The 57,671-nt window shown below is 45.2% G+C and carries 39 protein-coding genes (1 of these 39 only partly in view); 31 read left to right on the forward strand and 8 right to left on the reverse strand.

All coding sequences use genetic code 11. The features are described from left to right. The 3 genes in view from AC58QG_RS16645 to AC58QG_RS16655 are tightly spaced (at most 31 nt apart) and all read left to right on the forward strand, a layout consistent with a single transcriptional unit that may run on beyond the window. On the forward strand, nt 1-696 hold the 3' portion of the coding sequence (locus tag AC58QG_RS16645) for a ribulokinase (RefSeq protein ID WP_497363469.1). Its footprint begins 999 nt before the window's first position; 696 of the gene's 1,695 nt are visible here — the last part of the coding sequence; its start codon lies off the left edge, out of view; the stop codon is at nt 694-696. A 31-nt stretch (nt 697-727) separates the two neighbouring features. Beyond that, complete coding sequence (locus AC58QG_RS16650; protein ID WP_497363232.1) at nt 728-1,363, forward strand: D-sedoheptulose-7-phosphate isomerase; 636 nt, start codon at nt 728-730, stop codon at nt 1,361-1,363. Then, nucleotides 1,360-2,328 carry an ROK family protein gene (locus AC58QG_RS16655; RefSeq protein WP_497363233.1) on the forward strand — a complete coding sequence of 323 codons (969 nt, stop codon included), beginning with the start codon at nt 1,360-1,362 and terminating at the stop codon, nt 2,326-2,328. The genes AC58QG_RS16650 and AC58QG_RS16655 overlap by 4 nt, the downstream gene beginning before the upstream one ends. A gap of 32 nt (nt 2,329-2,360) precedes the next feature. Here AC58QG_RS16655 and AC58QG_RS16660 read toward each other — a convergent pair whose 3' ends face one another. Continuing rightward, nucleotides 2,361-3,221 carry an AraC family transcriptional regulator gene (locus AC58QG_RS16660; protein WP_497363234.1) on the reverse strand — a complete coding sequence of 287 codons (861 nt, stop codon included), beginning with the start codon at nt 3,219-3,221 and terminating at the stop codon, nt 2,361-2,363. Nucleotides 3,222-3,314: 93 nt separating this feature from the next. On the opposite strand from AC58QG_RS16660, the gene AC58QG_RS16665 reads away from it, so the two are divergent. The 11 genes from AC58QG_RS16665 (at nt 3,315) to AC58QG_RS16715 (ending at nt 25,425) form a co-directional block, all read left to right on the forward strand. Beyond that, nucleotides 3,315-4,139, forward strand: coding sequence for a phytanoyl-CoA dioxygenase family protein (locus tag AC58QG_RS16665; protein ID WP_497363235.1), 825 nt, complete (start codon nt 3,315-3,317; stop codon nt 4,137-4,139). Between the two features lie 13 nt (nt 4,140-4,152). Continuing rightward, nucleotides 4,153-4,947 carry a sugar phosphate isomerase/epimerase family protein gene (locus AC58QG_RS16670; RefSeq protein ID WP_497363236.1) on the forward strand — a complete coding sequence of 265 codons (795 nt, stop codon included), beginning with the start codon at nt 4,153-4,155 and terminating at the stop codon, nt 4,945-4,947. Between the two features lie 289 nt (nt 4,948-5,236). Continuing rightward, a complete protein-coding gene (locus AC58QG_RS16675) occupies nt 5,237-6,256 on the forward strand; it encodes an S-layer homology domain-containing protein (RefSeq protein ID WP_497363237.1) in 1,020 nt (339 codons plus the stop codon). 134 nt (nt 6,257-6,390) lie between these two features. Continuing rightward, nucleotides 6,391-8,184 (forward strand): sensor histidine kinase, encoded by a 1,794-nt coding sequence (locus AC58QG_RS16680; RefSeq protein ID WP_497363238.1) that lies wholly within the window; start codon nt 6,391-6,393, stop codon nt 8,182-8,184. 126 nt (nt 8,185-8,310) lie between these two features. Then, nucleotides 8,311-9,627: an ABC transporter substrate-binding protein gene (locus AC58QG_RS16685; RefSeq protein ID WP_497363239.1), complete on the forward strand. Its 1,317-nt coding sequence runs from the start codon at nt 8,311-8,313 to the stop codon at nt 9,625-9,627. A 68-nt stretch (nt 9,628-9,695) separates the two neighbouring features. Continuing rightward, the gene (locus AC58QG_RS16690) at nt 9,696-10,577 is read left to right on the forward strand and encodes a carbohydrate ABC transporter permease (RefSeq protein WP_497363240.1); all 882 of its coding nucleotides are present in this window, start codon (nt 9,696-9,698) and stop codon (nt 10,575-10,577) included. 1 nt (nt 10,578) lies between these two features. Further along, nucleotides 10,579-11,475 (forward strand): carbohydrate ABC transporter permease, encoded by an 897-nt coding sequence (locus AC58QG_RS16695; RefSeq protein ID WP_497363241.1) that lies wholly within the window; start codon nt 10,579-10,581, stop codon nt 11,473-11,475. 39 nt (nt 11,476-11,514) lie between these two features. Then, entirely contained in the window at nt 11,515-13,185 is a 1,671-nt protein-coding gene (locus AC58QG_RS16700; protein ID WP_497363242.1) for a helix-turn-helix domain-containing protein, read from the forward strand. A 138-nt stretch (nt 13,186-13,323) separates the two neighbouring features. Then, nucleotides 13,324-17,865, forward strand: coding sequence for a glycosyl hydrolase family 95 catalytic domain-containing protein (locus AC58QG_RS16705; protein WP_497363243.1), 4,542 nt, complete (start codon nt 13,324-13,326; stop codon nt 17,863-17,865). Nucleotides 17,866-17,953: 88 nt separating this feature from the next. Further along, nucleotides 17,954-24,190 carry an endo-alpha-N-acetylgalactosaminidase family protein gene (locus AC58QG_RS16710; protein WP_497363244.1) on the forward strand — a complete coding sequence of 2,079 codons (6,237 nt, stop codon included), beginning with the start codon at nt 17,954-17,956 and terminating at the stop codon, nt 24,188-24,190. 212 nt (nt 24,191-24,402) lie between these two features. Beyond that, nucleotides 24,403-25,425: a Gfo/Idh/MocA family protein gene (locus AC58QG_RS16715; RefSeq protein ID WP_497363245.1), complete on the forward strand. Its 1,023-nt coding sequence runs from the start codon at nt 24,403-24,405 to the stop codon at nt 25,423-25,425. A 47-nt stretch (nt 25,426-25,472) separates the two neighbouring features. Here AC58QG_RS16715 and AC58QG_RS16720 read toward each other — a convergent pair whose 3' ends face one another. Then, entirely contained in the window at nt 25,473-26,348 is an 876-nt protein-coding gene (locus AC58QG_RS16720; protein WP_497363246.1) for an AraC family transcriptional regulator, read from the reverse strand. A 121-nt stretch (nt 26,349-26,469) separates the two neighbouring features. On the opposite strand from AC58QG_RS16720, the gene AC58QG_RS16725 reads away from it, so the two are divergent. The 4 genes from AC58QG_RS16725 (at nt 26,470) to AC58QG_RS16740 (ending at nt 31,960) form a co-directional block, all read left to right on the forward strand. Next, entirely contained in the window at nt 26,470-27,306 is an 837-nt protein-coding gene (locus AC58QG_RS16725) for a phytanoyl-CoA dioxygenase family protein (RefSeq protein WP_497363247.1), read from the forward strand. Between the two features lie 214 nt (nt 27,307-27,520). Further along, on the forward strand, nt 27,521-29,743 hold the full coding sequence (locus tag AC58QG_RS16730) for an alpha-galactosidase (protein ID WP_497363248.1): 2,223 nt from the start codon (nt 27,521-27,523) through the stop codon (nt 29,741-29,743). A 57-nt stretch (nt 29,744-29,800) separates the two neighbouring features. After that, on the forward strand, nt 29,801-30,145 hold the full coding sequence (locus tag AC58QG_RS16735; protein ID WP_497363249.1) for an ankyrin repeat domain-containing protein: 345 nt from the start codon (nt 29,801-29,803) through the stop codon (nt 30,143-30,145). 192 nt (nt 30,146-30,337) lie between these two features. Further along, complete coding sequence (locus AC58QG_RS16740) at nt 30,338-31,960, forward strand: right-handed parallel beta-helix repeat-containing protein (protein ID WP_497363250.1); 1,623 nt, start codon at nt 30,338-30,340, stop codon at nt 31,958-31,960. A 47-nt stretch (nt 31,961-32,007) separates the two neighbouring features. Here AC58QG_RS16740 and AC58QG_RS16745 read toward each other — a convergent pair whose 3' ends face one another. Together AC58QG_RS16745 and AC58QG_RS16750 are read right to left on the reverse strand one after the other, a co-directional pair. After that, nucleotides 32,008-33,615: a response regulator gene (locus AC58QG_RS16745; RefSeq protein WP_497363251.1), complete on the reverse strand. Its 1,608-nt coding sequence runs from the start codon at nt 33,613-33,615 to the stop codon at nt 32,008-32,010. Then, entirely contained in the window at nt 33,590-35,347 is a 1,758-nt protein-coding gene (locus AC58QG_RS16750; protein ID WP_497363252.1) for a sensor histidine kinase, read from the reverse strand. Before AC58QG_RS16750 ends, AC58QG_RS16745 begins: the two co-directional genes overlap by 26 nt. Before the next feature lie 232 nt (nt 35,348-35,579). Between AC58QG_RS16750 and AC58QG_RS16755 the strand changes: the two genes are divergently transcribed. The 7 genes from AC58QG_RS16755 (at nt 35,580) to AC58QG_RS16785 (ending at nt 46,347) form a co-directional block, all read left to right on the forward strand. Next, a complete protein-coding gene (locus AC58QG_RS16755; RefSeq protein WP_497363253.1) occupies nt 35,580-38,972 on the forward strand; it encodes a cadherin-like beta sandwich domain-containing protein in 3,393 nt (1,130 codons plus the stop codon). Nucleotides 38,973-39,076: 104 nt separating this feature from the next. Beyond that, a complete protein-coding gene (locus AC58QG_RS16760) occupies nt 39,077-40,600 on the forward strand; it encodes an extracellular solute-binding protein (protein WP_497363254.1) in 1,524 nt (507 codons plus the stop codon). Between the two features lie 204 nt (nt 40,601-40,804). Next, nucleotides 40,805-41,755: an ABC transporter permease gene (locus AC58QG_RS16765; protein WP_497363255.1), complete on the forward strand. Its 951-nt coding sequence runs from the start codon at nt 40,805-40,807 to the stop codon at nt 41,753-41,755. Between the two features lie 11 nt (nt 41,756-41,766). Next, nucleotides 41,767-42,639: a carbohydrate ABC transporter permease gene (locus AC58QG_RS16770; RefSeq protein WP_497363256.1), complete on the forward strand. Its 873-nt coding sequence runs from the start codon at nt 41,767-41,769 to the stop codon at nt 42,637-42,639. 57 nt (nt 42,640-42,696) lie between these two features. Continuing rightward, a complete protein-coding gene (locus AC58QG_RS16775; RefSeq protein WP_497363257.1) occupies nt 42,697-44,259 on the forward strand; it encodes an extracellular solute-binding protein in 1,563 nt (520 codons plus the stop codon). A gap of 71 nt (nt 44,260-44,330) precedes the next feature. Continuing rightward, complete coding sequence (locus AC58QG_RS16780) at nt 44,331-45,719, forward strand: sialate O-acetylesterase (RefSeq protein WP_497363258.1); 1,389 nt, start codon at nt 44,331-44,333, stop codon at nt 45,717-45,719. Between the two features lie 157 nt (nt 45,720-45,876). Beyond that, entirely contained in the window at nt 45,877-46,347 is a 471-nt protein-coding gene (locus AC58QG_RS16785; protein ID WP_497363259.1) for a DinB family protein, read from the forward strand. Between the two features lie 70 nt (nt 46,348-46,417). On the opposite strand, the gene AC58QG_RS16790 is transcribed toward AC58QG_RS16785, so the two are convergent. Then, nucleotides 46,418-47,254 (reverse strand): helix-turn-helix domain-containing protein, encoded by an 837-nt coding sequence (locus tag AC58QG_RS16790; RefSeq protein WP_497363260.1) that lies wholly within the window; start codon nt 47,252-47,254, stop codon nt 46,418-46,420. A 165-nt stretch (nt 47,255-47,419) separates the two neighbouring features. Between AC58QG_RS16790 and AC58QG_RS16795 the strand changes: the two genes are divergently transcribed. After that, nucleotides 47,420-48,553, forward strand: a complete 1,134-nt coding sequence (locus AC58QG_RS16795) for a glycoside hydrolase family 88 protein (RefSeq protein ID WP_497363261.1) — start codon at nt 47,420-47,422, stop codon at nt 48,551-48,553. 119 nt (nt 48,554-48,672) lie between these two features. On the opposite strand, the gene AC58QG_RS16800 is transcribed toward AC58QG_RS16795, so the two are convergent. After that, nucleotides 48,673-50,244, reverse strand: a complete 1,572-nt coding sequence (locus AC58QG_RS16800; RefSeq protein WP_497363262.1) for a HEAT repeat domain-containing protein — start codon at nt 50,242-50,244, stop codon at nt 48,673-48,675. Nucleotides 50,245-50,394: 150 nt separating this feature from the next. On the opposite strand from AC58QG_RS16800, the gene AC58QG_RS16805 reads away from it, so the two are divergent. Together AC58QG_RS16805 and AC58QG_RS16810 are read left to right on the forward strand one after the other, a co-directional pair. After that, a complete protein-coding gene (locus tag AC58QG_RS16805) occupies nt 50,395-51,258 on the forward strand; it encodes a helix-turn-helix domain-containing protein (RefSeq protein ID WP_497363263.1) in 864 nt (287 codons plus the stop codon). Nucleotides 51,259-51,417: 159 nt separating this feature from the next. Next, a complete protein-coding gene (locus tag AC58QG_RS16810) occupies nt 51,418-53,292 on the forward strand; it encodes a DMT family transporter (protein WP_497363264.1) in 1,875 nt (624 codons plus the stop codon). 334 nt (nt 53,293-53,626) lie between these two features. Here AC58QG_RS16810 and AC58QG_RS16815 read toward each other — a convergent pair whose 3' ends face one another. Both AC58QG_RS16815 and AC58QG_RS16820 read right to left on the reverse strand, forming a co-directional pair. Further along, nucleotides 53,627-54,673, reverse strand: a complete 1,047-nt coding sequence (locus AC58QG_RS16815; RefSeq protein ID WP_497363265.1) for a Gfo/Idh/MocA family protein — start codon at nt 54,671-54,673, stop codon at nt 53,627-53,629. 53 nt (nt 54,674-54,726) lie between these two features. Next, nucleotides 54,727-55,149, reverse strand: coding sequence for a GNAT family N-acetyltransferase (locus AC58QG_RS16820; protein WP_497363266.1), 423 nt, complete (start codon nt 55,147-55,149; stop codon nt 54,727-54,729). A 163-nt stretch (nt 55,150-55,312) separates the two neighbouring features. Between AC58QG_RS16820 and AC58QG_RS16825 the strand changes: the two genes are divergently transcribed. The 3 genes from AC58QG_RS16825 to AC58QG_RS16835 all read left to right on the forward strand — a co-directional run bounded on the left by AC58QG_RS16825 (nt 55,313) and on the right by AC58QG_RS16835 (nt 57,615). After that, on the forward strand, nt 55,313-55,501 hold the full coding sequence (locus AC58QG_RS16825; RefSeq protein ID WP_497363267.1) for a hypothetical protein: 189 nt from the start codon (nt 55,313-55,315) through the stop codon (nt 55,499-55,501). A 154-nt stretch (nt 55,502-55,655) separates the two neighbouring features. Continuing rightward, nucleotides 55,656-56,183, forward strand: coding sequence for a DinB family protein (locus AC58QG_RS16830; protein ID WP_497363470.1), 528 nt, complete (start codon nt 55,656-55,658; stop codon nt 56,181-56,183). 184 nt (nt 56,184-56,367) lie between these two features. After that, nucleotides 56,368-57,615: a DUF4153 domain-containing protein gene (locus AC58QG_RS16835; protein ID WP_497363268.1), complete on the forward strand. Its 1,248-nt coding sequence runs from the start codon at nt 56,368-56,370 to the stop codon at nt 57,613-57,615. The last annotated feature ends 56 nt before the right edge of the window (nt 57,616-57,671 follow it).

The following is a 57,671-nucleotide window of genomic DNA, read 5'->3' on the forward strand; positions in this document are numbered from 1 at the left end:
CAACCAGCCGTCGGCGATTTATTCGGTTGGTTTGTTGAGCAGGGTGTGCCGGGCTATGTGAAGGACGAAGCTGCGAACGAAGGCATCAGCGTACATGCTTATTTAGAGAAACTGGCAAGAGAGTTGCAACCTGGACAGACAGGTTTACTAGCATTGGATTGGTGGAACGGCAATCGTTCGGTGCTCGTCGACGCGGATTTGAGTGGATTGATCGTTGGTATGTCCTTGCAGACGAAGCCTGAAGACATATATCGTTGCCTTCTGGAAGCTGCTGCCTTTGGTACCCGAAAGATTATTGAAACGTTTGAGCAAGCTGGTGTTAAAGTGAGCGAACTGATAGCTTGCGGTGGTCTGCCTCAACGTAATCAACTGCTCATGCAAATATTTGCTGACGTGACCCGCCGTGAGATCAAGGTAGCCGATTCAACGCAAACTTCAGCGCTCGGTGCAGCTGTTTTTGGTGCAGTTGCGGCAGGTACGGAACGAGGCGGTTACGCGAGTATTGTGGAAGCGGCGTCTCGCATGACCCGTGTTCGTCAAGAAAGCTATAAGCCAATCCATGAACATAGCGAAGTTTATGATGACATATACCTTGCATATAACGATCTACATGAGTTATTCGGCCGGGGGGGCTGTGATGTCATGAAAGCATTGAAGCGGATTCAGCTAAGGCAGGACGTATCATCAAGGAAATAGGTTACCTTTGTAAAATAGGAGGCACTGTTGAATGAATGCTATTTTGAGTCTAATGACAACTCGCTATCCAGAATTAATGGATTGTGTGCCGGATATCGAATTGGGATATGAGCTTTTATATAATGCCTTTCATCAGAATGGCAAGCTGCTATTATGTGGAAATGGTGGAAGTGCGGCAGATTGCGAGCATGTTGTTGGCGAATTGATGAAGGGATTTATGTCCAAACGGCCATTGTCTGCATCGGTTAGCTCTCAATTTGAGCGTGAATTCCCGGGAGAGGGAGTTGCTCTTGCCGAGAGGCTTCAAGGCGCGCTGCCGGCGATTTCACTCATTAGTCATTCAGCGTTGATTAGCGCTTATGCGAATGATGTTGCTCCAGACATGATTTTTGCTCAGCAAGTGTATGGCTATGGACGTCCAGGCGATGTATTAATTGCTTTTAGTACATCAGGCAATTCTCTGAATGTACTCCGAGCTTTGCAGGTTGCCAGGGTGCAAGGGTTGAAAACGATTGGTTTGACTGGTTGTAGTGGAGGTAAAATGAAGTCGCTTTGCGATGTAACCATCTGTGTGCCTTGGGAAAAAACACCAGATATCCAAGAGAGGCATCTGCCGATCTATCATGCCTTATGCAGTATGCTAGAGGAGGCGTTCTTTCCCTCATGACTATACTGGCAGCGGTCGATATTGGTGGAACCAAATGTGCGGTAAGTTTGGGGGCTGTGGAACAAGATCGCGTCGTTATTTTGGAAAAAATGAGCTTCCCGACGCCATCTAAGCCGAAAGTGGCCATGGATGATATCACAGCAGCCCTGGAGACTGTACTATCTAGGCATTCTGAGAAGACACCTGCGGCGCTCGGCATCAGCTGCGGAGGTCCATTAAACAGCCAGGCTGGACTCATTCTTTCGCCTCCGAATCTGCCTGGCTGGGATAAAATTGACGTGATCACTCCATTACGCGCGCGTTTCGGTATCCCGGTCGGCTTACAGAATGATGCGAATGCTTGTGCGTTAGCCGAGTGGCGTTTTGGCGCCGGGAAAGGCTGTCGAAACATGATTTTTCTTACCTTCGGTACAGGTATGGGGGCAGGCCTTATTCTCAATGGGCAGCTATATAGCGGAACGAATGACATGGCCGGTGAGGTAGGGCATGTTCGTTTAGCAGCTGAAGGGCCATTGGGATATGGCAAGGAGGGCTCATTTGAAGGTTTCTGCAGCGGCGGAGGTATCGCGAAGCTCGCGCAAACGATGACGATAAAAGCTATTCAAGCAGGTAAGGCTCCTTCCTTCTGTAAGAGTATGAACGACTTGGCCGGCTTAACTGCTGAGTCGGTAGGCAAGGCTGCGCAAGAAGGGGATCCTTTGGCGCTGCAAATATATAATCTGGTAGGTCGACGGTTAGGACAGGGACTTGCTATGTTGGTAGATATACTCAATCCGGAAAGAATTGTAATCGGTAGTATCTATGGGAGGCAGCAAGCGTTGCTTGAGCCCATTGTCATGAACACTTTGCGACAAGAAGCCTTACCTTGGTCCCTCAATGTATGTGAGATTGTACCTGCTGGATTGGGTGAGCAAGTTGGCGATTACGCTGGGTTATCTGTTGCTATGGAAATGATTTCTAAGTAGCAAGATCGTAGTGTTAAATGTACTCAGAAGTTCTATGAACCCATTACTTTCAGCTTCCGGTAGGTGCTGGGGGATTGACCGAATGCTTTCTTAAATAGCTTGGAAAAGTGAAACTCATCATAAAAATGCAGCTTGGCTGCAATTTCTTTCAACGATAAGCTAGTGGTTTCGAGAGTAACTCTCGCAGCCGCTAGCTTTAGTTTTATTAGATAATCGGTTGGAGACAAGCCTGTCACTGCACGGAACCGGGTGAAAAAGGTCGTACGCGACCAGCCGCTTAGCTGGAGCAGGTCCTCAATGCGAATTTGTTTGTCCAAATTTCGATGGATATAGATGAGGATTTGGTTGAGCTCGGTGTGATGAGAAAGGGCAACCAAGGAATGTTCTCTAGTTAACAGGAGTAAAATTTCTTGTAATAAAATGTTTGACGCATATTCGTAGCCATGGGGCTGAGCAATTAAGCCGTCAATCATCCGTTCGCACAATTGCATGACTTCTGCCATTTTGCCGGTAGAGATAACTTCCATTACTGGAAGCTGTAGATAACGGGTCATGTTTAGTTGGCTAAAATCTAGAAAATAAAACTTCCAATCGTTATTAAGACATTTGTACATGGTAGGAATGCCGTCTTCCACGAAGAAAAAGGTGTTTTTCTCCAGCTCATACGTATGATTAGCAAGTGTAATGCTACCTTTCCCATCATAAGTAAGGAATAAACATGGGATTTTGAAGCCCTCTCGATTCAATACTTCATAGCTATTATCGACATTAACCTTCCAGATGGAGTGAAATACAGGGAGAGGAACGTCTCTCTTCTCTAACTCATAGGGAATGTTGATAGAGGTCATGGTGTTCTCCTTCGCTTCGTTCTTCGGTATTGTACGATTATACATGAAATGATAACGCTAATCCATGGTTGAACTCATCTATGCACCCTATACTTAGAGTATAAGTAAGTAAGAAACTACTTAGGAGTGTGGATGAAGATGATGTTGAAAGTCGGCAACCGTGAATTAGAGATGCATGGAGAGCATTTAGAGGAGCTTAGAAGCTCTAATGATATTTTTCATGATATTGCAGCATTGCGTGAGCGAATGGAGGAGGATGGGTACTTACTCATTCGCGGATTTCATAATCGGGACAAGGTTTTGGAGGCTCGTACGAGTATTTTGGAAAAAATGGCTCAGATGGGCAAGCTAAATCGCGACACTCAGCTTGAGGATGGTATGATGGCTGATGGCAGCAAAACCATTTTCTTTGGGGGAACGAATGAAGATTTGCCTGCACTCTTGAATGTCTTGAATGGCGATCATATTATGCGCTTCTTTGATGAATTTCTTGGTGACAAATCGTTAACCTACCATTACAAATGGCTGAGAGCCGTTGGGAAAGGTGATTTCACAGGGGCGCACTATGATATCGTTTACATGGGGAGAGGAACTCATAACGTGTATACGGTATGGTCCCCGCTGGGAGATGTTTCTTATGAAATGGGAGGTCTAGCCATCTGCCTTGGCTCACACCGTTTCGAGAAATTGAAGGCGTCCTATGGCTCCAAGGATGCTGATCGTGATGGGGTTAATCACTATACGGATGATCCGCTGTTCATTACGGAGAAGTTTGGCGGTAAGTGGGCAACAACGGAATTTCAGGCAGGGGATGTGCTCATCTTTGGCATGTTCTTGATGCATTGTTCCCTTGAAAATACGACGAACCAGTACCGGATTAGTGTAGATGCGAGGTATCAGTCTGCGAATGAGAAGGTAGATGAAAGATGGAGCGGGAAAAAGCCGAAGGGCCATTCTAAATAAGGGGAATGCAGCAATGGAGATTCGATTAATCAAATCGTTGTGGGGAATGGAATCTTTTACCTACAAAGATGCTTTAGGCGCAATCGCTGCTGCCGGATATGACGGTGTGGAAGGTCCCGTTCCATCGGCGGAGCATAGCGAGGAATTCACGGCGCTCTTGCAAGCGTACAAGCTCTCGTATATTGCACTCATTTCGACATCTGGTGAACATGAGGAAGCTTTTACAGCTGGCGTGAAAGCTGCGGCCGCGCTGCAGCCGGAGTTAATTATTTCACATAGTGCGCGAGATTGCATGGATGTGGAAAGGCAATTGAAATTTTTTGAGCATGCGGTTGCGGTTGAAAATAAGTACGGGATTCCTGTCGGACATGAGACGCACCGGCATCGCGCGATGTTTACGCCGTGGACGACCGCGAAATTATTGACAGCCCTCCCTGATTTGAAACTCACAGCCGACTTTAGTCATTGGTGCTGTGTGTGTGAATCACTGCTTGAAGATCAGAATGAGCACCTGCAGCTGGCTATGGAGAGAACGATCCACATTCATGCCCGTGTCGGCTATGCCCAAGGCCCTCAAGTCCCACATCCCGGGGCACCTGAGTATGCCCGAGAATTGCAAGCACACGAGTCCTGGTGGAAGCAAATTGTAGCAACACGCGCAAGAAAAGGATTCGCCTATACGACGATCACACCGGAGTTCGGTCCACCAGGCTATATGCCGACCATCCCTTTTACGAATGAGCCTGTGAGTGATTTATGGGAGACGTGTCTATGGATGGCTAATCGGATGCGTGAAACATGCAGGTGACGAAATCGAAAAAGAATGGCTCCTCTCATGAGGCAGACCATTCTTTTTCTGCTATACATCCTCATTTCAATTTCTTCTATATGAAACAGGTCTAATCCCATTATGGTTGGAGTTTTCATGTAGTTTTTGAATACTGCGGAACATAAATAATCATGTGGACAACCAAAAAGATCATGAAATTATTGCACAGAAGTAGCTATAATTTTCTTGAAGATGGCATTGCTTTTGCGATGCACTAAGTTGAAAACGTTTGCAGAAATTGTCGTTTTATAGGAGAGGATGAGTGAGGATGAAACGAAAAATAATCCTAGCTACCGTAGTCTGCAATCTTTGTTTGGCTTCGGTTTGGCCTGCTTCAGCATTCGCGGAGAATGCTTCCCAATTTGAAATGAAGACATCAGATCTAGAATCGACCGGCGAATTTGTCATTACTTTGAAAGGGGATCATATTCAGGATTTGTATGCGTATGAGGCCAAATTCAGTTTTGATGCAAGCAAGCTAGAAGTCGTTAAAGCAGAGACGAAAATTGAAGGATTCTCCGTCTCGCCAATTACCAAAGGGAATGAGCTTACCATCGCGCATACCAAAGTTGGCAAGGTAGATGGCGAGAAGGGGAACTTAGATATCGGCACAATCACCTTCCGAGCTAAGAAAGCGGGGGTAACGAACATTAAATGGACCACTTTAAAAATTGTAGATCACAATTTAAAAAGTCAAAGCTTTACTCGAAATGACGCTGCGGATTTCACCAAAATCTTCAGTGATCTTGCAGGGCATTGGGCCAAGACAGATGTTATGCAGTTGGTTAATAAAGGTATCGTAGAGGGAATGGATGACGATCGATTTGCTCCGGATATAAGCGTGACTAGGGCGCAATTTGCGACCCTGCTAGCTAAAGCATTAGATCTGAAAGATGCTGATGGGGGAACGTTGCCATTCAACGATGTAGCAGCTGGCAGCTGGTATGAAGGGACAGTGAAGAAGGCCTTCTCAGCGGGACTCATTAATGGGGTATCTGCGACGGCTTTTGCTCCTGAGACCAACATTACACGTGAGGAAATGACAGCGATGCTGATCAGAGCTAAGGCATATACAAGCGGAACGAAAGTGGAGGATATGAAGATGGACGAATCGATCCATTTTGGAGATGATGACGCAGTGAGTGACTGGGCAGCAGCCTTTGTCAAGCTTGCAGTCGGAGCAAAACTCATGGATGGGAGAACGACTACAGACTTTGCGCCACTAGCACCTGCAAGCCGAGCCGAAGCGGTTGTTGTTCTGAAGCGACTTTTGGCTGGGGGAGAGTAAGGGGGATGCTCTGCCGGACTGTTGGGTAGAAAGGGAGATATTGTCGGTCAACCAATTAAAGGACATCGCCCTAAATAGACCGAATGTATGTTTACGAAGTCTTATTTCGTATTTGAAATTACGGGGTGAAGGTCTTGAAGTTATTTGCTAAACCATGGTCATTTTCAGTGACTCTCCATATTTTATTAATTGTTATGGTTGTTTTTCCGATTGTGACCATCAGCACCATGATTCTTCAAGTATACAAACGCGATTTACTGCAGCAAACAACGGAGCGAACCTTGCAAACCCTTCATGCTGTCACCTATTCCGCTCAGCAGGAGATCAGTAAAATCGAATACGCTGCAGCTGCAGTCGGTGTGGATCGAGATGTTTTATCAACAGCAACATCTTTGCATCAAGCTGATGAAAGCAACCGATTCAAGTATATCAACGAGCTGACACTTGCCCTGAGCAGATACACCTACTCGATGTCCAGCCAGCTGCTGGCGATCCATTTCTTCTATAAAGATGGAGGCGTGTATTCGTTTAAGCAGAACTTGACCAAGGATGAGCAGGAGCTGCGTTCAGAATCGTGGTATCAGAGCTTACTTAAGCAAAAAGATAATGTGCAGTTTCTTAGTTTGCAGGAAACGCTCTTATATGGTGTGAGGGAGCCATTAGCCGTGGCAGCTGCGATTGCACCCAGCGACTACCATACGCTAAGTAATGTCGAAATGATTTATTTTTCACTAAATGAGGAAGCGTTTGATAAAATCTTAAGACAGCAGCCCAACGACGATTCCACCTATGTCATTGTCAGCAAGGAAGGTCAAGTTGTCACAGCCAGCTACAATTGGGATCAATCGAGCTTAACGCCGGCAAAACTAGAGCAAATTAGAGGTGCGCGTGAAGGGCATTTTATCGATCAAGTGAGTGGTCGTCAGATGCTAGTCACCTATGCGAGCGTTGGAGATACAGGCTGGAAGGCTGTTCAAGAGATACCATACAGTAAGGTTACGGCCAATTATGTGCGTATTTTTAAGTTCGTCCTATTCGCAACAATCGCCGTTATCGTAGTATTTCTGCTGATTTCCTTTTATTTAGTTCACAGTTTAACAAGGCCTATTCATGTACTAGTCCGTAAAATGTCCCTTGTAATGGAGGGGGAGCTAAACGCTAAGATCGGGACCTCTAGAATTGCGGAAATGGCAGCGCTAGGCAAAACGTTCAATCATATGCTTGATCAAATTAAGCTGCTTCTACGGCAGCGAGAGGAACAAGAGCAAGCGAAGCGGAAAGCAGAGTTTGCTGCCTTGCAGTCGCAAATCAATCCGCACTTTCTCATTAATACATTAAATGCCATCAAGTTAATGGCGCTGATCAGTAAAGTGGACAACATCCGTAACATGACCAATGCCCTGATGCGACTCGTCTCCTCCGCATTTAATCGTGGCGGTGTACTTATCCGTTTTTCCGATGAAATCGCTAATTTAAAGCATTATCTCTACATCATGGAGATTCGTTACGGCAATAAATTTGAAGTGGAATGGGACATCGATCCGCAGGCAGAATCAAAGTATTTACTTAAGCTGCTGCTTCAACCGATTTTGGAAAATAGCATCGTTCACGGTATGGCTGGCAAAGAAACACGTGGGAAAATCGTTATTCAAGCACGCATACATGAAGGCAGTCTGCATATTGTGATCTCCGATAATGGCGAGGGGATGACAGAAGAGCAGCTCGAGGAGTTCCGTACAAGGCGCAGTCCGCATACGTTTACGGGCATGGGCGTTGCCAATGTCCATCACCGGATCCAGCTGCACCATGGCGAGGATTACGGCATTATTTTAACTGTGAATGAGCCAAAGGGAACGAAAGTGTCGATGAAAATCCCGATCATTCATCGTGATCAGGAAGAAGAGCGGCCGCTTCGGTTGGAAGCTTAAATCAGATCAAAAAAGATCAACTTCATAGCCGAAAAGATCATTTGGATGCGTTTTCATCCCGTGTATGATAAAGACAGGTTAAACAACCAACCGAATCAAGAAACATTCATTGGAGGGGTTTCAAGAATGGGAAAAACAAAATTGATAAGCACAGCATTAGTAGGCGGACTTGTTATGCTGAGTGCACTGACAGGCTGCGCCAAGGATACGGCTTCACCTGCAGCAGCTTCAGTCAAACCAGCTGAAAGCAAAGCGGCGGTAGCGACGCCTAAACCAGCAGAACCAGTGAAGTTGAAGCTTGCGATGTGGGATGCCAAAGGTGATCTCAAATTCTGGACAGACAAAGTTAAGGAATACACGAAGCTGAAGCCGAACGTAACCGTTGATATTGAGATGGTACCGGACAACGGCGGTCAATACTTGAAGGTACGATTAGCTGCGAATGATTTGCCTGATCTGTTCTACCTCAAGCCTGCACATATGCAAATTTACAAGCAATCCCTTCTGCCACTCGATGATTTAGCAGGCGCTAAGAATAATAAGTTTCCAGCGAAAATTGATGGAAAAACATTAGGCGCACCGCTCGTTTCTTTCTCGGAATTTGTCTACTTCCACCCAAGTATCTTCAAAGAGTTGAACTTGGAAGTACCGAAAACAATGCCTGAGTTTCTCTCAACAATGGATAAAATTAAAACGAATGGTAAATATACGCCAATTGCCATCGGCGGCAAGGAAGACTGGACATTCTATCCGTTCATGGAGTTCGGCCCTCACATTCTGTCTGGGGATGAGAACTACTTAGCGAATTTGGCTAAGACGCCGGAGCCTTTCGGAGAAGGCAGTACATTTGATAAAGCTGGGAAAATCATCAAAGAAATGTCGACGAAGAAGTTGGCAGGACCTGATGCCCTATCCATATCTTTCGATCAGTCCACACAGTTATTTGAGTCCAAAAAAGCGGCAATGATTGCAGCGGGTCAATGGTACTACGGAGACTACGCGACTAAAGTAAAAACGGATGAAGATCTTGGCGTATTCCCTCTTCCTTTCCGCACGACAGAAAGCGAGCCACTGACATCCATGACCGTATCCGATATGAATATCGGGATTAACAAAAACAGTAAAAATGTAGAAGAGGCGAAAGCATTCTTCGACTGGATGTTCAGTAAAGATGTGTACCAATCCTTCATTAATATGGCGCAACAGTTCTCCACGATCAATGGTGTGAGTACGGATCTTCCTTTCTTTAACAAATGGACAGAAAAGTATCCGTTTAAACCATTTATCTACTCAGCAACAGATGAAGGCTTTGCCAAAGTAAGCGGTGCAGCACAATTTGATTTCAAAAAAGCTGCCCAGGAAATTTACTCTGGTAAACCGATTGAGACATTAGAGAAAGAACTGAACAACAAGTGGAAGAAAGCGGTTGAATCGAACAAATAGGTAAAGAAATAGAGGGTACTATCTAAGCGATTGGAATAGTGCCCTCTCTTGTATACAGGAGTGATTACATGAATTATCGTATGCAGCAGAAAGTCGTCATCGTTTCGTTTTTATTCGTACCTGTTGCTCTCTTACTTTTGTTTCTCATCTATCCGACTTTGCAATTGTTTCGTTACAGCTTTACGAGCTGGGATGGTTATAGCCCTAGTTTTAAGTACATTGGCTTTAACAATTATAAGCAAATGCTGTTTGATTTCCCTGAAGCTTGGCATGCCATTCGAAACAATGTCACTTATTTCATTTTGCATGCCATTGCCATCCCGCTGGAAATCATCATGGCTGTACTCTTAACAAGAGCACTACGGGGGAGCGCGTTTTTCCGCTTCTCGGTGTTAATGCCTTACATTATTAATGGTATCGCGGTGGCTTATATGTTCAGCTACATTTATAATCCGATCAATGGTCCGTTGAATGAGCTTTTGAAAGCGATGGGGCTCGAATCTTGGATTCAAAGCTGGCTGAGTGATGCGAAGATTGTAAATTATTCCTTGGTCGTTGTTTCTTTATGGCGTTACAGCGGCGTGCATATCGTGTTGTTTTTAGCTGGACTGCAATCGATTCCGAAAGACCTTTATGAAGCGGCAGAAATTGATGGGGCGAACTTTTGGCAGCAGCAAAGGTATGTAACGCTCCCAGGTATCCGACGCGTGATCGAAATCATTTTATTCATGAATGTATCTGGAGCCCTTCTGCAGTATGACATTCCGCTTGTTATGACGAACGGCGGTCCAGGCAGCGCAAGCAGCACATTTGGACTCTTTTCACTCCAAACGGCGTTTACTTACAACAATTACGGTCTGGCCTCAGCGATGGCAGTTATTCTCTTGCTCATGATCATCATTTTTTCATCGTTGCAAGCATGGATCGTGAAAGACAGGAGCGGGGCTTAGCATGGAACGAACACTAACACTTGAACAAATGAGAAAGCAACCGCTGCCCAGCCGTACGCGATCAATGAGCAATCAGCGTGTAGCTGCTAATATCGTGTATTATGTGCTTTTTACACTCATGGTTATCCTGATTTTCGTACCCATTTTACTCGTTGTATTTGGTTCATTTAAAACGAATTTGGAACTTGCCGAAACGTCGCCGTTTTCGCTTCCGAAGAGCTTTCTTCATATCGATAATTACGTGAGTGCTTTGAAAGAAGGCAACATGATTCGCGGGCTTGGTAACTCGATCCTGCTTGTGGTATTGAGTATGCTAGGAAATATGCTGCTTGGGACGATGACCGCTTTTGTGCTCAATCGGTTTCAGTTCCGAATGAAAAAGTGGATTCTTCTCCTTTTTATGATGGCGATGATCATTCCAGCTTACACGACAGAAATTGCTCGCTTTCAACTCCTGCATACACTTGGCGTTTATAATACGCTCGGGGCACCGCTTCTTATTTATATTGGTACTGATATTATGCAGATTTACATTTACATGCAATTTCTCGAAAAGATCTCGATACAGCTTGACGAGAGTGCTATGCTGGATGGAGCTTCATATGTTCGAATCTTCCGTTCGATCATTTTCCCTCTGCTGCTGCCTGCAACGGCAACACTGGCAATTTTAAAAAGTGTGACGATCATGAATGATATTTTCGTTCAGCAGTTATATATGCCTAATAAGAAGTTGGCGACGTTGGCGACTTCACTGACTTCGTTCGTGAGTACGCGCAGTTCGGATTTGTCTATGCTCTGTGCAGGTATTATTATCGTTTTATTGCCGAGTGCCATCTTCTACATCGTTTTTCAGCGATATATTTTTAAAGGACTTATGGATGGAGCGGTGAAAGGATAAGTACAAAGGAATTAACTTCACGGATGGGGGATGAACAGGTTGTTTAAGCTGATGATTGTCGACGATGAACCGCTTGTTCGTCTAGCTCTTCAACATATGATCGACTGGGAGAGCATGGGCATCCAGGCAGTCGTTGAAGCTGGCGATGGCATGGAAGCTCTGGCTATTCTGGAGCAGCACGGCGATATCGATCTTATGCTGCTTGATATTGAGATGCCGAGACTAAACGGTATTGAGCTGCTGCGAGCATATCCGGCAATTGTACAGAAGCGAAGACCTGTCGCCATCATGCTGAGTGCCTACAGCGAGTATAGCTATGTCAGAGAAGCCTTTTTGCTTGGCGCGATTGATTTCATTGTGAAGTCGGATATGGATGAGGAACACCTGGTTCCTGTTGTCTTGAAGGCAGTCAATGAACTTCGAACGCGGGAGACGTCAACGCCTGTTGTCGAACACACGAATGAAGAGATCGATAGGAAAAGTGAAACTCTTCGGCAGCTCATATCCATCAATCCCCAGCAGGATGAATCAACTTATGCCGCTGCTGGGGCTGGTATCTCGGAGTGGCTCGAAGAATCGAATCAGCTGGTTGCCGTGATAACGATTTCGCAAGGCTCATCTGAGGTATCAAGGACGGGGAGAAGCTTAAAAGATGGTCAGACTCAGCGGTTTATCATGCAGTCCGTGCAAACCGTTCTGGATGCCATGTCAATGAAACATCTTTTATATGGGAAGAGCCAGTCGGAATACGTGCTATTCTGTTCGTTCGCCGAATTTCGAAGTGAAAGTATGATTCGAGAAAAAGTACAGGCTGCCTTCTCTATGATTCAAACGCGACTAAACCAATATGTCAATGTGTCCATATCGATTGGCATTAGCGATCTAGCTAGCGGCATGAAACATTGGTACCGCTTGTATCAGCAAGCAGTCCATTTGGCCTCCATGAGTTATTTTGCCGGATTTAATAAGGTGTTCTATCCTGAAAGCTGTATGGAGCTTGGGAAATACAGTGCTGATAGTGGAATTGAGCATGCCCGTAAGCTCCAGGTTACGCTGAAAACAACGGGAGCAGGTATTGCGCAGCTGCTAGAACAAAGTAACGCCCAGTTATGGTCCAAGGAGTTTGAGCAGATGGAGTTGCTGCTAGGGCAAACATGGGGCTGGAGACCGCAAGATGTCCACGCCGCATTTGAGGATTTGCTTTGGGAGCTTGGGGGGCTGCTGTATCGAAAAGGAATTCGTTGGGATGACCTCGACGAAGAGCTCCAGCATCCTTTTGAATACATGAAGAGTTTGGAGACACTGGATGAAACGAAAGCCTGGCTGCATCGCATATGCAGTCAGTTATATCAACACATTCACGGAAAGACAACGGAGGCTAACTATAGCGGTGTCGTCACACTGGCCAAGCAATTTCTGGATCTCCATTATACGGAGGACGTCAACCTCACGTTGATCAGCGAAATGGTTGGCGTTAGCGAAGGCTATTTAAGTAAGCAATTTACCAAAGAGGTCGGTTGTAATTTCATCCAATATTTAACGAATTTACGCATTGAGGAATCTAAACGGTTAATGAAAAAGAAGGGGAATAAAATTACGTATATCGCTGAAACGGTTGGGTATTTGAATGTAGAGCATTTCAGCAGAATGTTCAAGAAAACGACAGGTTACAGCCCGAAACTGTATCGGGAGAGTTTGCTGAACGGGTAGCGGTAATTTGATGATAAAAGTGTATTTTCGAAAGAGGATACACTTGATTCGTTATGTCTACAATGATACATGTCGTATCATGTCGAGTGTTGTCGCATGTTGCAAGACCACTTTTGGGGTCCAGAGAGGGTGAATGTTTTGCGCAAGTTACTGAAATTAACCATTAAAAAGAAATCTATTATGAGTCTCCTGATGGCTGCATGTATATCTACTGGATTTACTGGTATATCTACCGTTTTTCCCTTTGAAACCGCACATGCGGCATCTACCGTTACTTACTCAGGCTCTGCGGGGTCTCCAGCGCACAACCTTGCATTATGGTATCGACAACCGGCAACAGATTGGGAAACACAAGCGCTGCCGATTGGTAACGGGTTCATGGGTGGCATGGTGTTTGGCGGCGTTGATCAAGAGCATATTCAGTTTAACGAGAAGACACTCTGGACGGGTGGCCCAAGGTCGAAAGCTGGAGGGGGAAGAGACGGCAACAGAGATGGGGCTGCAGACCATTTAGCGGATGTGCGTCAGAAGCTGGCCAGTGGCGATGTAGCCGGTGCAAGTGCCATTGCGGAGCAATACTTGACAGGAACATTAAACGATTATCCGCAATTTGGCAATTATCAAAATTTCGGCGATATTTACTTTGATTTCGCACTTCCAGCATCAGTGAATATTACCGACTATCGGCGCGAGCTTGATCTGGAGGATGGTATTGCGCGAGTGACCTACAAACAGAATGGTATCACGTATACACGCGAATATTTTATGAGCTATCCAGATAACGTGATGGTTATGAGACTTACTAGCAGTCAACCGAATCAAATGAATTTGGATATCAGGGTCACAAGTCCGCAGACGACGCCTTCTATCGTGGCTAATGGCAGTACACTGACCTTGAGCGGCAAGCTGGCTGACAATGATATGGCATATGAATCACAGTTCCGTGTCCAAACCGATGAGGGATCGGTGACGGCTGGCAGCGGTAAGCTGACGGTAGCTGGTGCTAGCTCTATCACCATTCTCATGTCGGCAGCAACAGATTATGCCAATCATTATCCGGATTATATAGGAACGGATCCACACGTAACCGTGAATGACCGACTGACAGCAGCTTCTGCCAAGAGTTTTGAGACGCTGCGTGCACGCCATCTAGCGGACTATCAAAATCTGTTTAAGCGAGTATCCCTGAATCTGAATGATCAGGTTGCTACGATTCCGACAGACCAGCTCCTGACAAGTTATAAAAGTACGCGCAACAGTGCATTAGAGTCCCTCTATTTCCAATATGGCCGCTACTTGCTCATTGCTTCATCACGTGAAGGCTCACTGCCAGCCAATTTACAAGGGGTTTGGAATAACTCGAAGACACCGCCATGGGGCGCGGATTACCATACGAACATCAATCTTGAAATGAATTATTGGCCTTCGGAAGTGACGAATTTAAGTGAAACGGCCATTCCGTATGTGGATTTTATTGATTCGTTGCGGGCACCAGGGCGAGTCACAGCTCAAAAACATCATGGTGTAACGGGTTCTGGTTGGACGATCCATACGTTTACTAGTATTTTTGGCTATACGGCACCGGGTTGGGACATTAGTAATTGGGGTTGGCAACCAGCCGCTGGCGCATTCCTCTCTCAGCAGCTTTGGGAGAAATATTTGTTCACTGGCGATACGGACTATTTAAGAAATAAGCTGTATCCCATTATGAAAGAAGCGGCTGAGTTTTGGACAAAAACGCTTGTTACGGATACAGATGGGACTTTAGTATCTACGCCAGGTGTTTCGCCTGAACACGGTTCATTAAGCATTGGGGATTCCTATGATCAAGAGCTTGTTTGGCAATTATTCACCAATTGCATTGAAGCAAGCCAAATGCTCGGTATCGATGCTCAATTCCGCAACGAACTCCTAGATAAACGCAGCAAGCTCTCGATGCCGAAAATCGGGAAATACGGGCAAGTACAGGAATGGAAGGAAGATATTGATGATCCGAACGACCAGCATCGCCACATCTCGCATTTGGTGGGGTTATATCCTGGCAACTTAATCAATAAAGTAACAACGCCCGACCTGTTCAATGCGGCGAGAGTAACCCTTACACAGCGTGGTGATGAAGCAGAGGGGTGGAGCAGAGCGAACAAACTGAACATGTGGGCTCGCATGCTCGATGGCGACCATGCCGAGAAGATTCTCCAAGGACAGCTTGACGTGAGTACTTATTCGAATTTATTCAATATAGGTCCACCATTTCAGATTGACGGCAACTTCGGCGGCACATCCGGGATTGCAGAGATGCTTTTGCAAAGTCATACAGGCACGATTGATTTGTTGCCTGCGCTTCCTTCGACCTGGCCGAAAGGTGATGTGGAGGGCTTGAAGGCCAGAGGCGATTTTGAAGTGGATATGAGTTGGAATGGGACTATCTTGAAGAGTGCAACAATCACTTCTTTAGAAGGCAATGTGGCAAAAGTAAAGGAGAAAACGTTCACTCATACGGGTCAATTTCAAGTGGTGAAGACGGCTGACGCTACGCCAGTGAGCTACACACGTAGTGGCGATACTATCACCTTTAATACCGAAGCGGGTCAATCTTATACGATTACATCCAGTGTCACACCACCGCCACTTCCACCAACTCAAGTGCAATCACTGGCACATACGGCTACTACGGTGGATTTGCAGTGGACGGCACCTACTAGTGGAGCAGCGGTTACAGGCTATGTGGTGGACGTTTACCAAGGTTCGACGAAAACGCGAAGTATCAATGTGCCAGCTGCAAACACAAGCCTGCAGGTAACAGGGTTAAACGAGAAGCAGCTATACCGCTTCGTGGTTTGGTCCAAAGATGCCGAAGGCACACTTTCTCCGACTAGTAATGAAACAACTGCATTTACCTTTGTAGGGGATGCTTATCAGCAAAATTTTGATAACGGTGTTGTCGGCGGGTGGAAGAAATCTTCAACGACGGGAAGCGCCACATTCACCGTGGAAAATAATGCGTTGAAAGTAGTTGCTAATCCAGTAGCGATCATGGTCGACGATAATTCACCGTTGTACAAAGATGCTGACTTGGCCATGAAGCTGAAAATTCAAACAGGAACGGGGAGAGTTGGGCTGCTCTTCCGCTATACGGACGTGAACAATTATGCCGGTGTGCTATATGATGGCAAATGGCTATGGTATTACGTGAAAGACGGAGTAGAACACTATGGTGAACTAGCACCCATAACGCTTACGAATGGCCAAACGTATGACGTGAAAGCGAGTTTTGTTGATTCCACTATTAAACTATGGATCGACGGTCAACAGGTTGGCTCTATAACCGTAGCTGATTTTTTAAATACACCTGGGAAAATAGGGCTGAGAACATGGTTTGATAACAAAGTCTTGTACATCGATGATGTGAATTATATCAACACAAGACCGATTGCTGTTCAACCCGTACAGAAAATCAAGGTTGACGACCGTGATCCTGCCATTGTGTACACAGGGGTGTGGAACACTTATAACGACAGCGCTGATTATAGCGGTACGGAGAAGTACAGCAGTACGGCTGGCGCTTCTGCTGAGTTTACATTTACCGGCACCTCGATTGATTTTATCAGCATGAAGCAAACGAATCTGGGGATAATCGATGTGTATTTGGATGGCGTATTAGCACAGGCAGATATCGATGGCTATGCAACCTCGACGACTAAACAAGTTGTCCTGTTTAGTCAAAGTGGGTTAGAGAGGGGAACACACACGATTAAGGTTGTCGTGAAAGGAACGAAAAATGCTGCCTCCAGCAGTGCAATTGGCGCCATCGATGCTTTTGCGTATACGCCGGCAACGAATACGCTTCAATCGATTGCGTTAACAAATATTCCAGCAGCGATGCAAGTCGGAGACACGGTCAGTTCGGTCGTCTATGCGACATATGGTGAGAACGATGTTTCACTTGTAACCGAGGGTGTAACGTATGAGAGCAGTAACCCGCAGGTGGCTTCTATCGACAGCACGGGCATGCTCCATGCTTTAAGCCCAGGGCAAGCGACCATCACTGCGGCATGGGGAGGAAAGCAGGCAACACAAGATGTGACTGTATCAGCTGTAGTTCCAAGTGAACCGACAGCATCCTTAACTGGACCGGCATTTATTACGTCTGGTGCTAATTTTACCGTGCAATATGCGTTGACGCCCATGCAGAATGTGTATGCACAGGATCTAACCATTACGTATAACCCGGATCAATTGGCCTTCCTTTCGGTGCAGTCTCTTTATCCTAATCTGATTATCGTGAATAAATCAGAGCAACCGGGCAAGGTTAGGCTGCTTTTAGCAAGCACGACCGGAGATGCTGCGAATGTGAATAGCGGTTTGCTGATCATACAATGGCAGGCTAAAACCATCGCGCAATCCGCAGCGCTCACACTTGCCGACGTAAAGGTAGCGAACGGCAGCGGAGTTGAATCACATGTCAATGGCAGCTCGCTCAGCGTTCAAATCAGATCTGTTTCAGGCGATTTGAATGTAGACGGCAAATTCTCCATTGGTGACTTAGCAATTGTGGCCTCCGCATATGGCAAAACGTCAGCAGACGCAGATTGGAATCAATACAAGCTGGCTGATATCGACAATGACAACGATGTAGACATTGATGACCTTGCATGGGTAGCATCCAAGATTTTGGAATAACACGTAATTCCTCAAACGATGCCCCGAAAGAAACGCGATTGATAGTTAGCTTTCGGGTCATCGCAAACAATAAGCAGGAGGTTATGAGATGAGGTCAATTAGGCGTAAATTAAGCGTTATTCTTTCAACAACACTCTTAGCTACAAGCGTACTTCCATTACCAGGTGTGTTACAGATGTTTGGTAATGCTACAGCATTGGCAGCGAGTGGTCAGAGTACGACGTACACGAATGATTTTGAAAGTGGAACAGAAGTAAACCTTTCTGATAAAGGGGCAGTAACGTCCGATACAGCAGTAAGTGCAAGGGCTACCTACTCTGGAATGAATGGTCAATTTTTGGCTGCGAAGAACCCGAATGGCGGCAATGAAATCTTTTATTTTAACGATATGCCTGATGTGGCTAATGGGACATTCGAAGCTAAAATAAACATAGATGGAGGAGCTTCTGAACAGTTTGGATTCATCGCAAGATATAAGGATCCAACGCATTATGCTATGGTTTCCCGTGATGGGAATGGTTGGATATGGGATGGGTTTAATGGGGGAAGTGAGGTTTGGGGGTCTTATCTGAACAAGACAATCAAACTGGATCCTGGCAAAACCTATACATTCAAAATGACCTTCAGCGGGGATACGTATGAAGTATATCTCGACGGAGCACTTGTTTACACATCGAACTCTGGTGGTGCGCTACCGCTTGCGGGAGGTAAGGTAGGCTTTCGATCTTACTACGCTGCAAAGACATTAAATATCGATGATGTGAAAGTAACGGATAGCGATAAGGGGAATGCGGTCGTCTACACAAGAAATTTTACAGATGACGCAACGCCGGGCTTACAAATGGGGGCTGCGACAGCCGTTGTTCCTACGTATTCGTTCAAAACGCCTTTACAAGGCTTTAATGGAAAGGTTGCACAAATAACGACAACAAATGGCGGAAGCCAAGTCGTTGACAGCAAATCGCCATTAGCCATTAATGGAACTTACAGCACGAAGCTGCAGTTAAATGGTAATTACAGCTCTGCAGGACTGTTGTTCCGATATGTCGATGAGAGCAACTGGAGTTCAGTTAGAACCGATAGTGCTGGTAACTGGACGTTAGTAGGTAAAAAAGACGGTGCAGATGTTTCGTATAACTTAACGAGTACGCCTCAACCTTTAAGTTCAGATGCCGTACACAATGTGAGTGTTGCGTATGAAGGCGATACCTATACCCTTTCAGTGGACGGTACTGAGATTTATACGGGTACACAAGTAGGTATGTCCGTTATGAATGGCAGCCAAGGGTATACCGCAAGCTCAACAGGAACTTTAACAACGTATATGGATGATATGCAGGTCACGTACAAAGAAGGTGACGTCTATACACCGCCGAAACCAACGACGTACATTCGAAATTATACCGATGGCCTAACTGGCACTTGGAATAAAATCGATGGATCGGCCTACTCTCCGACGCCAACGATCGCGAGTAATCATTTGAACATCTCCAATCTATTCGGGGAAATCTATGATAACGATTCGCTGCCTATCCAAGATGGTACCTACACCATTAAATTCAGAACGAATATCGATACGGGGCGTATCGGATTTATTTTCAGATACATCTCACCTTCACAGCCTTACGCGATGATTTACTATAATACGAACGGAAATTGGGGCTGGCAAACCGATGCTTCGCATTACGGCGATCTGACAACCAGCGGGCCTAATATTACGGCGAATACCGATTACACGCTCAAAATTAAATATATCGGCAAGAGCATTAAGGTCTGGTTAAATGACACGTTGGTTTGCAGCGGAAGCGCGGATTTCCCAGTCGCTGAAGGCAAGGTAGGCTTAAGAAGCTGGTTCACATCGAAAAATATTACAATCAGCCAAATCTCACAAGAAGCTTATATTCCGCCAACACCGCCACAACCGACAGCGTTACAGCCGATTACGATTTCATCAGATCAAATGAGTGTTAGTATGGATAACCGCTTCCCAACCGTACGCAGTTATACGTGGCTGGGCAACGAGGCGCCAAATGCAACCCTACAAGGTCAAACCGATTTTCTATACAATGTGAAAATAAATGGTAATGACGGCTTCGCAACTGTACGAAGTGCCACGAAAACGGCAGAAGATACCGTCGTTTATCAACTAGACGTACCCGTAGTAGATGATAACTCAGAAGCGCCAGCAGGCTCTGTGAATATGGCTGTCACCTATAAAGTCACGGGTAACATCGTGAACATGTCGACGCATATCAATAGTGAACCTTCCGGTTATAAAGTGCGGACGGTGGAGTTCCCGAACCATAAATTAGTTACGGTATCGAGCAGCAACCCCGATGCACAAGGGGCTTCCTCTTGGGTAACAGGAGAATGGAATCAGATGAATGATGAATTCTATACGAATGACGCCTTCTACGGAACGAAACTTAAAGATCAAGCGGTGGATAGTAAGCTAAGATCGTACGGCTTTGTAAGTGATGGCAAGTTAGCGGCGTCGATGATGAATGATGTGGTAGAGACACCAGGCAAAATTGTAATGAATATTGAAGCAGATTCCGATGGTGTCAATAAGCAGCTTTCGATGTGGAACGGTGTGTGGACGGCAAGAGGAGATATCATCGATGACAGTAAATTCCCGCCTAAATTTGATTTCTCTTCAAAAATTATTATTGCACCTGATCGTAACGATGATGGCACAGCGGATTGGAAAGATGCAGCGATCGATTTCCGCAATATTTGGTCGGAAAATCTCCTCCCAGGCGCAAGCGAAATCAATAAATATGTCTCGTATATCGCGATGAACTTCAACAGCTTAGCGCAAAACCCATTCTTACGTACATTGGATAACGCCAAGAAGCTTTACAATTTGTACGATGGATTCGGGCAGCTTATTTTGGAAAAAGGATATCAGGCAGAGGGGCATGACGATAGTCATCCTGACCTTGCAGGCCATTTCGGTATTCGTGAAGGCGGGTTGAAAGATTTTAACACGCTTGTCGATGAAGGGTTAAAGTACAATGTGAAAGTCGGCGTTCATACGAATATTGATGGTCAAGATCCCGATGCTTATTATGCTAAACCGGAAAATTGGGGCAGCACAAGCTCGAACTATGACTGGGTTGACCCTACGTATCCATCGAATCGTGCCAAAGATTTAGCAGGCGGAGATTTGGAGAAAAGGTATACACAGCTTAAACAAGAAGTTCCAAATCTCGCAATGATTTATGATGATGTATATAGCGGAGCAGGTTGGCACGCGAATCAATTTGCTGACATTATTCAAAACAAACTCGGCTTCTGGTTTGCCACAGAGTTCTCTGGGCCGCTGGAGGAAAATGTGATTTGGACCCACTGGGGAACCGATCCATATTACCCGAGTAAAACACCGGGCAGTCAGATTATCCGTTTTATTAAAAACCAGTATCAAGACACGTTCCAGGCACCAAGCCCGTATACTAGCGTTTTGCTAAGAGGTATGTTGCAGGCAGGGGTTGGGACTTGGCAAGGCAGAACAGATATTCAGAACGGCATTGATTTATTTTATAATAACAATTTACTGACGAAATATATGCAGCACTTCCCAATTCTCAATACGACGCATGATGCTTCTGGTATGGATAAAACAGTCGTTTTCGGGGACGGAGTCGTCGCTTCCTTGGATGAATACCATGCAGATAGCGCAGATTCGAACTATATCATTGGCACAGCTTCGCTCAAAAAGGACGGCAAAACGATTGCGAAATATGATGTGCTGAATCATAAGAACTGGGGAGATACCGGAGTAGGTCAATTAGATGTGAGCAATCAGAAGAGCCAACTCTTCCTGCCATGGGATCCGCAAAAGGAATCCAAGATCTACTACTGGAATCCAAAAGGTGGTTCGACAACTTGGGAGCTGCCTAACAGCTGGAGCGGGTTATCTTCAATTGAAATGTATAAGCTTACGGACACAGGGCGTGTCTGGGAGCGTACGCTGCCAGTTGCCAATGGTTCAGTAACGATCAGTAATACAACCATCGGTGTTCCGTATGTCATCTACAAATCCAAAGCGGATGAACAAGGTGCAGATACACAGCAAGCCGGCGATTTCGGATTCGGCGGACCTGTGAAGGATCCAGGTTTCGATAGCGGTGCTTTTGCTGCCTGGGAGAAAACCTCTACAACAAATGCAGCAGCTGGGCATGTAACCGTAGAGCATGATTCTTTGAAGAACAATTTCCTCAAAGTAGCAGGGGAAGACGATGCTACAATTACACAGAACGTGTATGGACTTGAAGCGGGGAAAACGTACTCTGCCTCAGTCTGGGTAGACATTAATAATGCGTCTACTTCGAACGGTAACGAAAACAAGTCGCGCAGTACTTCCGACAGAACAGTTACGATTGGCGTGAAAAACTACGGCGGCCCGGAAGTAACGAATTTCATCAATTCATCGAAGATTAAGAACTTAGAAGAGCCTAGTAAATTCAAAAATACGTACTATCAACGAATGAAGGTCGATTTTACGGCGGATGCCACGGGAAAAGCAACGATTTACTTGAAGGCTGATGCAACAAGCGCTACGAATTCCAATGTATGGTTTGATGATGTGAAGCTTTGGGAAAACCCAAGCAAAACAGATTTTGGTACCAACTACTTCTATGAAGACTTCGAAAATGTCTCAGAAGGCTACGGTCCATTTATGTTCCAAGCAGCTTCGAGCGGAGGTCAGACGCATTTGGCGGAGAAGGTGAGTGACGCGCAGAAAGCTGCCGATCCTAACATTTCGCAACCGATGACCTACGTCATTAATGGGAATTTCTCCTTAAAGTCGAACGAACAAGATTTCATTTCAAATGCAAGTACGCCACTCGTGGCAGAGCTTTTAGCCACAGTACCGTCAACACTGAAGCTATTGCCGAATACGCATTATAAAATCAGCATGAGCTATGAGGCGAATAAAGCTGGGTTATATCAGCTCTCTGCCAAATCAAGATCGAATGGTCAGACTTATAGCGTGCTATTGTCCTCTGCAACAGGTACAGGCAAATCCTTAATACCAGGATTTACGCTGCCGATCATTAAGTCAACAGGTACTGCGAACGCACTATTAGATTTTGAAACAGGCAGTAAGGACGATTACTACATCGCAATCGAGTCGGTAAAACAAACGGCACAACCGCAATTATCCGCTATTGATGTTGTCTTGATTGTCGATGATTTGGTTGTCGACGATTTAACAAATCCGCAAGTGTTGACAGCCGCAGAGGTTGCTGCTGGAATTACCAGTATTGCAGCTCCTGCACAGGATGCCAGTAGCTTGACACTGCCAGATGTGCCTGCTGGCTATAGCATTGCAATTAAAAGTACGGATCAACCTACCGTCATCCAAATGGATGGAACTATCGTACCATCCGGTGTGGAGCAAGCGGTGAATCTCATTTTAGAAGTGACGCGAACTTCAGATGGTACCAAAGCGCAGACTGTTAGTTTGCCTGTGGTCGTACCAGCTAAATCGGTACAACCGAATAAGGTTCTTTTCGATGGTGTGAACACGGTCATGACTGGTGGCACGTTTGATTTAACCTACGGATTGGCCAATACAGCGGAGAACATCTTAGCTCAGGATTTGACGTTCACCTATGATCCAACGAAAGTAGAATTTGTTGGTGTGGATTCTGTCAGTGATAGTTTTACGATTGTAAATAAGAAGCTGACAGAAGGCCAAGTCCGAATTCTTGCGGTCAAAATTGGAGGTCATTCAGAAGCGGTTGCTACCAACGATCTGTTGCAACTTCATTGGAAATCCAAATCTCTTAGCGAATCGTCGAGTACTACGATTACGATTTCAAAGCTGTTGATCGCGAATGCGATTGGAGAGGAAACTAGCCTGGCAATCACTTCACATGGCATAGCCATAACGTATGTGGATAAAGCATCGCTGCAAGCCCTCATTTCGGAGGCTCAGCAATTGCATGATGCAGCAGTGGAAGGTACGCAAGTTGGTCAATATCCAATTGGCTCCAAAGCGGATCTGCTTGCGGCCATTAGCGCGGCAATTGCGGTGATCAATGATGCGTCGGTAAGCCAAGATGACGTTGCACAGGCTGCGAATGCATTAAGTGCGGCACTAGAAACCTTTAAGTCGTTGGTCATTCTTGGTACAGCGGGAGATTTAAACCATGATACCAAAGTGAGTATCGGTGACTTAGCGATTGTTGCGAAGCACTATGGAGCTACTTCGGCCGATGCGGATTGGGACTCCATTAAACTTGCTGACGTTAATCATGATAACGTGATCGATATTGCTGATCTTGCTTGGATTGCTACAAAGATTTTGAACTAGGCATGTAAGGGGACGGAGCTAGGATATTAACGGTTGCGTTCCCTTATACATCTGCGGAAACCTAAGGTGAAGGATAACCTTAGGTTTCTTTGTGATAAATCGACATCTATAAAAGTGCAAAGCATCCGGCCTTATTGATAAATACGGAACATCCACATTGATTTATAATCAAGCTATTACGATGTGATTTTTCTGAAAAGGACGGATTGCAAATGCTCAAAATAGGGTTAATTGGATTAGGCTTTATGGGAAGAATGCATTTGGAAACTTACAATCGCTTAGAGCAGGAGGGCGTACCGATTCGGGTCACTGCGCTGTGCGATTTCGATACGGCGAAGCTTAACGGGCAAGCCCTAGGCGGCAATATGGATACCGGTTCATCAACAATAGATTTTAACCGTTATGCGAAGTATACAACGGTGCAAGAGATGCTGGAGAAGGAACAATTAGACATGGTCGACATTTCGCTGCCAACGTTCTTGCATAAAGAGATTTCCATTCAATGTTTGAACAGTGGCGTGCATGTCTTATGTGAGAAGCCCATGGCGCTCACGGCAGAAGAGTGCACAGCGATGATCCAAGCGGCGGACCACAATGGGAAGCAGTTGATGATTGGACAGTGCTTAAGGTTCTGGCCAGCGTATGAATATTTGAAGGATATCGTGGATAGCGGAGCTTATGGCAATGTATTAAGTGGATATTTCTACCGCTTTAGCAGCTCGCCTACTTGGGGGCCTTGGCTTACCCAGAAAGAGAAGAGTGGCGGCGCTATGCTAGATATGCACATCCATGATACGGATATGATCAACTGGCTATTTGGTAAGCCACAGGAAGTTTCAGCGAATGGACGCGTTGTGATACCTGGCAGCGGCTACGATATTGTATCGACAAACTATAAGTATGAAGATGGAAAAGTGATCAATGCGCAAGCGGATTGGACGATGCAAGGCGATTTTGGGTTTGAAATGGGTTTTCGAGTCAATTTCGAAAGGGGCAACCTACTTTTCAACGGGGATACCTTGAAGGTTAATCCGAATGCATCTGCTGGTTTCTACGCGGAGCTTTCGCCCGATCTTGGTTACTACTTCCAGCTGAAGTATTTTGCAGAAGCCCTACTGAATGATCGTCCCGTAGCAACGGCTCTGCCGACTAGTACGAGAGGCAGTATTGAAATCGTTGAAGCGGAAATCGCATCTGCTGACAGGAACGGTGAGTGGGTGTGTGTGAAACAATAAATATCTAAAAAACTTAAATTTTGCTAAAAACGAAGCTTTCCCAGAGGTTAATTACCCGAGGGAAAGCTTATTTTGCGCCAATGAAGCGGCGTAACACCTGTTATCCTTTTAAACACGGTAGCAAAATGTTGGCTGGATGCGTATCCCAAGTTGGTCGATATAGTGAGCACGGAGTCATCGGTATGGGAGAGAAAATCGCAGGCTTGTTTAATACGCTGGCGCTCTATATAAGCCATAGGCGTATTGCCCGTATATTGTTTAAATGTTCGCATGAAGTGGGATGGACTGACACATGCGAGTTCAGCCAATTCTTCAATCGTTGGCCGCCACTCGGGCTCTTCATCAACGTGTCTGATCATGACATCGAAAGCCTGAATGAGATCGGCGGACAGAGAAGCATTTTCTTGGGAAGGTTGGAGAATGTGAAGCAGCAGTTCAAGGATCGCTTGACGAACGGCTGTAGAACGCAAAGGACTTGATGCTTGAAGTGCATCTTTCAAGCGTTGCAAAGCAGCTACAGGTTGAATGCCTGTATATACAATTCGTTGAAGCTGATCTAGCTTCGTTCGAATCGTAGAAAGCTCATTGCTGGGTAAGCAAAGCCATTTGTCGTCGGTCGGGGGTGAAAGAATGAACCACCAGAATCGACTGGGTTCAATGACATTGAAACCACCTCGATGAACTTCGCCGGGACGTGTGTGAAACACTTCACCAGCTTTTGTTTCGTAGGTTCGATTTGCAAGCTCCCAACTGGCCTTCCCACGTTCAATGAGAACAAACTCGAAGCCATGATGTTCGTGATAGCCAAGCCTGAGTGCACTGTTGATTTCATCAAATCCGAAAACAAGAAGCTCGGGAACAGCCTCAATGGGGCCATGTTGCTCTCGATCAAAGGTCCAACGGTGCTTTGCGGCAGCAGCCATGAAATCATCCCTTTGTACAGATTTAAGTTCAATTGTTTCTGATACTACTCTGCAAGGAGAAGAACGTCAAGCCACCTTTTATCAAGATATAATACATCTTAAGAAGAAAGGGAGGGTGCATATGACACTTCAAGCTAAGAAAGCGTATAAAATAACCGAAGCAGATAAGACAACCTTTGAGAGAGACGGCTATTGGATCAGTCCAAAGCTTTTGGATGACAACCAAATTGAAAGACTCCGGAAGGCGCATGATCGCGTCTGGTCAGGTGACTATGACGGAGATGGGATGCCAATGATTCCGTACCGTTCGCCAGCGAATCCTGATGCACTGCGTAAGCTGGACAATGGGTGGTGGATTAACGATGAAATTCGGAGTACAGTAACGGATCCTCTCATTGGGGAGCTGGTAGCCGACCTGCTTCATGTCGATGAGACACGACTTTGGCATGATCAAGTCATATTAAAACCAGGGGTAGGGTCCAAAGAAACGAGCTCAGGAAATGTCGGTTGGCATCAAGATTATGGCTATTGGCAATGCAGCAGTACTAGTCACATGATTACGGTCTGGATTGCTCTGCAAGATACGGATTTAACGAATGGCGGTATGATGACAATCCTGGGGTCACACAAATGGGGACTCGTCCCAGACAGTGACAGCTTTTTTAACCAAAATATGGAAGAACTTAAAGCTAAGTATGCTGGAGGGCGAGAATGGATCGAGGAGCCATGTATATTGAAAGCAGGGCAAGCGAGTTTTCATCACGGACTTACTTTCCATGGGTCTGGTGCAAATAAAACGAACGAGCCTCGCCTATCCATTGTTGCTCACGTCATGCCAGGCGGCACCTCGTATCGTGCTGGCATTCAGTATCATTCCAATATTCGTTTGCTTGGACCGCGTCCTTACCAGGGACAGCCTTTCGATAATGAGTATTTCCCAACGTTATTCAAGCGTTAAATAAATATCGTAAATAACCCGCTTGTACTTCGTGTGCATGTGGGTTGTTTTTTATATTTTTTTCTAAAATCATTTTTCTTAGATAATAGTTAAAATGTACACTTTTTTGAGAGTCAGCAGAGGAAATGACCCATTTCCTTACAAATTTAACCTACCTAAATGTAGGAGGAACGTGATACTTTAATTGAAATAACGATTAATGGTGAGGTGTCGCATGTCCATTCAGTACGATGAAGCCCATCAGTTGTTCCATCTCCAAACCGCACAGACGAGTTATGCCTTTCAGGTTACCAAATGGGGATTGCTCGCTCACACTTACTGGGGGAAAAAGGTGCGCTCAGATTACCTTTACCGGAATTTAGAGCTTCGCGCCCGCAGCACGGTCTCGCCGCGTCCTGACCCGTCTGAACCTGCGTACTCCCCGGATACGATACCACAGGAATTTCCGGCATACGGCGCTGGCGATTTCCGCTCTCCAGCATTTGAAGTGCTGCTTGCTAATGGTACTTCTGTAACTGATTTGATATACCGTTCACATCGAATAATAAATGGCAAACCCACTCTAGAGGGATTGCCAGCTACCTATGTGGAATCGGAGGAGGAAGCGCAGACGCTGGAGATCGAGCTCTTCGATTCACAGATTGGCTTATCCGTGTTTCTTACCTATAGCGTATACGCATCGTATGATGCGATCACTCGCTCGGTTCGTTTTGTTCATAACGGCAATGAACCTCTGAGACTTCAGCGAGTGCTGACGATGAGCATTGATTTATCCCATTCTGAATTTGACTTCCTACATTTATCAGGCGCCCATCTTCGGGAAAGGGCCATATACCGACGGCCGCTCACTCCAGGTGGACATACGGTGGAAAGCAGACGCGGTGTGAGCGGGCATCAGCAGAATCCTTTCGTTGCCCTGCTCTCCAAGGGGACGGATGAAGAGTATGGAGAAGTATATGGATTTAGTCTTGTTTATAGCGGAAGCTTTCTAGCTCACGTCGAAGTGGATCAGTTCTTTACCACGAGAGTACAAATGGGCGTCAATCCATTTGATTTCAGCTGGCTGCTCACGCCAGGGGAATCCTTCCAGACCCCAGAGGTAGTGCTAGTATTCTCTGATCAGGGGTTGGGCGGGATGTCCCGTATTTATCACCGCCTATATCGAGACAGACTATGTCGCGGCTCTTACCGCCATCGGGAGCGACCTATCCTTATCAACAACTGGGAGGCCACTTATTTCAACTTCGATGCCGACAAGCTGGAGCAGATCGCCAAAGAAGGTTCAAAGCTTGGCATGGAGTTGTTCGTTTTAGATGACGGCTGGTTCGGCAAACGCAACGATGATCATACCTCACTTGGCGATTGGGTTGTTGATCAGAGCAAACTGCCAGACGGGCTGCAGGATCTTGCTGACCGCATAGCGAGGCAAGGTATGGCACTTGGACTTTGGTTCGAACCGGAGATGGTATCGCCGGACAGTGACCTGTATCGTAAACACCCCGACTGGTGCTTACATGTACCTGGACGGCGACGTACGGAAAGCCGAAACCAACTGGTACTCGATCTGTCCCGCATCGACGTTGTCGATTACGTCGTAGATGCGGTCAGTAAGGTGCTTGAAAGCGCGCCGATCGCGTATGTGAAATGGGATCTCAATCGAAATTTTACAGAGATCGGCTCAAAGCTATTGCCGAAGGAGCGACAGAGGGAGACAGCGCATCGGTACATGCTCGGCTTGTATCAGGCACTCGAACGGATCACATCCAAGTTTCCCGGCATCTTATTCGAAAGCTGTGCAGGCGGCGGGGGGCGATTCGATCCAGGAATGCTTTACTACATGCCGCAAACATGGGCGAGCGATAACTCTGACGCGGTGAGTCGCCTGCAAATCCAATACGGAACAAGTCTGGTCTATCCACCGGTGACGATGGGCGCGAATGTGTCAGCAGTTCCAAACCATCAGATTGGAAGGACTTCTCCCCTGCAGACCCGGGGCTATGTGGCCATGTCAGGATCGTTCGGCTATCAGCTCGATTTAACGAAGCTGTCTGAAGAAGAGAAGTTTACGATTAGCGAACAAGTTGCATGCTACAAAGAAATCAGGGGTATTGTGCAATTCGGTGATTTCTATCGACTGTTAAACCCTTTTGAGTTAGGAGAAGCTGCGTGGATGTTTGTTGCTGAGGACCGACAGGAAGCGGTCGTGTTCTACTTTCAGGTGCAGGCCGCCATTGCGGGTCAAATAAAAAGACTTCGGCTTAAAGGCCTCAACGAAAAGGTCGATTACCGACTTCTACACGGGGAGCATACTGAGAACATAGATCAAGGTGACATCTTCGGTGGTGATTATCTCCAGCGGGTTGGGTATATTTTGCCGGCTCTCAAGGGAGATTACCAAAGCCTGATTTTCCGTCTAACCGCCATCGATTCCTTCTAGTTATTATGTCATAATGGAGCGGCAGGGTCATTGTTGGAAAGGGAGGTATGTAAGAGTATGAGTCAAGAATTGATTGTTGCGGTTGAGCATGGTGATATAGAACAATTACAGCAACTCCTGAATAAAGGAGTCAGCTTGAATGAGCAGGATAATAGAGGCAGGACGGCGATCATGGTGGCAACACATGCTAATAATCCTGAGATCGTGAAGATATTAATTGAAGCCGGGGTGGATATCCATATAAAAGATGCCATGCAGGATAATCCGTTCCTGTACGCAGGTGCAGAAGGACTTCTTCAAATTCTGAAGCTCCTTATTGAAGCTGGGGCTGATACGAAACTGACTAACCGTTACGGGGGGAATGCTCTCATCTGCGAAACGAAATGGATTCACAGAGATTGAACAAATACTAAGGTATGCAGGAGCGCTGTAGTGAAATCGGTAGTAATGACATTCCGAGGGACAGTCAAAATGTGAACGTGAATTAGTTATATTTTAAACATTTTCGTGAAATCCTTCATATTCGGTGGTCTAGGGAAGCTCTATAATGATGACATGACGAGAGCCTTTGGCACATTGAAGGAGGAATTTCTAATGTTTTCTGATAAAAGTATCTATGTCAAAGATTATACGCGCCCTTCCAATGAGGACAGCGCCGCAGGCATTCGTGAAGCGATTGATAAGGCTATTGCCGTGGGAGCGGAGAGGGTCGTGTTTGAGCCAGGGAGATATCGATTAGTTTCCATTAAATTGGTGCAGACCGAGGGAATGGTGCATGATGCAGGAAGTGGCAATCATCAATCGAAAGAATGTCATCTTACAATTAAGAATTCTAACGGGCTAACATTGCAAGGTGCGGTCGGAGAAGATGGTGAACCTGCAACTGTACTTGTCGGCTTCAATGACGAGGCTATTCATTGCCTTTTGCCATCTATCCTTTGGTGCGAGAATAATGAGCATCTGTCACTTCAGCATCTAGCCTTTACGAGAGAGCCTGCATTCGCATCTGCCGGAGTCGTTATAGATCGCACGGATCAATCAATTACGGTTGAGGTGTTTGAGGGGAATCCATGCTACGAAGGAATGGGTACTTACTGTATGAACCGATTGGACCCCGTAACAGGGGCTCTGATAGGAGAAAGTGTTACCTATGGTTTTGGTGCTGACGCGGGTTGGAGACAGATCGGTGAACGGACTCTGATCTTGAACAGCGTAAACGTTGCTGCCAAGGTTCGTCTTGGCGAGCATCTTTCCTGGCATCAAGGAGCGCAAACGGATTTCCAAACTTACTTTGGAAGATGTGATCATCTCATGCTGAACAATCTGCGTGTGATGAATGCTAATGGATTTGCCATACTAGCAGAAAGCTGCCGCCATATTACAGCAGATCGCGTCGTTTTCAAACCGGATGGGAACAGATTGTTTACTGCCCCACGAGATGCCTGGAAGCTGTTTAAGTGTGGTGGACGAATTGACATTAGGGAGATGTATGTAGAAGGCGTTAGAATGGATGGGCAAAATATCCAAAGCAACTGGTTATTCTTTGAAAATAGGCTCTCAACTCGCGAAGCACTGTTCTTCGGGAAGTATACGTTCGCGGCGTTGCAGCCAGGTAGTCATATTGAATTCTACAATGGTGAACATATGGAGAAAAGGGAGATTGACCGTTGGTCGCATGAAGGCAAGAAAGACGGCGGTCATCTATATCGCATTCAATTTACGCAAGATATTCCTGAATTTGCCGCTGAGGGATCTCTGTGTGCAGCCGATTATTGGGAAGCTGACAGTTATACGTGTTCACATTCAGCGTTCGTCAATATCGCGGGCGCTGGACATCTTGTCAGGAATGATCATGTGCTGATTGCGAATTGTACCTATCGAAACACGATGAATCCGGGGATAATGCTTGGTGCGGAGCTGCCGACTCATGCTGAGGGAGGACATGCTACGAACATTCGAATTGAGGATTGCGAGTTCGATCATTGTGGATTTTTTCCGCGTTATGGCGCTGAAGGTTGCATAGCTATTAAATCTGCTGGCTTCGAAGGCAAGTATAATCGACAGATTACGATTACGGGGAATCTGTTCAAGAATTCAACCATTGGTGTTCATGCCATCGATGCAGATGAAGTCGTGGTCAAAAATAATCGCTTCATTCATGTGGATCAGCCCCTGGTTGTTAGTCCGGGCATTACGGGTACAATCGAATATGAATAACGTAATTAAAGGACCTGAAGCTAATCTTCAGGTCCTTTTCATATGTATTAAGGATTTACAACCGGCTGATGGGCATGCTTGTATTCATTGGGCGTTAAGCCCGAGTATTTTTTGAATAATGTACAGAAATACGAGTAACTGCGAAAGCCAACTTTGGAAGCCAGCTCATAATTCCTGTACTGTCCAGTCTGCAGGTAGATCTTGGCCGTTTCCATGCGCTGTTCCAGAATGTAGTCTACGATAGAAACGCCAACTTCTTTCTTAAACAGATGTCCTAAGTAAGATGGGCTCAGCTTTACCTTGAGTGCGATCGACTCCACATTGAGATCATCGCTCAAATGAGCTTTGATGTACTGAATCGCGGAGGAAAGCTCATGCCGCAAATGAAGGGATTGCGTGCTTCGCTTCCTAATTTCGATGAACCGCTCTATAACAGTTTCGAGCGCACGATGGAAAGATGTCTCAGCATTTAGGCTAAGCGGATCTAGGGGATTAATCTCATGTCCCCCAGCAGCAAGCAGCTGTTCAAGTGACGCCAACCAACTTTTCGCTGTGGAAGGATCGGGCTTATACATGAGAAACTCGTTCCGCACCATCTTGGCCCATTCCTGATAAACAGGTTCTTCTTGATGTTTAATCAACTCCTCAAGTCGTGTACGCAATTTACTTAGCGTCTTATCCGATATTGCATGGAAAGGCAGTACTTGATCGACAAATATAGGCTCAGCCGCTTCTGAATAAAAGTGATGCAAGCGATATGTCAATGTATCCATCGACACGGAACGAAGAGAAGAAATATTCGTAAAAGGCCGGCTAACCGTTACTAAGAGCCGCAGTTTTAAGAATTGCTTGAGCGGGTTGGACAGCTTGCGAATGAATAAGATAATGTTTTCCTTACCTATACTGCTGCTAGCTGGTTGTTGGCCTGTCAACAGCAGAATGAACCGTCCGAAGCTAACGGGGAATAGCTCAAATCGACAAGGAAAATCGACTTGTGCACATTCTCGAACGATTTCCAGCATACTGAATTCAATCAAAGATCGGTCTTTGATCGGATAACGCTGCTCGAAATGGGTAAGCTCATCGACGCAGCATTCCATTAACACATAAGAGGGCTGAACGAGGTCGATCCCGAGCTTCTCCCCGTGAGCCACGATTTCCTCGGGCTTCGCAAGCAAGGAAGAAAGGATATCCTCATAAAACTTTTGACGAAGCGGGTACTGATAATTTTGTACCAACACTTTATAGCTTTGTTCGCTTGTCGTTAATCGATATGTCTTCTCAAGCTCCTCACACGCTTTCGCTAAGGCTGCTTTAAGCTCTTCCGCGTCAATTGGCGACTTTAAAATATAGCCATCGGCGCCACTTCGAATCGCTTCTTGAGCGAAAGAGAAGTCTCGGTGAGCGGTTAGCATAATACATCGCACATGGGGGACATCCTTTTTCAAATGATGAAGTAGTTCCAATCCATCCATCAGCGGCATGGTAATATCAAGTAATACGATATCTGGTTGCATAGAACGACAGCTCTCCAAAGCTTCTACACCATTTTCGGCCTCGCCTACGATGACATAACCCCATTGTTCCCAAGGAAACTGTGTACGTATATACTGCCTTGCCATCGGCTCGTCATCCACGATCAAGATGCTCTTCATTCGGTACTGCCCCCAATCTGATTAATAGCTTTGTGCCTTCTTCTTGCGTGCTCTCTAAGTGAATACGATATCGATCTCCGTACATCATTTGAAGTCTGCGGTGAACATTGACAAGACCGATACTATGACCGTTCTTATTTTCCTCATTCTCGGTACCGTGAATGGAATGGCTATTCAGCCGATCCATTAGTGTAGATATTTTCTCGGCGGACATGCCCTTGCCGTTATCTTCGATCATGATGTCCCAACCGTCTGTCCCGGCCGTCGTGCCTATGAACAACACGCCGTCTTTATGATCAGGTACCAATCCGTGAAAAATACTGTTTTCCACCAAAGGTTGCAGCACGAACTTCGGCAGCTTCCGCTCCAGGGTGAGTGGATCAAGATCCATATGAAAGGAAAATTTACCTGGATACCGGATATGCATCAAATCAACATAACTTTCTAATGCTGTTATTTCCTCTCGCAATGTCACAGGTCCTGGGCTTGTCTTTAATGTATAATCCAGTTGTGACGTCAGGGAAGAGACGAGTTGATCAACCTTGTTATATTCGCCTGAGCGGGCAGCCATGCTGATTGAATTTAACGTATTAAATAGAAAATGCGGCTTGATCTGCGCCTGAAGTGCAAGGAAGTCAGAAATCTGCTTCTGCTTCTCAGACTGCTTAAGATTAGCAATGAGCTCGCGAATATGAGCCGTCATCCGGTTGAAATGCTTGGCGAGAAGCCCGAGTTCATCCTGACGATTTAGCTGAATAGAGGTGTCCAAGAGTCCGTCACTGACAGCATTCATCGAGTCGGCAATCTTACGAATAGGTCTACTGATCAAAATGGATATCGTATAAGCCATCCCAATAGATAATAGCAACGAGACTAAGCCGAGTGCCCATGTAAATGAAAGTGTTTTTTGCAAAGGTTTCAGCAACGCTGTTTTGTCTAGTATCCAAACGACATCCCAACCGAGCGCAGGATTGGTCACTCTTGTAAGGACAAGGCTTTGACCATCAGCAGTTTGCTGTTCAGATTGCTTCCAGCCACCTTCGAACCACTCATCTTTGAGCCCGATTAGCTGGTATGATTTATTGAAAACATTGTATTGCGAATAAGGCGGGCGTCCGAAGACAGGGCGGTGCAATCGGTCAAGCAGAAGGATTTCCCCTGTGATTCGATTAGAGGATTGTGACTGCAGGGATTCATATAGCTTAGCCAAATAGAGATCGAGCATTATGATTTTGTCACCGTCCGTAGAAGGAAGCCTCATGGCAGCCGTCACCGTATAGTTGGAAGGCAGTGAAAAGTAAGGACCGATCCAATACACGATACCACTTAGCTTAATTTGCTCTAGTTCCTTGGATAGTGTGGGTGTATCCAAAAGTGCCCATTGCACATAAGAAGTGCTGGCAGCCATTTTACCTTGTTCAAGCAAATGAATATTGTACACATTGGGCATATAAGGCAGCAGACTGTTGTTAAACCAGCGAATGATTTCCTCGCTTGAGCCTTGCTGGAAGCGACTGTCAGTACCCACGGTAATGAATAAATTTCGGATATTCTCCAATGTAACATTTAAATAATCGTTTGATTTATTGGCAATCTGATCGGCGTATTCATACTGCGCCTCCAGCAAGGAATCGGAAGAGTACCGATAATACCAGTACCCTAACAGAACGATAATCGATTCCACCAGCAAGAAGGAGATAACGAACACTTTGACTGCGATACGACGCTTCATATAAGTCCTCCTAAGCGATCTTAATTCTTATTATAATGCCTTTCTGAGCGAAAGTTAGTGATATCTGATACTTCGTTGAATATTGAATCTTTTTAATAAATATTGCATGCAGATGAGCGAGCAAATGAAGTGATAATGAGGATGTTAGTGTATTTCATTTGGAAATAGGGGGAATATGATGTACCAGTCATTCAGACGTATGGTTTTCTGCTTTCTTGCCCTCGTACTACTAATGTCTTCAGGGCTAAGTGGCATTTTTGTTGCTTATGGAGCTGACACAGCCTACGCAACAGAATCTGTGCAGCAAACGATCATTATCGATAACGATAATGAAGGAGCGCCTAATATCACAGGTGGATTGCCCACAACGACCAAGGGCTATTTCAGCTCAGGGATGCTGGGGGGCGGCTCCAAAAGCACACTAGCTTATGCAAAGGGTGCTCAGAATGCGAATACAAATACTGCCTATGCAACCTACACACCGTCTTTAAGTGAGCAAAACTTTACGATGGGTACATACCGAGTGTCCGTATGGATCGTCCAAAGAACGGCGGCATCGGCTCGACTAATGACAGAGGTGTATCGGAATGGTGAGTCGACGAAGTCGGCTTATGACAATGCAGCTCCGGCTGGCGGTTGGGTAGAGATTGGGATTTTTGATTTTAAAGGTGCAGGGGAAGAATATGTGAAGCTTTCCAGAGATCCGGGAGGCCCGACAGGCTATTTCAATTCGGATTCGGTAAAGTTTGAGAAGCTGCCATCGCGGATTCATACGCTTAGTGATTTGCAGGTTGGTGACACATCCATATTTCAGCCTACAGTAACTTCATACACATATCTAGTCAGCAATGACGTCCATGAGATTACGATTACTCCAACTGCGACTGATCCTTCAGCAGAAATTAAAGTGAATGGTTCGGTGGTGAACAACGGGGATTCAAGTGAGACCATACCATTAATAATCGGAGATAATGAGATTCCTATCGATGTACAAGCGGCAAATAGCAACTACACCCAGCGATACACGGTTGTTGTAAAACGTTCAGCTGGTAACAACACGAATGTGGCATTAAGTGCTTTGCGGTTGAATGGGGTTCCTTTGCAGGAGTTCGACCCTAGCGTGACTTCTTATACGTATACGGTTCACAATGCGAACGCATCCATTTCTATCTTGCCTACATCAGCTGATACCGCAGCATCTGTGAAGGTGAACGGAACAGTAATCAGCTCAGAACAACCGATTTCTGTAGATTTAACAGTTGGAAATAACGAGATTGACATTGTGGTGATAGCTCAAGATCCAGCTTATACCCAGCACTATAAGCTGAAAATTTATCGTCAGAATGCCGACGCAACATTGAAAAAACTGCAGATCAACGGTCATGAGCTAACAAGAGGCTACAACGTTAAGCCTGGGCAGAACCAATCTCCGGGATTTGAGTCAGACGTAATCACATATTCCTACGAGGTCCCGAATGGGGAGAACGAACTCATTATAACGGGTGAAACAAGTGATTTGAACGCAGTTCTTTTCGTGAATGGTACCCAAATTAGCAGTGGTACAGACTCATTGCCAATTCTGTTAGAACATGGCGTTCAAACCATTCAAGTTGAGGTGCAAGCGGAGGACCGTTCCTTTAAGAAGCAATATGACATTACGGTGGGCAAAGGAAATCATACACGCGGTAAGCCTGTGAGGGCTTCTCAAGAATACTATTTGACCCCGGGCAAGTATGCGGTGGATGGCGATGGAGCTTCAGTTTGGCGAAATGTGTTGGCAGACGGCACACCTTATATCTGGTTGGAGGTAGATTTACTCCGCAGAACCTCGTTTAATCAGGCAGTGGCTGCTTTTTACAACTACGTAGACATGCAAAACTTCAAAATTCAATACTCGGACGACGGCTTACAATGGCTGGACGCCTATATTAGCCAAGCCAAGCCTTCCTCGATTGAAAACGTCAGCTTTCCAGAGGTGACGGCAAGGTATGTGCGGTTTTATGCGGACAAAGCAAAAGATTTAGTGTTTACAGGGTTATATTCCTTCGAAATTTATGGGTCTACGCTTCCAACAAACGTACCGGGGGAAAATTATGAACGGTTATCAGGCATCACATTATCGAACGGTCTCATTTCATTTGATCCTTATTCAACCGATTACACGATCGTAACAGATCGAGACGTTACATTAACATCGGTGAAGGGAGCGGAAGGACAGACGTTAAAAATAGATGGCCAAAGTCAAAACAACCTACTAGTCTCCAAGGAGTCTTTATTTGGTGAAGTCAGAACGGTATCAATCGAGGTTACTTCCCAGGATGGAAGCCGAAAGATCGTTTATCGATTGCATATCGAATTGGTACCTTCAGTACCGGGTTCTGGCTATACACTTGCTTTTGAGGATGATTTTAATGGTACCGCTCTGAATAACGATCAGTGGTACTATCGCATAGGAAGTAATGCGTACACCGATAATAAAAAAGAAAATGTGTCTGTATCGGATGGCTTTCTTAGAATTGCGTTGAAAAAGGAGCCTGCCGGCAGCGGCGGAAAGGCTTATTCTGGAGGTGGCATAATCACCAAGCCTCTTTTGGGATATGGCTATTATGAAACTAGATTTAAGCAATGGAATAAGGAAGGGTTTCACAGTTCCTTTTGGATTGCAGGCTTGAATCAGCGGGTAACGGTTCTCGATGGGGATCAGCTCTATTCGCCGACAACGGACTACCAGGTTAATGAAATTGACGGCTTTGAGATAGATACTTCACACCCGGATGGATTAATGACAGCAGGTCACTATTGGTGGCCCGGAGATGCTCATCTGACTTATGTGCCATATACCACCTACAGCGAAGTGGACTCCTCTGATGGCTATCATACGTACGGAATGGAGTGGACACCGACAAAGATTAAATTTTATGTGGACGGTAAAATGTTCAGAGAAGAATTCTATCCCGGACCGCATGGAGCGGGGACGCAAGGGAGAGGTCAGCATCTTTGGTTGACATCTCTGGTGTATAAGCTTCCTGTCGCAGATGACCAATTGCCTGCAGAAGTAACCTATGATTATTTCAAATTTTACACGAAAGATTATGGTTTGGACGCACCTCTTGATGCAGTTATCGTAGACAACGGAGATCCTAGCTACTCGGAAACAGGCACATGGTCTTCCACAACAGACGCTTTCGGCTATGACGACAACGACACCAGAAATACAAGGACTGTAGGCGATCAAGTGAATTGGAGAAAGGCTCTTGAAGCTGAGGGGAACTATGAAGTGCGGATTTGGAATCCTTCATTTCATAACAGTACAACGCAAGCAATGTACACTGTGCAGCATGCGGGGGGCTCGACGTCGGTCATGATCGATCAGAAGCTGGGAGGCCAGCAGTGGATATCGCTTGGCACCTATCACTTCACGCAAGATGTGGAGGCATCAGTTACGATGACTGCTATGGATACGGCATACCTTCGTGCGGATGCGGTGATGTTCGTTCCAAAGGCAAGTGATCCTACCGAGCCGGAACCAGGCGCTGGTTCAGGCAAAAAAGACAAAGACAAAAACAAAGACAAAGACAAAGACAAAGATAAAGACAAAAATAAGACAGGTTCGAAAGCTGAATAATGAAATAATGAAGTTTTTTACGAAATGTTGAAAGGCGATAAGGGCTCGCAGGCTGTACAATAGGAGTATAGCATCACTTTCATTGCAATGAGGGAGAGAGACTAATGAACCTTAGACGATGGCAATCTGTTCCCACTTTGGTGACATGCGTATTGTTGAGCTTAAGTTTAGTAGGTTGCAACAAGAAGGCTGCGAGCCCGAATTCAACTGCTCCAAATAATCAAGCTGGTACAAGGGTGAAGATCGAGGTGCTGGTAAGCGGGCTGAACAATCTCCCTACAGATCCGGCCATGGATATGATCAAAAAGGAATTGGATACAAAGCTGGGTATTGATTTGAAAATTACAGCAGTAGTAGGAGATGAGGATTATAAAAATCAGCGTAATCTCCGGCTAGCAAGCAATACCTCTGTAGATCTGTTCTACGTGGACCGCAGGGATATGATCGAACTATCGCAGCAAGGCAGTTTATTGGATTTATCACCTTATATGGATAAGCTCCAAGCGACGAAGCAATTTGTCGGGGGAGAAGAAGCAATGAAGACGGGGACAGTCAAAGGAAGGGTATTCGGCATTCCGAAGGTTTCGCCTGCTCCACAGTTCACTTTATGGCTTCGTCAGGATTGGCTGGATCAGGTTGATAGGCAGGCACCGGTAACAATAGACGAGTTGTTGCAGGTGATGAAAGCTTTCACTGAGCAAGATCCGGATCGAAATGGTAAGAACGATACGTACGGTTTTACGGGCAATCCGCAATTTAACGCGCTGGATCAAATATTTGGGGCTTACGGAACGACGTATCCAGGTAAGTTTTATTTGAAGGACGGTAAGCTTGTGAATTCAATCTTCGATCCACAATTCAAACAAGCGCTTGGGTTCGTGAATAGCATGGTGAAGCAAGGTATCGTTGATCCCGATTTTCTAGCAAATACGAAGCTGCAGCATAAGGATAAGGCCTATCAAGGACAGGTAGGATTGCTGAACTTCAATTGGCCGGTCGTCGTGAATAGCGATGCAGCCAAACAAATCAGGTCTTTGCAGCCGCAAGCTAACTGGGTTCAAATACAAGCGCCCATTGGGCCTGGTGGATCTTACAACGGCTTTGATGATGTTGGCGCGCGCAGTATTGCAGTAATGCCTGCTTCGATCCAGAATAATTCCGAGAAATTGCAGAAGGTCATTGCGCTGCTGAATTATTTATCCTCTACGGAGGGCTCCAGGCTTGTGCAATATGGACTCCCCGGGATTCACTTCAAATTGGATGGGGAGACCGTTCTACCAACCGAACAAATTAATGATGTCGTTTATTCACATTTGTATCAATTGATTGGCCGTGACGAAATGACCTATTTACGAACGAAATTCCCGGATGCCGAACCCTATTACCGCTTCGCCATTGAACAGCCTAGATTGAAGGTGTACGACGCTTTTATCGAGCTGCCACCTGGTTTTAATGCGACAGACGCTAATCGATATATCATGGAGGAGACGTTCAAATTCATTTATGATAAACGTCCGTTATCCGAGTATGACGATTTCGTTCGCACGCTGGAGAAGACCTACCATTATGATCTATACATGGAAGCAGCTAGAAAGCAGCTTGTCGAGCAAGAGCTGCTTAAACAGTAATATGTCTGTATAAAAAATGCTTGAGCAGTAAGAGCTAACTCCTATACGTTGGAACATTAATACAAACATCGTAATTGATGAATGTACGTTTTGGTAAATATCCTACCGGGATGGACATTCATCATGTGGAGGGTGTTCGCCTAGTTTGTAAACGCTTTCATTACGTTAGGCGTTCATTATCTACGAAGAAAGGAAGTGAAGAGTTTGGAAGTAACTGTAGAAAAACATATCGCCTTAACGCCAATAGAACGTAAGAGCGCAACATTGAAGCACTTCAAGTTGCATAAATGGCTGTATATCTTCTTGATACCAGGACTGCTTTATTTGCTCGTGTTCAAATACATTCCTATGCTCGGAATCGTAATCGCCTTTAAAGACTTCAGCTTAGTACGGGGGATATGGGCAAGCAAATGGATAGGCTTCGAAAATTTCACCTACTTATTCCAATCACGTGACTTTTATAAAGTGATGGGCAACTCGTTAATCATTAGTTTCTATCAGATATTGTTCGGATTTCCGGCTCCGATCCTATTGGCAGTCATGCTCAATGAAGTCAGAAATCTGATGTTCAAACGATTATCGCAGACGATCCTGTATTTGCCTCACTTTATTTCATGGGTCGTGCTCGCAGGGATGATCATTAATTTTCTATCTCCATCAACAGGACCGGTCAACTTTCTGATTAAATCCTTGAACTATGAGCCGATTTCTTTTCTGCTAAAACCTGAATATTTCAGAACGATTCTCGTATCGGCTGAAGTTTGGAAGGGAGTTGGATGGGGAACGATTATCTATCTCGCTGCAATGACCGGTATTGATCCCTCCTTGTATGAATCAGCCAAAATGGATGGAGCTTCCAGAATACAGCAAATTCGCTTTATCACACTGCCGGGCATTACTACGACTGTTGTTGTCCTGCTCATTCTGCAGCTCGGCAACATTCTCGACAATGGATTCGAGCAGGTATTCCTTTTGTATAATCCCATGACGTATGAGGTGGCCGACGTCTTCGAGACCTACACGTACCGTATTGGTTTAATCGATGGCAGGCTTTCATTCGCTGCAGCTGTCGGACTGTTTAAAGCTGTGATTGGTTTCGTTCTCATTCTACTGGCGAATCGGATTGCAAGAATGTTCGGAAAACAAATTTGGTAGGTGAGAAGTACATGGGCATTAAGAAACTAGAAATATTCGATGCTATCAACTATACGCTGCTCACGCTCATCTGTGTGGTAATGCTGTATCCGTTTATCAATGTAGCCTCAGTGTCCCTGAGTTCCTACTCGGCCTATGTGAATAATCCAATGATGATCTGGCCGCATGACTTCAACTTGGCTGCTTACCAAGAGATCATGTCGCGCGCATTGTTATGGAGAAGCTACCTGAATACGCTGATTGTTACAATCTGCGGAGTAAGCATAGGCATTTTCTTATATATTATCACGGCATACCCATTATCCAAGAGTGTGCTTAAAGGTCGAAAGTTCTTCATGGTGTTCATCGTGTTCACGATGCTATTCAATGGGGGATTGATTCCCAATTATTACTTGATGCGCTCACTAGGGCTGCTAGATACCCTTGCAGCATTAATTTTGCCGGCATTGCTCTCAGGCTTTAGTCTCATTCTGATGAAAAATTTCTTTGAATCGCTGCCCGAGGAGCTGGAAGAAGCAGCTAGAATGGATGGCGCATCGGATCCTTATATTTTATTTCGGATTATCGTTCCTCTATCGAAACCAATTATTGCGACCTTATGTTTATTCGCTGCCGTAGGCTATTGGAACAACTTTTTTAATGCGATCATTTACATTCGCAGTGTTACGAATTGGCCGCTTATGCTCTACCTGCGCGAGGTGATCGAAGCGGCTAGTATAATGGCACAGCAATCGAATACCGCAGAGATGGGCTCTCAACAGGTGACGAGTGAAACCTTAAAGTACGCTACGCTAATGATTGTGATGATTCCCATTTTATGTGTGTACCCTTTTCTACAAAAGTATTTTGTGAAAGGGATCATGTTAGGCTCCGTTAAAGGATAGTCATCGGGGAAACCCGCGCTATAGTTCAGCTTTACTTAAATGAGGAGGGTATAAGGTATGAGTAGGAAAAGTAAAGGAATGGTAGTTGCACTAGCAGGTATGATGCTGTTGACGGCTTGTGCGTCCAATTCAACAGATGCAGATCCAGGTTCAACAGCAGCTAGCACGCAACCATCAGCAGCAGCAGGTCCAGTCGCTTTGAAAATTATGGCGATGCATGATCAACCAGAAATATCGGTCACAGATGCTAAGTTTATTGAGACGTTGGAAAAGAAGAACAACGTGAAGCTAACATTCGATATTCCTCCGGTCACAGGATATAAGGAGAGGCTGCAGCTGATGCTCGCTTCGGGCGAATACCCAGACGTTGTTTTCTTCGAGAACACAACCGATCTAGCGTTCCAGAACGCTGTTCGGGACGGCATTGTTGTTCCAGTCAACAATTACTTGAAATCGGCTGCCAATCTGAATAAGTATACGTACCAAGCCTCCTGGGATCAGCTGAAGGTGAATCAGGACGGCAACATTTACGGCATTCCGCGGACCTCTGTTGTACGCAACGACGGTTATTGGGTAAGGAAAGATTGGCTCACGAATGTGGGCTTACAGGCACCGGCTAACGGGGAAATTACCATAGAGCAGTTTGAGGATATATTAAAGAAATTCACGTTCAACGATCCGGACAAAAACGGGAAAAACGATACCTATGGCTACGCTGGGGCATATAACTCACGCAAGGTGTTGGATCCGATTCTTACAGGACCATTTAATCTCTTGGGCTGGCAAAATGCATCTGGCGGAGAGTATGCGTATATGAACGCGATGTATGATCAGAAGGGGGACGCATTCAAGAAGGCCCTCGCATTTTCAGGGAAGCTCTATAAAGAAGGCGTCTTCGATCCGGACTCTGCAACAAATGACGGGACGAAGCAGCGGGAACGATTCTGGCGCGGATTGACGGGGGTTTATCCCGGCTTCGCAGGACACTATTCATGGCATCTTCCCGAGATGAAAAAGCTGCAGCCGAATGCGGAGTTGACTTTTGTTCATGTGAAGAATGATAAAGGCGAGGTGAAGGGTGGTAATCTGTCGACAAGTCCAACGGGTCTATGGGGCTTCTGGGCAGTAACAAAAAATGCGAAAGATCCTCAGAAGGTTGTTGATTTGTTCAATTCGTGGCTTTCCGATGAAATGTGGCCTGTAGTTGTTGATGGCTATGAAGGTCAAGACTATACGTTGACGAATGGTGAAAAGAAGGCGATTACGCCGTCGCCGAAAGCTTATGTTCGCCGTAACTCTATGCGTAGAGCCAATGACACCGAGTTCTTCATTACAACAGGGACCCCTAAGGATATCGTGGATCAAGTGATGCCATGGTTGAAAAAGTCGGTAGACACGGTAGTCCCTGGTAAGGATCTGGGCTTCCAACCAGAGGCTGCAAAGAAGCCAAACTACATGGATTACCAGAAGGTATGGGATACAACAACGATGAAAATTCTGATTGGTGAACTGCCAGCCAGTGAGTTCGATGCGTTGTTAGCAGGCTGGTACAAAAACGGCGGTACCGATTATGTGAAGCAGATGAACGAATATATCAAGAAAATGGAATCAGGAAAATAATAAAATAATGACATGGGGGAAGCAGTGCAAGACGGGCTGCTTCCTTTCTTTGATAGGGAGAGAGAAGAAAAATGAAGGAAACTATTGGCATGCAGGTGGAGGGACCAAGCCCGCAAAGGGTGTATCAGCGTGATGTGAGTGGCCTAGCCCAAGTGACATATTCATTGAGGCTTTCTTTGCCGGTTAATGGAAAGGTCGAAGTACGATCCGCGATGGACAGTGCCTGGGTAATGGCTGGAGAAATCCGAGATCAATGTTCGTTCGTTGGTGTTCTTACAGGACTTCCGACAGGAAGTCATTGCCTGCAATTTCGAATTCGTAATGGCTTAACGGAAGAGGTGATTGCTGAGACACAGGTGGTGCCTGTATTTGTTGGAGATCTCTGGTTACTTGCTGGCCAATCCAATATGCAAGGTTGCGGAACTCTTCTAGAAGTGGAGAAGCCTATGGAGGGCGTTAGCTGTTTCTATCTGGATGCTCGTTGGGGCATAGCTGAGGACCCTATGTGCTGGTATTTTGAAGCCGTGGATCCTGTACATTGGAGCGTTCCGGAGGAGAAGCTCCCGGAGGCGCGGATCAAAGATCGGCAGACTAGGTCGCGTGGGGCAAGTCTAGGCATTTCGTTCGGCAAAGAATTGCTGCGAAATACCGGTGTCCCCGTCGGACTCATCGTTTGTGCGCACGGGGGAACAAGGATGACGCAATGGGACCCGGCGCTTCGGGAGCAGGAAGGACATTCCTTATACGGGTCGATGGTGCGCCGGGTTAAGGCAACCGGTGGGAATGTGACAGGCTGCTTATGGTATCAAGGAGAAAGCGATGCCAACTCGGAGCATGCTACGATGTATGCGAAGCGAATGGAGGCGTTCGTCCAATGTCTGAGAGTAGATTTGCAGGAGCCTCAGCTGCCTTTTATTTATGCGCAATTGGCACACTTTCATTCGTGGGATAAGCAGCACGAAAGCTGGTGGGACTACATACAACACGAGCAATTACGTCTAGAGAAGATCTTGGGGCCGTGTGCTCTTGTTTCAACGGCAGATGCTACGCTTTCCGATCCTATTCATCTGGATGCCACCTCGTTAAAGAAGATCGGCAAACGATTTGCTTGGCAAGCGTTAGGGCTCGCGTATGGCGAGTGCCGACCAACCGGCCCGCGACCAAGTGCCTTCACATGGAATGCCAATCGGACGGAATTGACGGTCCATTTTACAGGTATGAACGGCTCATTCCAGCAAGTTGATAGAGCTTTTGGCTTCCAGATCGAGTTGGCAGACCAGCTCATCCTGCCCGCGGAATCTATTCTTTCAGAAGATCGGCTGGCCGTAATACTCCGTTTCGAGCAAGCTATTTCCTGTACAGCTAAGCTGAAGTATGGAGCCGGGTACTATCCAGCACTTAATTTAAGAGATGGGTTGGGGATACCCTTAGTATTATTTGGTCCGGTTCAAGTTCCTTGATTTACTGTACCTATCTGGGGAGTTCATGTACGTATTTTCACAATATTACAAGTCGTTTAATAAAGGGTTTTGCCCATGGGGAACGAATAAAACCTACATTGTATTGGCTTTACTTAGGTAATTAAAATCACGTTCTCATGGTTAAGGAGTAGATGTATTGGAAACTTTGGTATTTAAACAGTTGGAATTTGCTCGAAATAACACACTTAAGGTGCTCGAAGGAGTTACGGAGAGTACGGCCTCTCGTATACCTGAAAAATTTAGAAACCATATTCTATGGCACGCAGGGCATATCTATTTGGTTCAAGAAAGGTTTGCATTTTTGATCCATGGCTTTGACGCACAACATCCCGAACCGTTCATGGAATTATTTGCCGCTGGCACAACTCCGCTGACTTGGACGGAGAAGCCGCCGACGATGTCGGAAGTGGTAGATCTGTTGCGAAACCAGCAAGAGCGCATTCAAATGGCTTTAAAGGATCGCATTTCGGAAAAAGCACCTTCACTGTATAAAACTTCCAGCGGTTTTATCCTTGAAACGATTGGAGATTTCCTTAATTTCACGCTATATCATGAGGGCATGCATGTAAGCAATATCAAGCAATATAAATTGTTATTAAACGGATAAAACGAAGGTTAACGAATTTTGGTACTCACCTTCAATATCCCTTGCCGTGCACGAATTAGTTAAAATCGCATTACGTATACCCCGCTGGCGAAACACCTGTAATTTTCTTAAACGCTTTATAAAAATTAGAGTAATCCTCAAAACCCGTCATTTTACATACTTCTACCGGAGGGATGGACAGCTTTAGTAATTCGATTGCCTTCGCGATGCGTTTGTGAATGATGTATTGTTTGAAGCTATAGCCTGTTACTTTTTTGAAGAGATGAGAGAAGTAATACCGATTGATGTAGAAGACATCCTCGATGTGCTGGAGTGTCAGTTGTTGAAACAGGTTATTATGAATGTAAGTGACGATATGCTCGATTTTGGCGTTATAATTGCCTTCAAGCTCAAACGTATGCAGATGTGTGGCGATCAGATCATTAAGATGGATGAGGAGTCGGATAAAAGTCAATTCAATGAGGATTTGACTTGCCGGTTGCTGGTTACGAATATGATCTTCCATCTCGGTGAAATAACCGCCTAGTTGTTCTACCAGCTTGCTCGGGATGCGGTTGAAGCTCCCGGGCTTTTTACGATCAAAATATTGCAGAATCGGGTAACTCATCAGCTGATAATGCTGGCAAAATTCAGGCGTAAAAAAAATAAGGATTCGTTCATAGCTAGCATCTGTCTTGAAGTATGGCCGATGCATTTCCCTGTTATTAATAATCAAGAGATCCCCAGGGCTTAGGGAATACGTCTGCTCTTCCACTTGATAAACGACATTGCCGGAGATCAAATAATAAATTTCGTAACAATCTAACATATAGGTGCGGTGTTGTTCGTCATGCGGACTTTGAGTTATGGAGCGGGTATAGCTAAAAGCGCCATTTTTCAGGCGAATGGAGGTAAGCATTTCGTTCATAATATCCCTCTTTGCATCAGGCTTTGATCTCATTAACTATATCATAAAATGCAAACAGAAAAAGCAAGTTATGCAATGTATCACGCAAGGTCTACCATAGGTACAAGGCTGGTTTCCCGATATACTTAGGGTATTCTCACAGATTAGCTCAGGGAGGCAAACAAGATGAAAGCGATTTTACAGGAGAACAAAGCCTACATTCAAGGCACATGGGATCGGATCACAGATAAAATATCTAAGACCTCAACCCGCATTCAAGACGGGTTCCCACACACGACCAATAACGGTGAGTATGACGATTGGCACGACGATCTTTCTTGGTGGACGAATTCGTTTTGGTCAGGTATTCTATGGCAGCTATACAAAGAAACGAACACCGATGCGTACAAGCAATATGCGCAAAGTATTGAAAAGAAGCTAGATCAGGTCCTATACAGCTATGATCAATTACATCATGACGTAGGCTTCATGTGGATGCTATCCAGTGTACTGAATTATGAGCTTACGGGTGATCAACAAGCGAGACAACGCGCTATGCTGGCTGCAAATGTACTATCCGCCAGATACAATCTAGCAGGTGGTTACATTCGTGCTTGGAATGGTAATGGCACGGAAGGCTTGGCTATCATTGATTGCATGATGAATATTCCGTTGCTGTTCTGGGCTAGTGAACAAAGCAAAGATGACCGCTTTAAGCATATTGGTATCAAGCATGCTGATAAGACAATAAAGGACTTCATTCGAGAAGACGGCTCCGTCAATCATATCGTTAATTATGATAGGGAAACAGGCGAAGTGCTGGATACCCCTAGAGGGCAGGGCTATGAGAGCGGTTCGTCATGGTCTCGAGGACAGAGCTGGGCGATATATGGCTTCGCTCAAACGTACAACTGGACACAGAAACCTGAGTATCTGCAAGCAGCGAAACGAATCGCACATTATGTCTTAGCGTGCTTACCGCTTACGGGTTATGTGCCACCCTGCGACTATAGACAACCAGAAGATGCTGCGCTTCTGGATAGCAGTGCAGGGGCAATTACCGCTTGCGGCTTAATTGAAATTGCGAAAGCTGTTCCAGATGCGGAAAAGTCGCTGTATCTCCAATCCGCCATTATGATTCTTAAAGCGCTCGATGAGAAATGTGCCATCTGGGATCTTTCTGATGAGTGTATCCTGACGAATGCGACAGCAGCATTCCATTCCGGAAACAACAAACGCACAGCTGTGGAGAATGGTGCACTCATTTACGGTGATTATTATTATATCGAAGCGATTAGTAAGTTGAAGGCATTGTTATAAGTCTTGTAAAAAAGAACCATCCAGCGATCGCAGTATTCACTGCAAAAGGCTGGATGGTTTTATTGCGTAGGGGTGAAATGCAGTAAGAAGAACCTAATTGTGTGGATGATAATAGCGTTCTAGAACGTACTAGCTTTGCTCGTATCCGGACACCAGCGAGAAGAGCGGATAGATCGGATCAAGATATCAACGGCTTCCTCCGTTCGCAGATGCGTGAGTGCTTCCACAGCATAGGCTCTGACATAGCGGTCCTTACTGTAGAGTGCTAGGTCAAGGGAGCGAACAGCCTCACTTACGTTCCCAGATTTGCCGATACGCAGCAGGGAAAGTGCTGCTGTATATCCGATTTTATTGGTAATGTAAGGTTGCAACCTGACTTTTGGCTTTGTTGACTCCGCATGACAAGTGTCTACATCTAGTTCCTCTCGTAAAGAATCCTGCAATGCTTGTGCAATAGCGGAGATAGCTTGTTCACTAGGATTCTTGATCAACCCTAGTGCTTCTACCGCATTTCGGCGTACCCATTCACTTTCATCCTGCAAATGGGAGATGAGTGAAGGTACCACTTCACCCTCCGATGAACCGATCATGCCGAGTACGAAAATGGCCAACGCCCTACGATGCTCATCTTTATGGTTCAAGGCACGGAGCAGCTCGGGAATCGCCTGTGTGCCAGCTCCTTGCAATCCATATGCCGCACGTTCCGCTGTTAGGTTTGATCCCTGCGTAATATACTGGATTAATGTTTCGATACCTGGTGTGCCAAGTTGTCCGAGTGCATAGGCTGCGTTTAAAGCCGTTGTTTCCGTGGGATCGTCTAATAGCTGCCCTAGTAATGAAGCACTTGAAGCTGCGCTTAAACCAATTAGCCCTATTTCATCTGCTGCCATACCGCGATCTGTCGCGTCTTCTGATTTAAGCTGTTGCGTCAACGCTATCAATCGCTGCTCCGTCGCTACTGCTGGAGCTTGCTTAGTCGCACGTTCTCCACGCAGCCATTGCCATATATCTTGCCATAATGTCCCGTGTGTAGCGGGTGTTCCTTCAGGTACAACCATCTCAGTATGTTGATGATTCCAGCTTGGCAACGTAGGTGCACTTAATCGGAGGAACTGAAATTTAAGCATGTAACGGTCTAGGTTTGAGATATTCAGTGAGGCTTTATGCCACAAGTCAAAATGAACTAATACCATTGTACCTGCCTTGCCAGTCGGTAATAATGTCTCGCCTCGGTCTCCGAGGAATTTCTCGTAGTATTGGCTGCCTGGCATGATGGCAGTGGGGCCAAGATCTTCAGTAACATCTTGTGTGTAATAGAAAACCATTGCCCACCAAGGTCGATGGCTGCGCATGGAGGACCAGTACCCATCTTTATGCCATTGGCCGCCACCAGGCATCTCACTGCCCGGTCGGTTGTAATGACAGTGACGATGTGGATGCATGTAGTAATCAGGACCAAGTACACTGCTTAAGGCACCCTTAACGATCGGCGTATCAAATAGCTGCTGAATGTCTGGAACACGGGGGAGAATGTTATTCCCTGGATTACCTTCCTGATGCAAAACATAGTTGATCTGATTCATGATGCGGAGATGAAGTTGATTCGGTAAGTCATTTTGAATGACCAGATAGCCTTTGGTAATAAAGTGCATCATTTGTTCATCAGTCAATAAGAATTTGTTGTCTATCAAGATAAATCCTCCTTGTAAAGCATCGTTTATACGATAAACATTACATTGTTTGGCGTGATTTGTATTTGCAAAATCGTCAAATATTTGTACAATCGTCATATCAATTGTTATAAATTTTACAGAATATGACGTATAGGGCGGTGTTCATGGATGGATTTCGCTAACTTACATCCTTATGTGTACTATGCAACTCGATATCCATTCTCCAGAGATCAGTCAAGTCGAAATAGGATTTGTTATGCCACTTCACTTTATTTAATCAGCGAAGGAAAAGGTGTTATACAAACTTGTGACCGTACTTATGAAGTAAAAGTAGGCTCATTTGTGTACATCCCAGCAGGGCAGCCTCACCTCTGGATTGCCGACAGCTATGATCCTATGGTTCATGTATGCTGTTATTTCGATTGGTCATACGTAGATCGTCGGGCGCACGCGGACAACCCGAGCTTGATCTGTTATGATGAGGCAACTCTAATACCTGCCTTAATCGGGCCTACATTTCCATATGCCTTACCTGAGTATCTGATCGTGGAGAAGCTAAGACAGTGGTTGGATTTCTTCGAGAAGTTTTACACAGACAATCAACACACAAACGAACGAACGTATATTCGAAATTTGAGGATCCAGAGTAACTTTCAACAGTTTATTGAGTTTTATCTCCCTTTTGCCCTGAAAAAGGAGCATATCCCGAATCTTCACATCGCTAGATTGCTTGAACGATTGGATCAGGATCTGGTACAAGGGAAGTTGCATCCTTTGGAAACCTATTATAACGACTTAAACATAAGTCGTGGTTATTTTTTTGATTTATTTAAACTTGCTACGGGGATGCCGCCAACACAATACATTATTCACTACAGGGTTAATCGGGCAAAAGAAGACCTTCTCCATTCCAGTTTAACGATCACGGAGATCGCAGAGAAGCACGGTTTTTCATCGTTGCATTATTTTTCTAAGCTATTCCACAAATTACATGGTGAATCTCCACGAGAATATAGAGACAAGAACCGGTAATCGTTAATGACATGCTAGGACGGATAAAACAATGCGTCAGAGGGCTGCGCCATGGAAGGTGCAGCTTTTTTCTATGTCAAATGGCACTTGATTTCCCATTAATTTCCTATATGATTGAATATTAGCACATTGGCTTTGAACACATACGAGGAGGTAACGATGGCCTACACACGTTTAATTGTATTGGTGATGGTGTTTGAAGTACTGATCTCGGCTCTAGTTGGTCTTGGCATTTATTGGGGGTTTTCTATTTTTCCCTATTCTCCGTCACCGATAACAACAACTGCTGCTTCTATGGGGACAGTCGGGTTTAACGCAACGATTCCTTTATATATGCCTTCGCTCAAGGATCTGAAAATTCCCTACACGTATCTTCAGGTCGGGACAAACGCATGGGGACTCTCAGCCTTCTTGGTATCAGCTGCTGTAATGGGATTGCAGAGCTTTGTCCGAGGCATGTACCTTGGAGGTCTGAAGGGATGGGTTCTGAACCGTAAAGTAGTCCCGCTGTTTGCATGTGGACGCAGGTACTTCGGCGATATGATCGCATGGTCGATTTTTCAAATTGTGATTGGCGCGTTGACTTTATTCCTTGGTGCTGCATTTTTTCCGTTAGGGCTCTTATTGATCATTGCGATGATGTTTTACTCACTTACACCGTATCTGATTGTTCTCCAAGATCTCACTTTTTTTGATGCATTGGCGAAAGCGCCTCGCATGTTACGGCGTTATCTCGGCACATTGCTGCCTCTTGCCCTGTTTGCCATGCTATGCACGCTAATGATCAGCCTCTTACAATCATTTACTCCCCCTTGGGGATATGTGGTACCGTTGCTCGCTTACGCATGCATTGGAACCTTGCTGATTGGCTCGCTTATGAGTCGACTTGCCGTCAAGCTAAGGCTGGACCACGAACCGGCTACGGAACTGCCATTCAGCGAGGTCCTTACTCGTAGAATTGTAAATGTTATGATTGTTTTGCTCGTGCCGGTACTTGTTGCTGGAGGTAGCTTCGTTGCTGCTGGCAGGCACTTAAGTGCGTTGGATTGGGGGAGTAAAGAGCGTCTCGAAGGTATCTCCTACAATAATAACTTCTCTGATGTCTTTTATTTATCCGAGCATCAGTATACAGCTTATGAGTGGCAGACCAAAGATTACCACATCGAAATAAAGCTTCCAGACTTATCGGAATCGAAACCTGATGAACTGCGAGGTGTAGCCGACATTTCGTGGCAGGTGAATAAGGAAGTCCGCATCGACAATGGGAATTCAACCTATATGTCGGCACAGTCGAGCGTTGAGAAGGATCGAATCATGTATCGTCTTGTCAAGGAGACAGCTGCTGACGGCAGCATCTACTATTCCAGTCTAAATGGTTCTTCTGCGATCCTTCCTGGCGGGGCGAAGCCGCGTGAGCCATTGTCCATACAAATCATGGTAAGTGAGGACGGTAAGCATGTATTTGTCATGCAATACCCGGCACGTTTTGAAATCTCAAAGGTATTCCGCGTTTCGGAGGATGGCAGGTATTTGATTCCAGCAACTAGCCAAGTAAATCCAAACGATTTTCGTGCTTATTGGTTCACAGCGGAACAGCGTGTGGAGAATCTGTTCGACTTGCTGGTCGCAAAAAACAAAACAAATTATGTAACTACAATTAACCGAGCTTACCTCGCGCTTGCTTGTGCGATGCAGGAAGGAGATGGTCACATGGTCATCAAACTTCTAGACACGATGCGCAAGGCTGGCGTAAATGTGAAAGCACCAGACTGGGACGACGAGACGTGGACATCCAACTTGCGAGGCCGATATCAAGGAGCCAGTTTGGAGAAGACTCTGGAACTGTTGTCAAAAACTGGCGTTCAAGGCGGTTATGAAGGCAAGGAACTCTCGGACCAAAGCAACGAAAAGATCCGCGTTCACCGGTTAGAAGTGCCGTTTCCGGACGGTATGCTGCCAATAACGTATGAGGAATCTAAAGTAGACGGGAAGCTGCTGTCTATCCATGTCATCGACGAAGGAAAAGTGAATTGACATTGGTTCGAATTGGTAAAGGAGCTAAGTGCATGTTTGCGCTTAGCTCCTTTGTTTTTTTGCAAATGCCTTCCGTTTTTGTACATTGTGGTGGTCAAAGATGCTAAAATACAATCAATTTTAAGGAAAACGGCTAAACATAGATATATAAGTGCGAAAGCGCAACCTTTTGGACCGAAAAGGTGCTAAGAAGATGAGTTTCGGCAGAAATAGTTGCACATTTGCAAGCATTTCAGAAAGAGAGATAAATTTGATAAAAAAGGATGCATTTTTGCATGTTTCACAGCTGTATTCACGACAGCTCAAGTATGCAAGCGGCACACAACTAGAGATGCTACTTGATGTCCACAAAAGTTTGCTGACTCGCAGATTGGTACACGGCTTCAACAATCTTCATATCCCTTAGCCCAATGCTCACTGGCACAGGTACAGGCTTCCCAGCTTGAATAGCTTCAACGAAAAGGGCGTGTTGGTTATAGGGATTGTTCTCGAGTTCTACAGTCGAAGGCGTGAAGATGGGATAATGCTCCTCAAAGATCATATTAGGACGGTCATATTGAATAAAAGTACCTTCGAAAGGTGCGTTAAGTTGGGCTTCAACACTGTTATTATCCGTAATTATGATATATCCTTCTGTACCAAATACAGCTAATGAAAACTGGTTACTACAATAGGAGGCTTCTAAGGTTCCTAGCACGCCTTGACTGAACCGACAAGCAACTACAGACATATCGTCACCTCCCACATTCGGCGAAAAGCGATTATGACTAAATGCTGCTAGACTTTCAATCGTATCATCAATAAGCCAAGCAGCCATATTCATGGGGTGTAAGGTTAATTGCACAAAGGCGCCACCGCCTGTCTTCTCTACGGAGCTGCGCCAGTTGTCTGCTTTCATCGTTGGGCCAGAGTTACCTGCACCTCTACATCTGACAGAAGCTACTTGGCCAATCCAGCCTCCTTGAATCATTTTCTTTGCTTCATAGTAGAGCGGGTTGTCAAAAAAACTCATATATAAGCCGGCTTGTTTACTTGATGACTGAGCTGCCTTTACGATTTCTTCTGCTTCCTTCACAGATGGGGCGAGGGGCTTTTGAATCAGGACATGCTTGTCCGCGCGTAAGGCTGCTACTGCTTGAGGTGCATGCAAGAAATTAGGCGTGCTGATATCAAGCATATCAATATGGCTGGACAGCGCATCCTCAAAGCAGGTTGTGAAAGGGACGCCTCCTAACTCTTCTGAAGCTGCTCGAGCAATGTCCTCATTCGTATCAACAAGTAACACGATTTCTGCGCCCTCTATTTGTAAATATCGCTGACGAATTTTTGAAGCCATTCCACCACAGCCAATTAAAGCGACTCTAATTTTGTTTGTGCCCATATGTAATTCCCCCTTAATAAAATTTTCGATCGAGCGGAAAATGTTCGCATTAGTCAACCAATCCGTTTGAAGTAAACAATTTCAGGGTCACCATCATCAAGATTTTCAATCAACCCACTTTTCACGTAGCCAAGTGATTCGCAAATCTTCTGCATAACCTTATTTGAGTCATTCGTTGATGTGAATATTTTCTCAGTGGTACATAGGGTTTCAACATATTTCATAAGCGCACTTGCGAACCCTTGTCTTCTGTATAGAGGATTTACAATCACTAAAGAAATAAAACAATGACCAAAAAACGAGGTATCAAATATCGCAAAGCCTGATATCGTTCCATTTACAATCGAAATCACACATGTTTCATGACCAATTGCTTTCGCAATATAGGCTTTCCTACTTTGAGAACCAATGACCATAGCATCAATCATGCATATGGCATCTAAATCGTAAACCGTCGCCTTTTCGATAATAATCATGCTAATCACCCTTAAACTAAATCGCTTTCAAAAGAAAAAACATGTATCCATATAAAACTGTCATATCAATTGTACCATATGTTGGGATTTACATGGATATATGATGGCATGCAAATATTTTCATTCTTATGGGGAATATTACCTTCGAGTGGAGGTTGAATACTTGTTGAATTTAGTAGCTCGCGTGTTAGGGCTTGTGGCTGCACTAAGTCTACTTTTGGCGCAAACCGTTGGAGCATCAGATGGAGCAGAAGTGTTGGATATTAAAAAAGGGGAGATTATCCTTACTTTAGAGAACTCTCATTCCTTGCAGAGCTTAATCCTGAATGGAATCTTGCGGAACCTTCAGTAAGCTAGCGGCACATTTAATAATAAATGCAAACAAAGCAGGCGCTCTGGCGACCTGCTTTGTTCATTCAACGAACGAGCAGGAAAGCTTCATTTATTCGCGAATAACTCAAGGATGGGAATGGTTGAAGAAGTTAAATAACAAGCTGGAGGAACACATGATAAACATGGATAATATTTATCTCATTACAGACATACCTGGTTATTCGCCGCAAATTAGTCGGTTGCTATCGATGATGAACTATGCAAGGACTACAACCTTACAAGTTACGAAAAATTTATCTGTACAGCAACTAGATTTTTTATTAGATGCGAAGAGTAATTCAATCGGTGCCTTATTGCTGCATTTTGCAGCGGTAGAATACGCCTATCAAGTGGAAACTTTTGAAAAAAGAGAATTGAATGAGGAAGAGATGTTGATCTGGGGGGCAGCTATCCACCTCGGTGATGAAGGACGGGAAAAAATTAAAGATAATGATCTGGATTATTATGTGAATAAATTAAATGAGATCAGAAATCGAACCCTTGAATTGTTTAAAAGCGTGGATGATGACTGGCTATACAAAGAAGAAGAGTTCTGGTATAAAAAACAAGCTAATCATTATTTTATGTGGTTTCACGTCATGGAAGATGAAATCAATCATAGAGGACAGATCAGTTTGATTAAGAAACGAACAAAGGAATAACAGCATAAGAAGGCAGTTGATCCAAGTAGATCGGCTGTCTTTTTATGTTTATATAACAACAATAATATAGTTATATTCGGTAATTATATATTGCAAAACGATAAATTGTAAGTTAATATCAAATTGACAGAGGTTATTTTAAAATACACATGCAGTGAAGATAAAGATCAGAGGAGGTATAACCGTGGACAGTAACAATCGGGTTATCGAACATATGGCCAATCCGCATGAACTGGAGAGAATGTTTAGAAATGAACCCGAAGCTTTTAAACTTTCATTCACATCCGCTTGGGAACAGAATCCTCATTCGGAGGTTCTCGCCGTTTGGCACGAAAGATTGCATTTCAAGGAAACGGTACATACAGAAAAAGCTTTCTTGCTTCAGAAAAATTTTATGTTCATGGGCATTTTAGCAATTCTAGCTGGGATTTTCACAAGGATCATTTTCCATTTTGTCGAACAGGAAGCGATAGCCCCAATTAACCTTGCCTTTGGCATTCTTCCCTTAATGGCGATCTATTTTGTATCGAATAATCGCCCTAAGAAAAATGTGCTTTACACGCTTGGAGCTTTATTCCTAATCTCTTGCGTTTATCTGAATTTGCTGCCATTAGAGCAAACGGACAGTATGATCTTGGCTTATATTCACCTTCCCATTTTCTTATGGGTATTAGTTGGGCTTGCATTTACAGGAAATGAATATGGCAAAGGCAGCACAAGGTTAGCCTACCTTAAATTTAATGGAGAATTCGGCATACTCTACGCGATCATGGCAATTAGCGGAATGCTGCTAACAGGATTAACCATGCAGTTATTTAGATTTGTCGGCATGGATATTTCGGATTTCTATTTCAAAAATGTCGTTCTATTTGGTGCTGCCGCGCTCTCCATTGTGGGTACTTACCTGGTAGCAAGGAACCTTAAGCTTGCTAAAAATATAGCACCCTATATCGCCAAAATATTTAGTCCTCTCGTACTGGCAACTTTATTGGTCTATCTGATAACGGTAATTGGGGTAGGGAAGAATCCATTCTTGGACCGCGATTTCCTTCTTTCCTTCAACGGAGTACTTCTTATTGTATTGGTCGTCACCATTTTTTCCATCACCGAAAGCGGCACAGACGAGAAAAAGAACATCTCTGATTATATAAATTTTGGCCTCATTGTTTTAGCGCTAATCATTGACAGTGTTGCTTTATCAGCCATCGTGTTCCGGCTTTCTTCTTACGGGATTTCACCCAACAGAATTGCTGTTCTTGGCGTAAACATACTGATCTGGGCCAATCTCATTTGGATTATGCTTTCTTATCTGCGGTTTTTACAAAATAAAACGGGACCCACGTCCATCCAAGATGCCGTTACGAAGTATTTGCCAGTCTACGGGCTTTGGGCAGCTGTCGTTGCGTTTACGTTTCCTTTCATTTTTAACTAAAGAGGGGTTTGGGGAAATAGAAAGAGAGGGAGGCTGCGATAGCCATCCCTCTCTTT

This window comes from Paenibacillus sp. J22P169 (assembly GCF_059691995.1).

Excerpts from the sequence above, each read along its gene's own strand:
- AC58QG_RS16650 (WP_497363232.1), top strand. The coding sequence starts at position 728 with ATGAATGCTATTTTGAGTCTAATGACAACTCGCTATCCAGAATTAATG.
- AC58QG_RS16655 (WP_497363233.1), top strand. The coding sequence starts at position 1,360 with ATGACTATACTGGCAGCGGTCGATATTGGTGGAACCAAATGTGCGGTA.
- AC58QG_RS16660 (WP_497363234.1), bottom strand. The coding sequence starts at position 3,221 with ATGTATAATCGTACAATACCGAAGAACGAAGCGAAGGAGAACACCATG.
- AC58QG_RS16665 (WP_497363235.1), top strand. The coding sequence starts at position 3,315 with ATGATGTTGAAAGTCGGCAACCGTGAATTAGAGATGCATGGAGAGCAT.
- AC58QG_RS16670 (WP_497363236.1), top strand. The coding sequence starts at position 4,153 with ATGGAGATTCGATTAATCAAATCGTTGTGGGGAATGGAATCTTTTACC.
- AC58QG_RS16675 (WP_497363237.1), top strand. The coding sequence starts at position 5,237 with ATGAAACGAAAAATAATCCTAGCTACCGTAGTCTGCAATCTTTGTTTG.
- AC58QG_RS16685 (WP_497363239.1), top strand. The coding sequence starts at position 8,311 with ATGGGAAAAACAAAATTGATAAGCACAGCATTAGTAGGCGGACTTGTT.
- AC58QG_RS16690 (WP_497363240.1), top strand. The coding sequence starts at position 9,696 with ATGAATTATCGTATGCAGCAGAAAGTCGTCATCGTTTCGTTTTTATTC.
- AC58QG_RS16695 (WP_497363241.1), top strand. The coding sequence starts at position 10,579 with ATGGAACGAACACTAACACTTGAACAAATGAGAAAGCAACCGCTGCCC.
- AC58QG_RS16710 (WP_497363244.1), top strand. The coding sequence starts at position 17,954 with ATGAGGTCAATTAGGCGTAAATTAAGCGTTATTCTTTCAACAACACTC.
- AC58QG_RS16715 (WP_497363245.1), top strand. The coding sequence starts at position 24,403 with ATGCTCAAAATAGGGTTAATTGGATTAGGCTTTATGGGAAGAATGCAT.
- AC58QG_RS16720 (WP_497363246.1), bottom strand. The coding sequence starts at position 26,348 with ATGGCTGCTGCCGCAAAGCACCGTTGGACCTTTGATCGAGAGCAACAT.
- AC58QG_RS16725 (WP_497363247.1), top strand. The coding sequence starts at position 26,470 with ATGACACTTCAAGCTAAGAAAGCGTATAAAATAACCGAAGCAGATAAG.
- AC58QG_RS16730 (WP_497363248.1), top strand. The coding sequence starts at position 27,521 with ATGTCCATTCAGTACGATGAAGCCCATCAGTTGTTCCATCTCCAAACC.
- AC58QG_RS16735 (WP_497363249.1), top strand. The coding sequence starts at position 29,801 with ATGAGTCAAGAATTGATTGTTGCGGTTGAGCATGGTGATATAGAACAA.
- AC58QG_RS16740 (WP_497363250.1), top strand. The coding sequence starts at position 30,338 with ATGTTTTCTGATAAAAGTATCTATGTCAAAGATTATACGCGCCCTTCC.
- AC58QG_RS16745 (WP_497363251.1), bottom strand. The coding sequence starts at position 33,615 with ATGAAGAGCATCTTGATCGTGGATGACGAGCCGATGGCAAGGCAGTAT.
- AC58QG_RS16750 (WP_497363252.1), bottom strand. The coding sequence starts at position 35,347 with ATGAAGCGTCGTATCGCAGTCAAAGTGTTCGTTATCTCCTTCTTGCTG.
- AC58QG_RS16755 (WP_497363253.1), top strand. The coding sequence starts at position 35,580 with ATGTCTTCAGGGCTAAGTGGCATTTTTGTTGCTTATGGAGCTGACACA.
- AC58QG_RS16760 (WP_497363254.1), top strand. The coding sequence starts at position 39,077 with ATGAACCTTAGACGATGGCAATCTGTTCCCACTTTGGTGACATGCGTA.
- AC58QG_RS16770 (WP_497363256.1), top strand. The coding sequence starts at position 41,767 with ATGGGCATTAAGAAACTAGAAATATTCGATGCTATCAACTATACGCTG.
- AC58QG_RS16775 (WP_497363257.1), top strand. The coding sequence starts at position 42,697 with ATGAGTAGGAAAAGTAAAGGAATGGTAGTTGCACTAGCAGGTATGATG.
- AC58QG_RS16780 (WP_497363258.1), top strand. The coding sequence starts at position 44,331 with ATGAAGGAAACTATTGGCATGCAGGTGGAGGGACCAAGCCCGCAAAGG.
- AC58QG_RS16790 (WP_497363260.1), bottom strand. The coding sequence starts at position 47,254 with ATGAACGAAATGCTTACCTCCATTCGCCTGAAAAATGGCGCTTTTAGC.
- AC58QG_RS16795 (WP_497363261.1), top strand. The coding sequence starts at position 47,420 with ATGAAAGCGATTTTACAGGAGAACAAAGCCTACATTCAAGGCACATGG.
- AC58QG_RS16805 (WP_497363263.1), top strand. The coding sequence starts at position 50,395 with ATGGATTTCGCTAACTTACATCCTTATGTGTACTATGCAACTCGATAT.
- AC58QG_RS16810 (WP_497363264.1), top strand. The coding sequence starts at position 51,418 with ATGGCCTACACACGTTTAATTGTATTGGTGATGGTGTTTGAAGTACTG.
- AC58QG_RS16815 (WP_497363265.1), bottom strand. The coding sequence starts at position 54,673 with ATGGGCACAAACAAAATTAGAGTCGCTTTAATTGGCTGTGGTGGAATG.
- AC58QG_RS16820 (WP_497363266.1), bottom strand. The coding sequence starts at position 55,149 with ATGATTATTATCGAAAAGGCGACGGTTTACGATTTAGATGCCATATGC.
- AC58QG_RS16830 (WP_497363470.1), top strand. The coding sequence starts at position 55,656 with ATGATAAACATGGATAATATTTATCTCATTACAGACATACCTGGTTAT.